This is a genomic window from Blastococcus sp. TF02A-35 (assembly GCF_004571075.1).
In the GTDB taxonomy this organism is placed as follows: domain Bacteria; phylum Actinomycetota; class Actinomycetes; order Mycobacteriales; family Geodermatophilaceae; genus Blastococcus.
In genome coordinates this window covers 1-56,064 of the sequence record NZ_SPQP01000017.1, presented here as the reverse complement: position 1 = coordinate 56,064, position 56,064 = coordinate 1, and the positions used below count along the sequence as shown (strand labels likewise).

59 protein-coding genes (1 of these 59 only partly in view) are annotated in these 56,064 nt (G+C 71.7%); 23 read left to right on the top strand and 36 right to left on the bottom strand.

Annotated elements, in window-relative coordinates; translation table 11 throughout:
* On the top strand, positions 1–501 hold the end of the coding sequence (locus tag E4P43_RS10345) for a DUF2254 domain-containing protein (RefSeq protein WP_245159061.1). Its footprint begins 813 nt before the window's first position; the window shows 501 of its 1,314 coding nt (coding positions 814–1,314); its start codon lies off the left edge, out of view; the stop codon is at positions 499–501.
* A gap of 513 nt (positions 502–1,014) precedes the next feature.
* Positions 1,015–3,249, top strand: a complete 2,235-nt coding sequence (locus E4P43_RS10340; RefSeq protein WP_135145367.1) for an EAL domain-containing protein — start codon at positions 1,015–1,017, stop codon at positions 3,247–3,249.
* A gap of 423 nt (positions 3,250–3,672) precedes the next feature.
* On the opposite strand, the gene E4P43_RS10335 is transcribed toward E4P43_RS10340, so the two are convergent.
* On the bottom strand, positions 3,673–4,224 hold the full coding sequence (locus E4P43_RS10335) for an ATP-binding protein (protein WP_113801729.1): 552 nt from the start codon (positions 4,222–4,224) through the stop codon (positions 3,673–3,675).
* Positions 4,225–4,418: 194 nt separating this feature from the next.
* Here E4P43_RS10335 and E4P43_RS10330 point away from each other — a divergent pair, with 194 nt between their 5' ends.
* Together E4P43_RS10330 and E4P43_RS20845 are read left to right on the top strand one after the other, a co-directional pair.
* Complete coding sequence (locus E4P43_RS10330; protein WP_135145366.1) at positions 4,419–4,835, top strand: hypothetical protein; 417 nt, start codon at positions 4,419–4,421, stop codon at positions 4,833–4,835.
* A gap of 32 nt (positions 4,836–4,867) precedes the next feature.
* Positions 4,868–4,993, top strand: a complete 126-nt coding sequence (locus tag E4P43_RS20845; protein WP_280790962.1) for a hypothetical protein — start codon at positions 4,868–4,870, stop codon at positions 4,991–4,993.
* 484 nt (positions 4,994–5,477) lie between these two features.
* On the opposite strand, the gene E4P43_RS10315 is transcribed toward E4P43_RS20845, so the two are convergent.
* The 5 genes from E4P43_RS10315 to E4P43_RS10295 all read right to left on the bottom strand — a co-directional run bounded on the left by E4P43_RS10315 (position 5,478) and on the right by E4P43_RS10295 (position 10,977).
* On the bottom strand, positions 5,478–6,974 hold the full coding sequence (locus E4P43_RS10315) for a methyl-accepting chemotaxis protein (RefSeq protein ID WP_348522227.1): 1,497 nt from the start codon (positions 6,972–6,974) through the stop codon (positions 5,478–5,480).
* Positions 6,975–7,375: 401 nt separating this feature from the next.
* Positions 7,376–7,765: an STAS domain-containing protein gene (locus tag E4P43_RS20840; RefSeq protein WP_113801732.1), complete on the bottom strand. Its 390-nt coding sequence runs from the start codon at positions 7,763–7,765 to the stop codon at positions 7,376–7,378.
* Positions 7,766–8,305: 540 nt separating this feature from the next.
* Entirely contained in the window at positions 8,306–8,488 is a 183-nt protein-coding gene (locus tag E4P43_RS10305) for a DUF1059 domain-containing protein (RefSeq protein ID WP_167759145.1), read from the bottom strand.
* A gap of 4 nt (positions 8,489–8,492) precedes the next feature.
* A complete protein-coding gene (locus E4P43_RS10300; protein ID WP_135145364.1) occupies positions 8,493–9,737 on the bottom strand; it encodes an EAL domain-containing protein in 1,245 nt (414 codons plus the stop codon).
* Between the two features lie 358 nt (positions 9,738–10,095).
* A complete protein-coding gene (locus E4P43_RS10295; RefSeq protein ID WP_135145363.1) occupies positions 10,096–10,977 on the bottom strand; it encodes a sensor domain-containing diguanylate cyclase in 882 nt (293 codons plus the stop codon).
* Positions 10,978–11,345: 368 nt separating this feature from the next.
* Here E4P43_RS10295 and E4P43_RS10290 point away from each other — a divergent pair, with 368 nt between their 5' ends.
* The 3 genes from E4P43_RS10290 to E4P43_RS10280 all read left to right on the top strand — a co-directional run bounded on the left by E4P43_RS10290 (position 11,346) and on the right by E4P43_RS10280 (position 13,514).
* Positions 11,346–11,771 carry an ATP-binding protein gene (locus tag E4P43_RS10290; protein WP_245159060.1) on the top strand — a complete coding sequence of 142 codons (426 nt, stop codon included), beginning with the start codon at positions 11,346–11,348 and terminating at the stop codon, positions 11,769–11,771.
* Positions 11,772–11,981: 210 nt separating this feature from the next.
* Entirely contained in the window at positions 11,982–12,284 is a 303-nt protein-coding gene (locus E4P43_RS10285; protein WP_205730296.1) for an STAS domain-containing protein, read from the top strand.
* Between the two features lie 354 nt (positions 12,285–12,638).
* On the top strand, positions 12,639–13,514 hold the full coding sequence (locus E4P43_RS10280) for a GGDEF domain-containing protein (RefSeq protein ID WP_135145361.1): 876 nt from the start codon (positions 12,639–12,641) through the stop codon (positions 13,512–13,514).
* Between the two features lie 852 nt (positions 13,515–14,366).
* On the opposite strand, the gene E4P43_RS10275 is transcribed toward E4P43_RS10280, so the two are convergent.
* Positions 14,367–14,570: a hypothetical protein gene (locus E4P43_RS10275; protein WP_135145360.1), complete on the bottom strand. Its 204-nt coding sequence runs from the start codon at positions 14,568–14,570 to the stop codon at positions 14,367–14,369.
* Positions 14,571–14,716: 146 nt separating this feature from the next.
* Here E4P43_RS10275 and E4P43_RS10270 point away from each other — a divergent pair, with 146 nt between their 5' ends.
* Positions 14,717–15,163, top strand: a complete 447-nt coding sequence (locus E4P43_RS10270) for a helix-turn-helix domain-containing protein (protein ID WP_135145359.1) — start codon at positions 14,717–14,719, stop codon at positions 15,161–15,163.
* On the opposite strand, the gene E4P43_RS10265 is transcribed toward E4P43_RS10270, so the two are convergent.
* On the bottom strand, positions 15,160–15,393 hold the full coding sequence (locus tag E4P43_RS10265; protein WP_135145358.1) for a hypothetical protein: 234 nt from the start codon (positions 15,391–15,393) through the stop codon (positions 15,160–15,162). The two genes, E4P43_RS10270 and E4P43_RS10265, sit on opposite strands and share 4 nt — an antisense overlap.
* 96 nt (positions 15,394–15,489) lie before the next feature.
* On the opposite strand from E4P43_RS10265, the gene E4P43_RS10260 reads away from it, so the two are divergent.
* Positions 15,490–16,695, top strand: coding sequence for a PP2C family protein-serine/threonine phosphatase (locus E4P43_RS10260; RefSeq protein ID WP_135145357.1), 1,206 nt, complete (start codon positions 15,490–15,492; stop codon positions 16,693–16,695).
* A 160-nt stretch (positions 16,696–16,855) separates the two neighbouring features.
* Here E4P43_RS10260 and E4P43_RS10255 read toward each other — a convergent pair whose 3' ends face one another.
* Positions 16,856–17,326 (bottom strand): hypothetical protein, encoded by a 471-nt coding sequence (locus E4P43_RS10255; protein WP_135145356.1) that lies wholly within the window; start codon positions 17,324–17,326, stop codon positions 16,856–16,858.
* Between the two features lie 28 nt (positions 17,327–17,354).
* Positions 17,355–17,891, bottom strand: coding sequence for a hypothetical protein (locus tag E4P43_RS10250; protein WP_135145355.1), 537 nt, complete (start codon positions 17,889–17,891; stop codon positions 17,355–17,357).
* A gap of 238 nt (positions 17,892–18,129) precedes the next feature.
* Here E4P43_RS10250 and E4P43_RS10245 point away from each other — a divergent pair, with 238 nt between their 5' ends.
* Positions 18,130–18,591, top strand: coding sequence for a MarR family transcriptional regulator (locus tag E4P43_RS10245; protein WP_135145354.1), 462 nt, complete (start codon positions 18,130–18,132; stop codon positions 18,589–18,591).
* A gap of 419 nt (positions 18,592–19,010) precedes the next feature.
* Here E4P43_RS10245 and E4P43_RS10235 read toward each other — a convergent pair whose 3' ends face one another.
* Positions 19,011–19,673: a TetR/AcrR family transcriptional regulator C-terminal domain-containing protein gene (locus tag E4P43_RS10235; protein ID WP_245159059.1), complete on the bottom strand. Its 663-nt coding sequence runs from the start codon at positions 19,671–19,673 to the stop codon at positions 19,011–19,013.
* Positions 19,674–20,120: 447 nt separating this feature from the next.
* Between E4P43_RS10235 and E4P43_RS10230 the strand changes: the two genes are divergently transcribed.
* The 4 genes from E4P43_RS10230 to E4P43_RS10215 all read left to right on the top strand — a co-directional run bounded on the left by E4P43_RS10230 (position 20,121) and on the right by E4P43_RS10215 (position 24,348).
* Positions 20,121–20,942 carry a PRC and DUF2382 domain-containing protein gene (locus tag E4P43_RS10230; protein ID WP_135145353.1) on the top strand — a complete coding sequence of 274 codons (822 nt, stop codon included), beginning with the start codon at positions 20,121–20,123 and terminating at the stop codon, positions 20,940–20,942.
* 344 nt (positions 20,943–21,286) lie between these two features.
* On the top strand, positions 21,287–21,922 hold the full coding sequence (locus E4P43_RS10225) for a hypothetical protein (protein ID WP_135145352.1): 636 nt from the start codon (positions 21,287–21,289) through the stop codon (positions 21,920–21,922).
* 73 nt (positions 21,923–21,995) lie between these two features.
* Complete coding sequence (tal, locus tag E4P43_RS10220) at positions 21,996–23,486, top strand: transaldolase (protein ID WP_209313824.1); 1,491 nt, start codon at positions 21,996–21,998, stop codon at positions 23,484–23,486.
* Between the two features lie 319 nt (positions 23,487–23,805).
* Complete coding sequence (locus tag E4P43_RS10215) at positions 23,806–24,348, top strand: hypothetical protein (RefSeq protein WP_135145351.1); 543 nt, start codon at positions 23,806–23,808, stop codon at positions 24,346–24,348.
* 249 nt (positions 24,349–24,597) lie between these two features.
* On the opposite strand, the gene E4P43_RS10210 is transcribed toward E4P43_RS10215, so the two are convergent.
* The 9 genes from E4P43_RS10210 to E4P43_RS10165 all read right to left on the bottom strand — a co-directional run bounded on the left by E4P43_RS10210 (position 24,598) and on the right by E4P43_RS10165 (position 28,901).
* A complete protein-coding gene (locus E4P43_RS10210; protein WP_135145350.1) occupies positions 24,598–24,909 on the bottom strand; it encodes a hypothetical protein in 312 nt (103 codons plus the stop codon).
* Between the two features lie 74 nt (positions 24,910–24,983).
* Complete coding sequence (locus E4P43_RS10205) at positions 24,984–25,196, bottom strand: hypothetical protein (protein ID WP_135145349.1); 213 nt, start codon at positions 25,194–25,196, stop codon at positions 24,984–24,986.
* Positions 25,197–25,339: 143 nt separating this feature from the next.
* A complete protein-coding gene (locus tag E4P43_RS10200) occupies positions 25,340–25,612 on the bottom strand; it encodes a GlsB/YeaQ/YmgE family stress response membrane protein (RefSeq protein WP_113801749.1) in 273 nt (90 codons plus the stop codon).
* Between the two features lie 432 nt (positions 25,613–26,044).
* The gene (gene amaP, locus E4P43_RS10195) at positions 26,045–26,617 is read right to left on the bottom strand and encodes an alkaline shock response membrane anchor protein AmaP (RefSeq protein WP_113801750.1); all 573 of its coding nucleotides are present in this window, start codon (positions 26,615–26,617) and stop codon (positions 26,045–26,047) included.
* On the bottom strand, positions 26,614–27,144 hold the full coding sequence (locus E4P43_RS10190; protein WP_113801751.1) for a DUF6286 domain-containing protein: 531 nt from the start codon (positions 27,142–27,144) through the stop codon (positions 26,614–26,616). The genes amaP and E4P43_RS10190 overlap by 4 nt, the downstream gene beginning before the upstream one ends.
* A gap of 25 nt (positions 27,145–27,169) precedes the next feature.
* Positions 27,170–27,616 carry an Asp23/Gls24 family envelope stress response protein gene (locus E4P43_RS10185; RefSeq protein ID WP_135145348.1) on the bottom strand — a complete coding sequence of 149 codons (447 nt, stop codon included), beginning with the start codon at positions 27,614–27,616 and terminating at the stop codon, positions 27,170–27,172.
* Positions 27,613–27,792: a hypothetical protein gene (locus E4P43_RS10180; protein WP_135145347.1), complete on the bottom strand. Its 180-nt coding sequence runs from the start codon at positions 27,790–27,792 to the stop codon at positions 27,613–27,615. Before E4P43_RS10180 ends, E4P43_RS10185 begins: the two co-directional genes overlap by 4 nt.
* 273 nt (positions 27,793–28,065) lie before the next feature.
* Positions 28,066–28,404, bottom strand: coding sequence for a hypothetical protein (locus E4P43_RS10170; protein WP_135145345.1), 339 nt, complete (start codon positions 28,402–28,404; stop codon positions 28,066–28,068).
* Positions 28,405–28,439: 35 nt separating this feature from the next.
* Positions 28,440–28,901 carry an Asp23/Gls24 family envelope stress response protein gene (locus E4P43_RS10165; RefSeq protein WP_135145344.1) on the bottom strand — a complete coding sequence of 154 codons (462 nt, stop codon included), beginning with the start codon at positions 28,899–28,901 and terminating at the stop codon, positions 28,440–28,442.
* A 160-nt stretch (positions 28,902–29,061) separates the two neighbouring features.
* Between E4P43_RS10165 and E4P43_RS10160 the strand changes: the two genes are divergently transcribed.
* Both E4P43_RS10160 and E4P43_RS10155 read left to right on the top strand, forming a co-directional pair.
* On the top strand, positions 29,062–29,640 hold the full coding sequence (locus tag E4P43_RS10160; RefSeq protein WP_135145343.1) for an RNA polymerase sigma factor: 579 nt from the start codon (positions 29,062–29,064) through the stop codon (positions 29,638–29,640).
* Between the two features lie 5 nt (positions 29,641–29,645).
* The gene (locus E4P43_RS10155) at positions 29,646–30,290 is read left to right on the top strand and encodes an Asp23/Gls24 family envelope stress response protein (protein WP_167759144.1); all 645 of its coding nucleotides are present in this window, start codon (positions 29,646–29,648) and stop codon (positions 30,288–30,290) included.
* Between the two features lie 391 nt (positions 30,291–30,681).
* Here the strand turns inward: E4P43_RS10155 and E4P43_RS10150 are convergent, their stop codons facing one another.
* Positions 30,682–32,469 carry an FAD-dependent monooxygenase gene (locus tag E4P43_RS10150; RefSeq protein WP_135145341.1) on the bottom strand — a complete coding sequence of 596 codons (1,788 nt, stop codon included), beginning with the start codon at positions 32,467–32,469 and terminating at the stop codon, positions 30,682–30,684.
* 151 nt (positions 32,470–32,620) lie between these two features.
* Between E4P43_RS10150 and E4P43_RS10145 the strand changes: the two genes are divergently transcribed.
* Complete coding sequence (locus E4P43_RS10145; protein WP_135145340.1) at positions 32,621–33,217, top strand: MSMEG_1061 family FMN-dependent PPOX-type flavoprotein; 597 nt, start codon at positions 32,621–32,623, stop codon at positions 33,215–33,217.
* Between the two features lie 3 nt (positions 33,218–33,220).
* Here E4P43_RS10145 and E4P43_RS10140 read toward each other — a convergent pair whose 3' ends face one another.
* The 5 genes from E4P43_RS10140 to E4P43_RS10120 all read right to left on the bottom strand — a co-directional run bounded on the left by E4P43_RS10140 (position 33,221) and on the right by E4P43_RS10120 (position 39,405).
* Positions 33,221–34,039 (bottom strand): ABC transporter ATP-binding protein, encoded by an 819-nt coding sequence (locus E4P43_RS10140; RefSeq protein ID WP_135145339.1) that lies wholly within the window; start codon positions 34,037–34,039, stop codon positions 33,221–33,223.
* On the bottom strand, positions 34,036–35,088 hold the full coding sequence (locus E4P43_RS10135; protein WP_135145338.1) for an iron chelate uptake ABC transporter family permease subunit: 1,053 nt from the start codon (positions 35,086–35,088) through the stop codon (positions 34,036–34,038). Before E4P43_RS10135 ends, E4P43_RS10140 begins: the two co-directional genes overlap by 4 nt.
* A complete protein-coding gene (locus tag E4P43_RS10130) occupies positions 35,085–36,128 on the bottom strand; it encodes an iron ABC transporter permease (RefSeq protein WP_135145337.1) in 1,044 nt (347 codons plus the stop codon). Before E4P43_RS10130 ends, E4P43_RS10135 begins: the two co-directional genes overlap by 4 nt.
* 10 nt (positions 36,129–36,138) lie before the next feature.
* The gene (locus E4P43_RS10125; RefSeq protein WP_135145336.1) at positions 36,139–37,158 is read right to left on the bottom strand and encodes an iron-siderophore ABC transporter substrate-binding protein; all 1,020 of its coding nucleotides are present in this window, start codon (positions 37,156–37,158) and stop codon (positions 36,139–36,141) included.
* A gap of 198 nt (positions 37,159–37,356) precedes the next feature.
* Positions 37,357–39,405 carry a cation:proton antiporter gene (locus E4P43_RS10120; protein ID WP_135145335.1) on the bottom strand — a complete coding sequence of 683 codons (2,049 nt, stop codon included), beginning with the start codon at positions 39,403–39,405 and terminating at the stop codon, positions 37,357–37,359.
* Between the two features lie 107 nt (positions 39,406–39,512).
* Between E4P43_RS10120 and E4P43_RS10115 the strand changes: the two genes are divergently transcribed.
* Entirely contained in the window at positions 39,513–41,084 is a 1,572-nt protein-coding gene (locus E4P43_RS10115) for an MFS transporter (protein WP_135145334.1), read from the top strand.
* Positions 41,085–41,103: 19 nt separating this feature from the next.
* Here E4P43_RS10115 and E4P43_RS10110 read toward each other — a convergent pair whose 3' ends face one another.
* Entirely contained in the window at positions 41,104–42,084 is a 981-nt protein-coding gene (locus E4P43_RS10110; RefSeq protein ID WP_135145333.1) for a sigma-70 family RNA polymerase sigma factor, read from the bottom strand.
* Positions 42,085–42,156: 72 nt separating this feature from the next.
* Positions 42,157–43,749 carry a hypothetical protein gene (locus E4P43_RS10105; RefSeq protein ID WP_245159058.1) on the bottom strand — a complete coding sequence of 531 codons (1,593 nt, stop codon included), beginning with the start codon at positions 43,747–43,749 and terminating at the stop codon, positions 42,157–42,159.
* A 226-nt stretch (positions 43,750–43,975) separates the two neighbouring features.
* Between E4P43_RS10105 and E4P43_RS10100 the strand changes: the two genes are divergently transcribed.
* Both E4P43_RS10100 and E4P43_RS10095 read left to right on the top strand, forming a co-directional pair.
* Positions 43,976–45,286 (top strand): sensor domain-containing protein, encoded by a 1,311-nt coding sequence (locus E4P43_RS10100; protein WP_135145331.1) that lies wholly within the window; start codon positions 43,976–43,978, stop codon positions 45,284–45,286.
* Positions 45,277–45,921 (top strand): response regulator transcription factor, encoded by a 645-nt coding sequence (locus E4P43_RS10095; protein ID WP_135145330.1) that lies wholly within the window; start codon positions 45,277–45,279, stop codon positions 45,919–45,921. Before E4P43_RS10100 ends, E4P43_RS10095 begins: the two co-directional genes overlap by 10 nt.
* Before the next feature lie 4 nt (positions 45,922–45,925).
* On the opposite strand, the gene E4P43_RS10090 is transcribed toward E4P43_RS10095, so the two are convergent.
* The gene (locus E4P43_RS10090) at positions 45,926–46,492 is read right to left on the bottom strand and encodes a DUF5655 domain-containing protein (protein ID WP_209313823.1); all 567 of its coding nucleotides are present in this window, start codon (positions 46,490–46,492) and stop codon (positions 45,926–45,928) included.
* A 66-nt stretch (positions 46,493–46,558) separates the two neighbouring features.
* Between E4P43_RS10090 and E4P43_RS10085 the strand changes: the two genes are divergently transcribed.
* Positions 46,559–47,803 (top strand): GNAT family N-acetyltransferase, encoded by a 1,245-nt coding sequence (locus tag E4P43_RS10085; RefSeq protein ID WP_135145329.1) that lies wholly within the window; start codon positions 46,559–46,561, stop codon positions 47,801–47,803.
* Between the two features lie 70 nt (positions 47,804–47,873).
* On the opposite strand, the gene E4P43_RS10080 is transcribed toward E4P43_RS10085, so the two are convergent.
* The gene (locus E4P43_RS10080) at positions 47,874–48,353 is read right to left on the bottom strand and encodes a ribose-5-phosphate isomerase (RefSeq protein WP_135145328.1); all 480 of its coding nucleotides are present in this window, start codon (positions 48,351–48,353) and stop codon (positions 47,874–47,876) included.
* 27 nt (positions 48,354–48,380) lie between these two features.
* Between E4P43_RS10080 and E4P43_RS10075 the strand changes: the two genes are divergently transcribed.
* Entirely contained in the window at positions 48,381–49,046 is a 666-nt protein-coding gene (locus E4P43_RS10075; RefSeq protein WP_135145327.1) for a DUF429 domain-containing protein, read from the top strand.
* On the opposite strand, the gene E4P43_RS10070 is transcribed toward E4P43_RS10075, so the two are convergent.
* Both E4P43_RS10070 and E4P43_RS10065 read right to left on the bottom strand, forming a co-directional pair.
* Entirely contained in the window at positions 49,043–49,804 is a 762-nt protein-coding gene (locus tag E4P43_RS10070; protein ID WP_135145326.1) for an SDR family oxidoreductase, read from the bottom strand. The two genes, E4P43_RS10075 and E4P43_RS10070, sit on opposite strands and share 4 nt — an antisense overlap.
* Positions 49,805–49,836: 32 nt before the next feature.
* Complete coding sequence (locus E4P43_RS10065; RefSeq protein ID WP_135145325.1) at positions 49,837–50,502, bottom strand: DsbA family protein; 666 nt, start codon at positions 50,500–50,502, stop codon at positions 49,837–49,839.
* 131 nt (positions 50,503–50,633) lie between these two features.
* Between E4P43_RS10065 and pepN the strand changes: the two genes are divergently transcribed.
* On the top strand, positions 50,634–53,195 hold the full coding sequence (gene pepN / locus E4P43_RS10060; protein WP_135145324.1) for an aminopeptidase N: 2,562 nt from the start codon (positions 50,634–50,636) through the stop codon (positions 53,193–53,195).
* Positions 53,196–53,305: 110 nt separating this feature from the next.
* Here pepN and E4P43_RS10055 read toward each other — a convergent pair whose 3' ends face one another.
* From E4P43_RS10055 to E4P43_RS10040, 4 genes are read right to left on the bottom strand one after another with little or no spacing between them, the layout of a single operon-like run.
* Positions 53,306–53,764 carry a DUF5130 family protein gene (locus E4P43_RS10055; RefSeq protein ID WP_135145323.1) on the bottom strand — a complete coding sequence of 153 codons (459 nt, stop codon included), beginning with the start codon at positions 53,762–53,764 and terminating at the stop codon, positions 53,306–53,308.
* A 54-nt stretch (positions 53,765–53,818) separates the two neighbouring features.
* Positions 53,819–54,169: a hypothetical protein gene (locus E4P43_RS10050; RefSeq protein ID WP_135145322.1), complete on the bottom strand. Its 351-nt coding sequence runs from the start codon at positions 54,167–54,169 to the stop codon at positions 53,819–53,821.
* 30 nt (positions 54,170–54,199) lie between these two features.
* Positions 54,200–55,633 carry an amidase gene (locus E4P43_RS10045; protein ID WP_245159057.1) on the bottom strand — a complete coding sequence of 478 codons (1,434 nt, stop codon included), beginning with the start codon at positions 55,631–55,633 and terminating at the stop codon, positions 54,200–54,202.
* Between the two features lie 10 nt (positions 55,634–55,643).
* Positions 55,644–56,000, bottom strand: a complete 357-nt coding sequence (locus E4P43_RS10040; protein ID WP_135145320.1) for a hypothetical protein — start codon at positions 55,998–56,000, stop codon at positions 55,644–55,646.
* Between the last annotated feature and the right edge of the window lie 64 nt (positions 56,001–56,064).

The following is a 56,064-nucleotide window of genomic DNA, read 5'->3' as shown; positions in this document are numbered from 1 at the left end:
GTGCACACCGAGGACCTCGCCTACGGCTTCCGCAAGCTGGTGGACATCGCGGTGCGGTCGATTGCGCAACCGTTCGACGACCCGACCACGACGGTCCAGGCGCTGCACCGGCTGCACGACCTGCTGCGCGCGATGGCTCCTCGCCCCCTGCCCAGCGGGGAGCACCTCGACCAGGATGGCGTCCTGCGGCTGCTCGAGCGGACCGTCAGCTGGGACGGCTATGTGCGGCTGGCCTTCGACGAGATCCGCCTGGCCGGGGCGTCCGAGCCGCAGGTGACCCGCAGGTTGTGCGCAGCCCTGGCCGACCTCAAGGGAGTGGCACCGCCCGACCGGCAGGCGCCTCTGGACCGCCAGCTCCGGCTGATGGACGCCGCCGTCCGACGAGCCTACGAGGACGAGGAGGACGTCACGGCAGCACTCACGCCTGACACCGAGGGCATCGGATCGGGCGCCGACGTCACAGCCGCGCCTCCACTCCGGTCGGTATCCGTGACCGAGTGAGCCGGTGTCCGCCTCAAACCTCCGCTTTCCTGGTTCAACCCCGGCAGCATTGCCTGGCAACACTCACGTCGAGACCAAGATCCACTAGTACCACGCACGAGGCCAGCCATGGCTGATGCCTGCTCAACGGGTTCACCACAGGAGCCAAGCGCTACTTCCAAGCCGGCTCGATGGGGTGTGTTGGAGTGCTCGTTCGCCAGGCCGACGTCTCTCCCGACTACTGCGCCTGCGCAACGGTGGCCCCGGGCCGGACGACTACTAGCCCGGCACCCGGCGCACTCGGGACGGCCCGGACACCGCAGCCTTGGAGGAAGGCGGCTTCGCCCCCAGGACCGCCTGGCAAGACCCGAACGACCGGGTGCTGCTAGGCGTCCGGCGGAAGTGATTCGCCGAGACTGCCATGAGGGCTGTACCCACCCGGAGGCGTGCGCTGCCGGATCATCGCCGGGAAGGAATCGGCGGGCTCCCCCCGCCTGGGTGATGAGACCTCTGATCCACGTCCAGTGAAGGCCGATGGCGGCCGATCGGTTGTGCGTGATCCATTCACTCGCGGTGCCGTCATCCGGGCGCCTGCTCGCTCGCACGCTCATCGACCTCCGCCGGATCACCACGGTCGCCCGACCGGTCGTGGCGACCCCCCGGGTGGTGGCGATGACGACCGGTGGCCTGTTCACGGTCGGCGGGGTCGTGGTCGGGGTGGCCACCCTGCTCGACCCCGCGGGTTTCGGTTCCGAGGCGGTGATCCGCCTGCTGGCGACCGTAGCCGTCGCCCTCGGCGCTGCATGCACGCTGGTCGGCTCCCGGTTGCCGACATGGACCACGCACGTCTTCCTCGGCGCGGGCACCTGCCTCGTCAGCACCGCCGTGGCCCTGGCCGGCTCCCCCGCCGTTGCGACGGCGCTCGCCTGTCTGATCGTCCTCGTCGCAGTCGACAGCGCTTTCTTCTTCGCCTGGCCCGCAGCCGTGCTGCACCTGGCCGCGGCCGTGGCCGCCTGCACGCTCGCGTTGGTCGGGCCAGGGCAGCCGGGCGCCGCGGTGGCCCTTGTGGTCGGCGGCGTGTCCGTGCTCACCGCTGCCGTGGTCGTGTGGCTGGTACGGGCGGCGGGCGCCGCGGAGATCGACCCGCTGACCGGGACGGTGAACCGTCGAGGTCTGGACCGGCTGCTCGACGCGGCGCTGTCAGACGCCGCACAGTCGGCGCGGCCCCTCAGCGTGGCCGTCATCGATCTCGACGACTTCAAGCAGGTCAACGACCGGGCGGGCCATCGCACGGGCGACCGGCTACTGGTCCAGCTGTCGACCTCATGGCAGTCAACGCTTCCGCGAGGCGCCACGCTGGCACGGCTCGGCGGCGACGAATTCGTCGTCCTCCTGCCCGGCCACCCGCTGCCCACCGCACTGGTCGTGCTGCAGCGTCTCCGCGCAGCCACCCCGGCGCCGCACACTGTCTCCGTCGGCGTCGCGCAGTGGGATCCGGAGTCGCCGTCCAGCGTGCTGGCCGACGCGGACCACGCCCTGTACGAGGCCAAGCGTGCCGGTCGCAACCGCGTGGTTCACCATGAGTCTGCGGCCGCTGTTCGCGGTGAGGTGCGGCGCGCCCTGGCCGAGGGCCAGCTGATCATTCACTACCAGCCGGTCGTCGACCTCTCCGACGGCGCCACGGTGGGTGCCGAGGCGCTGCTGCGATGGCGACACCCTCAGCGGGGGCTGCTCTCCCCCGCTGAGTTCCTGCCCGTGCTGGAGGGCTCCGACGTCCTGGCCGAGATCGACTTCTTCGTTCTCGCGGAGGCCTGCCGACAGGTACAGACGTGGCGCGGTCGCGGCGGCCCGGCCACGGTGGCCGTCAACGTCAGTGGCGAGGAACTGGTGGACCCCGCCTACGCCGACCGGGTGGCCGCGCTGCTCGAGCAGATCGGGCTGCCGCCGTCGGCTCTGGTGCTGGAGGTGACCGAGTCGTCGCTGGCCGGCGAGTCGGACGCCGCGCTGACCACCCTGCGCCGGCTGCGCGCTCTGGGCGTCGCCATCGCGGTCGACGACTTCGGCACCGGGTACTCCAGCCTGGCCCGGTTGATCCGGCTGCCGGTCGACATCCTGAAGATCGACCGGTCCTTCGTCCAGCAGATTCGCCGGGCCGACGACGCCGCTCCCGTGGTGCAGGCCGTCGTGGCACTCGCTAACGCCCTCGGTCTCGACGTGATCGCCGAAGGCGTAGAGCACGCCCATCAGGCGGTGGTGCTGCGCCGGCTCGGCTGCGCGCACGCCCAGGGCTACCTGTACGGCCGTCCGACCGATCCGCACGCCCTCGACCCGAGGCATATCGGCGCGATCCGCGATCAGCCCGGCCGTGGCGGCCCTGGCCGGCTGAGCCCCGCTGCGGACAGGCGGCCGATCCGCGCGCCCACGACCTCGGGCGGCTTGACCCTCCTGGCGCCAGCCCACGACCGGCATGAGCGCAGCGTGTGCTCTCTGCTCAGCAGCGAATCACCGTTCAGTCCGGACCAGGCTCGCGACCACCCTGGGCCGTGCCTGAGTCGCCCGGGTGTCGGCGAGCGTGCGCCCCCACCCGGGCGACTCAGGTCCGACGCCGATGCCGAGGAGGCTGAGCCCGGCCAGCGCTGGGGCGACGGCCGGCGGGATCCCGCGACCAGGCGGACGGCGAGGCGTCTATGCCGGCCAGCGCCGGATTCCCCGCCCAGTGCGCTGCGAATGCCTCCGGGGGTGGCCCCGAACTGCCATGCACCACGGTGACCTCGAACGGTCCGGTGTCGGTGCCAACCGAGTGGGGCGGTCGGGTCGGCGTAGACGGCCGGGGCGAAACGACCAGGACAACGCCGTCATCAGGTCATCACACGGCCCGCCGTCCGAGCCCAGGTCGTTCACCGCAACCCGGCCGGGTCACCTTCGGGCCCGACGGGCATCGACCTCGCGCGGCCGGATCTTGACGGCGTGCCAACCACCTCGGGTCGAAGGGTTCCGATTGCCGCGCGCGGTGCGCCCTGCTCGACCCGGTGCCGGTCTTTGCAGCCCGGAGGTGGAAGCAAGATCAACCGTACAGCCAGCCTCAGCGAGGTCATCAGCACGAGTCGACTCGAGCCGCAGCAGCTGCCCCCTCTCGTGCAGCGTCCACATGAAGCGCAGCCGCGGACGATGATCACCGGCTCGAGCCGCTGCTCAATCCCGCTTCCGCAGCGAGCTGGCGGCCGACAGGTTGCACCGCGTCGCCTCCAGCGGCGGACGCGGAAGGCGATCCACCACCTCCGGCGGTGGCTCCGTCAGCGTGTAGTCGATGCGCACCCAGACGACCTTCCGGCGACGATGCGTGGTCCAGCCGTGCGCGCCACAGATGCGAGCGACCAGATACAAGCCCAAGCCACCAGCCGCGGCATCACGATCCATGGCCGGCACTGGCGGCGTCTCGGCGGCGGCGTCGCTGACCACCAGCAACCAGTGGTGATCAAAGGCGGTGAGATCCATCAGAACCGGCGCCCGACCGTGTCTGAGGGCATTGGACCCCAGTTCCTCAACGCACAGAAGCAGACGCTCTTCCGCTCCCTGGGCCACCGAGGCAGCGGCCCAGCGTCGGTCAGCGTCCTGGAGTGAAGCGGCGAGCTCGCGCCGGCTGTAGCTCAGGTCAAGCAGAGTCGTCGGCGCCCAGTGGGAAACATGGACTGCGTCCGACCCCACAGTCGGAACTGGGCGCTGAGCCCACAGGACGTCGCTCATCGCAGCTCCCCCGTTGGTCTCTACCGAGTCACGGATGACCCGCTCAGAACCACTCACGTGCGCCGCCCGACAACCCGACGGCACCTGTCGTCGCGGGCGATGCTAGCAACGACGCCAGCGAACCTGCGGATTACCAACTCGACGGCGGGTACGAACTGCTTCCCAGCTAGTAGCAAGTATCGACGGAGGCGCGCGTGTATGAGGTCCTTTCCGCCTTGCTGTGCCACGGCTACACCGAACATGCCGTGGACCTTGATCTCCGGGGCGCTGGCATTCATGCCGTGCACGTGCACTTCCCGACGACGGGTCGCATGGCCGTGATCGTGACCATCGCGCGGACCGACCGCGAGCCCTTCAACCCGCTGGAGTCGGCCACCATCGATGTCTCTCTTCGCTATCCCGACGGTCAAGTCTGGTCCGTGGGATCTCACGCATTCATCGAAGGTGAAAACGACGAGTCCGTACGTCCGGTCGCGCTCACCTTGCCGGTCGATGTTGAGATGACCGTCACCTCTACCGGGCTGCACACGGTCGAGGTATCGGTTTCTCCCTCTCGAACTCCGATACCGCTCAGCCTTCCGCTGGCCGTTCGCCCCTGGTCAACTCAGTGAACCTAGTCGTCCGGCAACTGGTCCTGGCACCCTTGACCGCAGCTCAGCGCCGGCAGCTCCGCGACATCACCCAGCGCATCGTGGGCGCCGCCGGCTCCGTGCAGCCCTGGCGATCTCCCGCCGCGGAGCCCCCGGGCGACACGACCGAGCACCGCTGAGTTCGGCGGCGGCTGCGCCCGTAAGGACGTCGTCAGCACGCACGATCGGCCTGGCAGGGGTCGGCTGAGCCGCAAGGGTCGCAGCAGCTGCTTCTCGAACCAGTGGTGCGCGAACGGTTCGTCGTTGAACGCCGAAACCTTCACAAACCCCGCGCTGCGGTACAGGCCGATCGCCTCCACCAGCGTCCTGTTCGTCTCCACCCGCAGGGTGCGGACGCCCGTGTCCCGGGCCTGGTGCTCGACCTCGTAAAGCAGCCGTCGACCCCGCTCTGCTGCACGTGGCCGACGCGCGCGTGTACGAGATGAAGGGGCCTCCGCCCACTGACGGCGAACGTTGCGCCTTTGGCCTCAGCCCAGCTCGTCGCCGTGCACGAAGACCCCTTCATCCATGCACGTGGCGCCCACTACTAGGTTGGGGTCGCGTATGTGAGCGCCTTCCGCTGACCGTGTTCGACGGCCGCCGATGCCCCTCGGCACCCGGGGGTCAGGAGGCCATCTCTTCGAAGGCTGCGGCCATGCTTGCCTGCTCCTCTAGAACGTCTCCGATGCGTGCTTGTACGGCGTCGAGTCGGCCGATGATGTCGCTGGTGGCACCGATGCCCGCGGTGACGGTCTGACTGGTCGCCTGGATCGCGGCGATCTGGTCGGCAACGCGCTGTGTTGCCTTCGCAGTTTCCCGGGCAAGGTCTTTGACCTCGCTGGCGACGACGGCGAATCCCTTACCTGCCTCCCCGGCGCGGGCGGCCTCGATCGTGGCGTTGAGTGCCAGCAGATTGGTCTGCTCCGCGATGCCGGAGATGATGCGAATGACCTCGCCGATGGCCGTCGACGCCTGAGTGAGGGCGTCGACCTCGTCGCTCATGGTGGAGGCCTGCGTTACCGCTTGTTCGGCGACCCGGCCGGCCTCCCCGGCCGCATCCCGCAGCCGGGCGACGGTGTCCAGCAGATCCCGAGCACTGTCGGCCGAGGACTCGGTGCGGCGCAGCACGTCCAGCCGCTGGGAGACCAGTTGCTGGACATTGCGCAGCGCAGCGGCCCGCGACTCGGACAGTTCGATCGTCTCGGTGACGAAGAAATCCATCGTGCCGATCACGCGCCCGCCGACCACCAGGGGGAAACACACGCCTGAGCGGACGCCGGCACGCTGCGCGGCAGGAGCGCGCACGCAGTCGGTCACCTCGGCCAGATCGCGGACGAAGTAGAGGTCTCGCGCCCGCCACGCCCGGCCCGACAGCCCGACCCCTTCGGCAAAACTGGCGGCCAGGGTCACCTCACGGAATTCCTTGCCGGCGGAGCCGGACTCCTGCTGGAATCGCAGCAGCTGCGCGTCCTCGTCGAGCTTCCAGTAGGAGCCGTATGCCCAGCCGAAGGCGGTACGCACGGTGTCCAGCGCCACTCGTAGCGCCGCCTCAGCGGTCCCAGCAGACCCAATCTCGGTGACCACAGCGGTAACGGCGGCCCGATCGTCGAGAGTTTCCCGCAGCGCGGCCCTGTCCAGGGCGGCGCGACGGGCATGGGCCACGAGCCGGTCCAGCGCCTCCCACTTCTCCCGACGGGCACCGGAGAAGGTCATCGACCCGGCGTTGTAGTACTCCTTCAACGCCACCACCCGACCGTCCTCGATCACCGGGACGAGCACCCCATGCGTCGCCCCAGCGGCCTGCGCAGCCTGCCACCGCAGACACTCCGACGGATTGCTGCTGGCGTCCGTCAGCACCACCCGGCGCGTCCTGATCGCCTCGCCGCCGAATCCATCTCCTGCCCGGAGCCGCTCCACCCGCTGGCCGGCGAATTCAGCCATCACACCCGACAGCGGGCCCGACTCACCCACCATGTGATAGGCCCCGGCGTCGTCGGCCATCCACACCGCCCCGTAGCCGAGACCGAGTGCCTCCACCAGGGTGGCCCCCACGGTTCGAAATGCCGCGGTCCGATCTCGGACGCCGTCGAGGGCCGCGATCACCTTCTCGACCGCCTCCACGTCGCGTGGCATCTCAGCGGCTGACGGGACCGCAGCGACCTGAGGACGACGACGCATGTAGTTCTCCTGCAAAGTTGGCGATGGTCGCAGGGCAGCAGCAGTGCAGCCGCATCGCCCCGAACACTTGGTAGCTCCGACTGATCATCGGCGAGCACGGCTCGCCCTCAAGTCGAACCACACCCCCTATCGACATCACCATGCCGTGCTCGCGCCACGAGGTTGCACGACTTGAGTGTGCTGTCGGCGGGTGGACGAGGCCGTACTGGACGCCAGCAGATGCGGGGCGTCGGTTGGTCGATCGCTACCGGCGGTTCGCTGAGCACCAGCACGGGCTCGGCAACTTCACGGATCCGTGGCGGGCTTCCGTGCGAATGTCCGACCCCTGCGCCGGTCCCGACCGGTCAGGAAGAGGGGGTTCCGACGAGGGCTGCGATTCCGGCTAGGCGCAGCAACTGGGCCAGCCAGGGGCTCGGGTTCACCAGCCGCATTCCGCATCCGCGCTCGAGCGCAAGGCCTCGGGCACGCGCCAGGGCACGCACTCCCTCCACATCGCAGAAGGTCAGCTTCGCCACGTCGATCACCAACGCGCGACGGGTGGTGAGCGTCAGCGTCGCGACGGCGTCCGTCACGCGCTCCGCGCAGGAGCGGTCGAGCTCGCCGGCCAGCCGAATGGTGCCTGCCTGCCGATCACTGTCAGCCGCAGCGGCTGGAAGATGGACTGAGGCCACAGGGGGCCAGTTGCTGGTTGCACTGCAATCTCCCGGCGAGCACGATCGGCGACGCAATCGCATCGCCGCGACCAGATGCGCGATGCCCGGCCGGTGGTTCGACCAGTTGATGCTCCGGATCTATGCCGAGACAGCACCGTCTCTGGACGCACTGCAGCTTCCGCGCGTGGCGGACGAAGGACTCCCCTGCTTTCCGCACCAAGTACCAGCTCTGAGGGTACAAGCACCAGCTCTGAGGGTAGGAGGACGCCGCCTGCGACATCGGTGACGTCCAGCTCGTCCCGGCGGAGCAGGCCCGAAAGGGAGCCCAGGCACCATGCGACGTACCCGCCGTAGGCACACGCTGACGTGTCGGGTGCAGCGCTAAACCATTTGGCGCCTAACGGCGCGAGGCTGTCATCAGACGCCCAGCCGGGATAAACCGTTGACGGACCCGCTCTCACCACAGCGCAGGTCGCATTCGCGGCAGGGACACGACCCCACGCTGGCCGTGCACGTCTGTCGTGGCCGCCCAGCGGTTGATCGGAATGTTCGATCCACATACCGGACCGGCATGTGCCGCTCGAGCCGCGGACCGGGCCACCTACCGGGACGGGTGACCTCTTAGGCGACCGAACGGATGACGGCTCGAATGCGTGCGATCAGATCATCCGCCATCTGGGGTTCAGCGAGCCCGTGGTCATGCTGCGCATGAACGGTGCACACCGCCAGCATCTCCTTCTCGCTGCTGACACGGAAGCTGGCGCCACAGCCAGGGACGACGTCGCCGCAGGCGTATTCCTTCACTGCCCTACCCCTCATTCCTCGCCGCAGCGCCCACCAGCCACAGCTCTCGGTCCGGACCATCGGCACTCGCAGGGGCACTCGTGAGCTGAGCGAGACGCAACATCATGCGTTCGGGGCGGACGATGCCGGCGTAGCCGCCGAAGCTGTCCTCGCACACCACCGGGTCGAACCGCGAACCTGTCGGACGAGTCATGGCGCGCGTCGCGACGTCCGCGACTTCGGCGTCGGCGGAAGCGCGCAGGCTCACGGAGAGGACGTGGGTCTCACCGAGGGAATCGCCACTCCGCAGTTGACGGCGGACCAGGCAGACTGCGCGGTCGTTCCGGTCCAGCACCGCGATGAACTCCAGACTCGGATCGGCGCAGAGGATGGTCGAGACCTGACCGAGCTCGGAGTCGCTGATCGACGTGGTCCGCTCCACCAGGCTGGCGATGCGGTCGCCCCGGCTGCGGTCATCGGCGAGAGCGCGAATCCACTCCCCCAGCTCGGGAGCCAGGGTTGTCCAGGTCGGTGTCGGGCGACCGAAGAGCCAGCCCTGCCCGAGCGGCACGCCCATGCGGATGAACGCCTCGAGCTCCTCCGGACGCTCGATACCTTCGGCGATGAGCGCGGCGTCGAGGCGACCTGCATAGCTACCCAGCAGTTCAGCAAGGGCCAGCTTCACCTCGTCACGATCGGCGTGATCCACGAGCGCCCGGTCGATCTTTACCAGCTCGGGTCGGACGAGAGCCAGCTGTTGAAGACCGGAGTAGCCCGATCCCGCATCGTCCAGAGCCACTGTCGCACCGACGGCGCGCAGTTGATCGAGGAGCGCGTTGAGCCGTGCATGATCGTCGATCTGAACGTGCTCGGTCAGCTCCAGCACCAGCCGGCTCAGGTCAGGCGCCGCCGTGAGGACGTCGGCCAACTCTGGTTGATGCATCAGGTGCGGGCTTACGTTGACGGTGAGGAAACAGCCCGCGGGCAGTCGGTCCCGGGCGGCGATGGCGGCGGTCACCACCCTCGCTTCGAGCTGAGCGGCGAGACCCAAGCGGTCTGCGGCCGCGAACCACGCGTCGGGGGAAGCAGTCGGCGGGCCCGCGAAACGAGACAACGCCTCGTACCCAGCCACCACGCCGCGCCGGAGGTCGACGATGGGCTGGAACACGAGGGTCGGTTCGTCCGGGTCGCAAAGAGCCCGGGCGATAGCCGAGCGCCACGCCGCCGCATCACTCGCGACGCTGGAACCGGCCTCGATCGCGCCTCCCATGAGTTCACCGCTCCCGTCAACTGACTCGGCTGACGCACCACGCCGGTGCAGTCCCTCTCGATATCGACAGTTCGGTCGCTGAGCTTGACGACGACACAGCTGACCACCACATCGAGTCAGGCACCGGCACTGTCGGCGGTCTGCAGCGGCGACTGATCGCCCTCGCTTCACCGGGTGAGGTGCCGCACCGTCGACCGCGGCAGACATCGCCCAACTCAGTTGAACGCAAGACGGCTTCGAGTCAACTCTCAGGGTGCAGTCCCGATGTTCAGGACGACCCAGCCAGTTACGAGAACCGGTCCTACGAGGACCTCTGAGAGAGCACCGTCGAGGCGCATGCCGACGGTTCGCACGAGCCCTACGTCCGGCGGCGAGCCTTGTCGGCATACATCGACCTATCTGCCTCGCCCAGGATCCGGCTGCGGTCGACATCGAGCGCCACTGCGCTGGGCACGTGCGCAATTCCTGCAGAGAACTGGATGGGCTCGTCCGCCAGGCTGGCGTGCAAGGGCGCAGCCATCGCTGCTCGTAACCGGACGACCAGTCCGCGCGCCCGCGCCGGGTCGCTGTCCTCGAGGACGACTGCGAACTCGTCCCCGCCGATTCGGGCAGCCGTGTCGCTGGTGCGAAGTACCGAGGCCAAGCGGTGGGCGAAGGCAACCAGCACTGCGTCGCCGAGCAAGTGACCGTGGTTGTCGTTGACCGACTTGAACTCATCCAAGTCGATCATCAGTACGCATGTCGAGGTTCGCTGGCGGGCGCCGCGGTCGAGGGCGTGACGAAGCCGGTCCTCGAACAAGCGGCGATTGGCTAGGCCCGTGAGTGAGTCATGCAGCGCGCGATGCTCGAGGTGCGCCTCGATGGCCTTCCGTTCGCTGATGTCATCCACGACCATGACGAGGAGGTCCACCTCGTCACGCTCGTGCACCCACGAGGTGATGACTCGCACCGGCACGGCCTCCCCGGTCACGCGAACCAGGCGGCACTCGTGCCGCCACAGGCGGCTTCGGCGCTCATTCAAGTCGACGCATGACTGCGTAGCGGCCGGGACGTCGTCCGGGTGGGTGAAGTCGATCATCGACCGGCCGCGCAGAGCGGCCGGCTGGTCGCCGAGAAGCCGACTCAGCGCGCCATTGACATGTATCAGCACACCGGACGTTGACGTGACCGCCATACCAACGGGGGCGAACTCAAAGCCGACGAGCTGGCTGGCGCTGAGGCCATCGGATGGGTCCAACATCTACTCTGTGATGCCCGCTCCCCGGTTCATCTACGCCTTCGCCCCGGAGGGCTCCCCCATCATGGCGGCCTCCCAGAGCCACTGCGCTCTCCTGCGCCGGGGGCCGCCACCGCACTGAGCAAGAACGATCGCTCGAGCCTCCATGACGCTGCTGCGCTGGACCCGCGGCGCTCTGGGCGGCCGCGTGTGCCGACCTCGTGGCGGTATGGGCGAACGCCGACAAGCGGACGGCGGCGTGCCGGACCTCACGGCCGGAGACGTCGCGTCACCAGCCAGCTTATCGATCGCGCGCAGGGGTAGGTCAGCGGAAACCGATTCCGATGGAAGTGAATGTGAGCGAGCAACATTGGGTGCAGCAGCCGCCTCCCGTGATCACGGGCAACATCTGGACCTGGCAACTGGAAAGCACCGATCAACTGCCTGCCGTGCGTGCGGAGCTTCGTGGCCTGCTCTCGCTGGTGAGCCGTCTTGAGCCGGTGAGCGACATCGAGTTCGAGGAAAAGTTTCTGCTGGCCTTCGATGAGTTGGCGTCCAACGCACTGCGGCACGGCGGCCGCCCCGTGCGCGCTCGAGTCTCATTTGGCTCCGAAGGGCTACTGGTCGAAGTAAGTGACTCCGCCGCCACCAGTCCGCCGACGCCGGCCGTCGGCCGAGACCCATCTCAGGGTGGCCTGGGTCTCGGGCTCGTGGCTGCACTGGCCTCTGCGCACGGATGGGTGACGCAGGCCGAGCGCAAGCTTGTGTGGGCGTTCTGCCGAAGGATGGCTCCGCGACGTCGCGGCGCCTTCGGCTGACCGAGCACTCGACCGGTACGGGGGTATCCCGCCGCCGGCGTACGCAGCAGGAAGATCCCCGCAACTCGGGCTCATTCGCTGCCTTGGTCGCACTCCTCGGCCGGTACACCTGCTTCCCGAGCGGCTGTTTACGATGTACACGCAACGCTCCATGAGCAGAAGGAAGCACGATCCGTGAACTCCGCACCCCCACATCCACCAGGGTCCATCGTGGTCGGCTACACGGACGCCGGTCCCGTCCTGCAGCTGCATGGCGAGATCGATGTGGCTGTGGTCGCTGCATTCAACGCCTCCGCGCCTGACGACATCGCAGCACTGAGGAACGACACCCGCCTCTCGGTGAATGCGTCCGCTGTCACGTTCATGGACTCCAGCGGACTAGCTTTTTTGGTCCGCATGACGCTGGCGAGCCGGGCCGATGGCGGACGCCCTGCGCTGCACCGTCCGAGCAAATCCGTACGGAAGATCCTGGATCTGACTGGACTCCATGGCTTGTTCGACGTAAAACCGTGAGGAAGCCGACCGTCTCGCGGGCACGCTCGGCCTCCTGACGGTCACCCCAGCCTTTCGAGCCACCGCTCCGCTCGCTCGAGCCCATTCGACGCAGCTTCGTGCGCGCGTATGGAACCGGATGCCCTGATCCAGCACGGAGCTCCACCAGCGTGCATCTCCTCAAGTGCGGCGACGCATGGGTGCGCACTGTTGGCCTGAGCACTCGATGCCGAGCGGATGCTCTTGCTGAAGCAACCCAAGGCGCTCAAGTAACGATCGATCGGAGCCGATCTTCAGAGTCCAAGGACAACGAGCGCGGGAGGTGGGCACAGTGGTCGCCGGACGCTGCGTCACACCTCGTCAGCAGGTCGCCACATGATCGACCCACTGCGGAAACGAGTACGCCGTGACGCAGGAGCGGTAGCACTGGCGACGGTGATCCTTGCTTGCCTGAGCCTCGCTCGTGACCTGCCTGCGCACATCGCCACCTGGTCCGCAGCGCACTTTCCACTCGGTGACGACGTCATTCTGGTGATCGCCGGCGCGCACGCCTTCATGTTGATATTCGGTCTTCGACGCGCGAAGGACCTGAGAAGTCAGGCGGCAGAGCGGCAATCTGCGGTCGCGGAGCTGCGACATCGCGCAACCCACGATCCCCTGACTAACCTCTACAACCGGTCAGAAATCATTTCTCACCTCGAAGAGGCCCTGGCAGAAACCGACCCAGTCTGGCGAGGAGCTGTACTGCTCATCGACCTCGATGGATTCAAGGGGGTCAACGACAGCTTCGGCCACCACGCGGGCGATCGGGTCCTGGCTGCGGTTGCCTTACGCATGTCGGGCGAGTTTCGCGCCGATGCCCGGGTCGGGCGGCTCGGCGGCGATGAGTTCGTCATCGTGCTCCCGGAATCGAGCCTTCCGTTGGTGGCGGACGTTGCACGCCGTCTCATCGAAGTCATTCGGCAGCCCTACGCGGTGGACGGCCATCGCGTGACCATCGGCGCCAGCGTTGGGGTCGCGCGCGTGACTGGATACGACGCGTCAGGGGCGCCGGACCAGGTCCCTCGTCCCGAGCAGCCAACGGCTCGCGCTGCGGCACTGCTGCGACAAGCCGACGCTGCCATGTATCACGCGAAGCGCACACGCTCCGGGCTTCATGTTCACGATGCTGTGGACCCGGACGGATGGGGCTGGCCAGACGCCGAGGCTTCTGCACCCCAATACGGAACCGATTCGGCTGGCAAAACCTGACATCTGCGGATGGGTTCAGACGCCCCGCACAAATGACCCGTTACCCCTGCGCGTCGATCTCCGTGGTGACCTGGCACCTGCGTTGAGGTGCACATGCTCTTTCTTCCAACCGGCGTATAGCGCTGACACGAGCACCGACGTCGCTTCGGCACGAATTGACCCGCCTGCGGCTCGACCGCCATTTCCTCTAATCTCTGACCACAACCGTCTGACGCCTCGGCGAACCGGACGGTCACGTCGATCAGTCTTCCGACGCCGTCTACCGCCGCACGGCGGCGGAGATCCGACGAAGACTGGTCCGTAGTGCCCGGGCCCCGGTCGCCTCGCCGGCGCGTTCCGATGGCGCTCGACGCGCTGGTGCGACAGCAGCGACTTATTGACTATGGAGCTGAGCTATGGCTTGCACCCCAAGTCGAGGAACCGCCCACCAACCGACGCACCCCATGACCACCTAGACGATGTCGTGCACGTACCGGTCGGCCGCCCGCTCGAGTGCATTAGCGAGTTGGCGAGCCGATCGGCACTCGACCCATGCTGGGTGCTGCCAGACCAGCGGCTGTCCGCGTCCAGTCAACGCAAGGCGGCACTCGTCGGGCGAGCCGGCTAGCAGCCAAGCGTCCACGTCGGGAAGGTCAAACGTCAGCCCGGCCGCGGTTAGCGCCTCGGCCGCTGCGCGCAGCCCAGCCCGGAGCTCAGCGATGGCGGCCGGGTCGTTGCGTACACGGCGGACGGCCGAGGACCAAAGATCTGCAACTGACATGGAGGTCAGGAGGTGTCGGTGGACGACGGCCGCGCGATACCGGACTTCTTGACGACCCTGCCGTCCGACCAGGTGTTCGCCTCTTGCCACACTTACTTCTGCGGGCGGGGAACCCATGTGCGGAGCTCGGCCCAGGCGCCCTCGTCGCCCCGCTGCACCTGCAGGGTGAACACCGCGGCCACACCGACGCGCCCGTGCGTCCAGTCTCGAGCCTCGCGAACAGCCTTCGCGTCGTCGTCGGTCTCGAACGAGACCAGCTCCTTGTCCTCGTCGTCGACGAGCCGGTACAACCCCACGGACGCGCCCCAATCCCCCACTTGCCTTCACGTTGCCACAACTCATCCGTGAAACGCGTGTCAGGTTACATGACACTCCAGAGCCTTGACCGGGTAATTCGCGCCACGACAATGCGTTTTCGTCACGGGTGCTTATGGTGGGTGAGATGACGGCACGGCGAGTTGGCGCACGGCCCCCACTCGCGCGACTGCTACTCCTGGCCAGCCGCTGGTTCGACGAGCAGTCGCGCGCCGAACTCGAACGTCGCGGCTGGCCGAAACTGTCCGCGGCGCAGACCGCCGTGTTTGCTCATCTCAGCGACTTCCCCGTCCATCCCGCCGAGCTCGCGCGGCGACTGGGCAACACCAGGCAGGCCACTGCCGACCTCGTCCAGGGCCTCGTCCGGCTCGGGCTGCTGGAGATGCTCGATGACCCGACTCGCCGCGGCGGCCGGCTCGTCTGTGTGCCCCAGCGGGGACTGCAGCTGGCCAGGGACGCCTACGCCATCCTGCTCGAGCTCGAGGAACAGCTGGCCGACGCCGATGTCGTCGACCAGCTGCACGGGCTGCTGACCAACCTCCCGGCGATCGGAACCGGCCGCAGCGCGCCCTAGGTCCCGTAGCCGCGCAGCGGCAGAACCCCCCGCTCCGGCACCCAGGCACGCACCGTCGACCAACGACGGTCGATCTCCCGCTCCAGCAGGAACGTCGCGAAGCAGCCTCGAGGAGGCTCCGGGAGTCGGCAGGACGTCTCGCGGGCCTGCTGTTCGGCGGCGTCATCGTCGACGGCGTCGAAGACAACGGACTGCGTCCGCTCGAGCGCTACGAGGCGGTAGGTAGGCACCCGACTCAGAGTAGTGAGCAACGTCGCATTCCGCAGGAACCAATCAGGTGGCCCGCCATGATGTGACACCCCGCTTATCCGGATACGTTGCCCGACGTGATCGACGTCGACCCACTGCAGGCTCTGCTCGACGACATCCACCTGCTGGCACCCGACCAACTCTCAGCGGTGGTCGCGCGTCGTGCCGGCCAGCTCGGCGCCGCCGAGACCGTCATCTACCTGACCGATTACGAGCAGCTCCTTCTGCAACCCATCCGCGGCGAAGGCGTGCCCGTGCGGCAGGAGCTCAGCGTCGACGGCACGGTCGGCGGCCGGGCGTTCCGCCGGGTCGAGGTGCAGTCCACCCGCATCAACCCACGCGCGCGCCGACTGTGGATCCCCCTGGTCGACGGGGTGCAGCGCGTGGGCGTCGTCGAGATGCTGGTCACGGATCTCACGCCGGAGCTGGAGGGCCGACTGCGGGCGTTCGCAGGCCTGGTCGCCGAGCTGCTCGTCGTCAACGGCCAGTACACCGACATCTTCGCCCAGCTCCGCCGCCGAAAGACCCTCAGCCTGGCCGCGGAGATCCAGTGGGACCTGCTGCCGCCGCTGACCTTCGCCTCCGACCGCGTGGTGATCGCCGGCGCGCTGGAGCCGGCCTACGACATCGGCGGGGACACCTTCGACTACGCCGTCAACGGCCCCAATGCAGACCTCATGGTGCTGGATGCGGTCGGGCACGGCCTGCCCGCTGCTCTGCTGGCCTCGGCCGCGGTCGGCGCCTACCGCCACGCCCGCCGTAACGCATGGGACCTGCCCGACATCGCCGCAGCCATCAACCGCGTCATCGCCAGCGAGTTCAGCGGCAGCCGGTTCGCCACCGCCGCCATCGCCCGCCTGCATCTGGACACCGGCCAGCTGCGATGGGTCAACGCAGGCCACCCCACGCCGCTCATCGTCCGCGACGGCGCCCTGCTGGACCCCGGGCCGTGCAAGCCACACCCACCACTGGGGCTCCAGCTCCGAAAGCCCGACGTCTGCGTGACCCAGCTCCACCCCGGCGACCGCGTCGTCCTCTACACCGACGGCATCGTGGAGGCCCGCTCCCCGGAGGGGGAGTTCTTCGGCGAGGACAGGCTGGGCGATTTCATCGACCGCGCCGCGGCCGACGGCGACCCGGCACCGGAGACTCTCCGCCGGCTCATGCGCCGCGTGCTGGACCACCAGGCCGACCACCTGCAGGACGACGCCAGCATCGTGCTGCTGGAGTGGCGGACCGGCAACGAGCGGCAACTCGCCGACCTCGGGCCCACCACGGCCTAGTCCCCTATCGCACCGGCGAGCCGGTGAGAGCGAACTGGAAGCGATCTCGTGAAACTTGACGTGCCCAGCGTTCGTCGCCGCTCCCGCACCGTCGGCAGCCGCGCCTTGGCTCCTCCCAATAGCGTCGATAGGGGGCAGCACGCCTGGCGTTCCTCTTGCGTCAGTTGAACGCTGGGGTCCAGTCCGACGGCTGTCCTCGCCAGTTGCCGTAGACGGGGGTGACCGAGTAGCGGACGGTTCCGAGGGTGACCAGTGATTCGTCGGTGCAGGTCTGGGTGGATGCCATGGTGTCCACGGGCACGTACCGACTGCTGGTGGACAGGCCGGCGCAGCTGCCGCCGGACAGCAGGGCCTGACCCAGCAGACTGGAGCTGCGATTGATGATGTACCCCGTGGCGGGTCGTCCGGCCTGCAGCCAGGCGGTGGGCCAGGTGATCGTGTAGGCCCGTCCGACCGCACCGAGGCTCACGCCGTGAACGCTCACGGGTATGGTGCCGGTCGGCATGGCCATGGCCTTCTGGGTGGCCGGCCCGACGCCGGTCGTGGCCCAGGCCGCCTCCGCCGAGGGCGTGACGCCGAGCACGAGCACGGCGGAGGCGGCGAGCAGCAGGCTCGCGAGACGGGCCAGCACGGGAGGGTCCTCTCGGTCGGTGGTGCCGTCAGGCCGACGCCGCGGTGAGCGTCAGCGTCAGGCTGATCGCGGCGCCCTGGCAGCCGTCCTCGGCGGAGGAGATCATCTCGATCGCGCCGGGGATGTCCACGGCCGTGGGCGAGGAGTTGGCCGCGAGGCTGATGGGCGTGGTCAGCGTCATCGGCCCGGGGGTGGAGGCGATGACGCTTCCGGCGGCGCAGGTCTTGCCGCTGGCCGGTGTGATGGTGATCGCGCCGACGGTGGCCTGCGTGATCCGCACCGGATAGGCATTGGGGTTGGCCACCGTGGTGTGCACGGCGCCGACGGTGCCGTTGCCGTAGCCGCCGGCGGGCTTGGGGTACAGCGTGCCGACCGGTGTTCCCGGGCCGACGACCAGGCTGTCGGCGGTGGTGGCCTGCGCGGTGGCGGCACCGGTCCCACTCGTCGTCCAGGCTGCCCAGGCGACGCCGCCGCCGATGAGCAGCACGGTGGTGGAGAGGACGACGCCGACGCGCTTGCGGGTGCGACGAGCGGGCGTGCCGTGGTTGTGGGTGCAGGCGCACATGGCGGTCTCCATTCCTTGGTCGACCACCGTCCGTGGTGGTCGGAGTTTCGGAACCGGTATGGTTCTCTCGTACACAAGACATCGGCACGCATAAGAGTTGCTTGAGAAATTTTCGGCGTGCGGCGGTCACTCTTTAGAGGGGGCCGTCCCTCAGTGGGCGTTTGCCCCATCTGCACCAGGGGCACCGTGACACGTTCGATTTCGCTCGCGCGCAACCTTTGTGCCGTTGACTGCCCCCATGGACACGGTTCCGCAGCCGAGCACGCTCCTCGACGACCAAATCTGCTTCGCGCTGTACTCAGCCTCGAGAGCAGTGACCGCCCGCTACCGCCCGATGCTCGACGACCTGGGCATCACCTACCCGCAGTGGCTGGCGTTGATGGCGCTGTGGGAGACCGACGGCATGACAGTCAACGGGCTCGGTGCCCGGCTAGGCCTGGACTCGGGCACGATGTCCCCGCTCATCAAGCGCCTCGAAGCGCTCGACCTGATCACCAGGCACCGTTCCACTGACGACGAGCGGCTGGTCCTGGTGCGACTCACGGACGCCGGCCGCGCCCTCGAGGACCCCTCGTGCTCGCTGTCGCAGATGATGATCGACGAGCTGGGCATGACCGTCGCCGAGTTCGCCGAGCTCAAGTCCGTCTTGGAGAACATCGCCCAGCGCATGGGCCGCCCGATGTCCACGAGCCGCACCTAGCTCTGGCTCAAGGTGGAGGCTTCGTCCAGTCCGCATGGTCGCCGAGCAAGCCGCTCGACGCTGATCAGGACCGCCGTCGTCGGCGTGTCCTGCAGCACCATCCGACCTGCTCCAGGACGACGGCATGAGGGCGCGGGAGGCGGACCCCGAGCCCCGCGACGATCAGCTGCCGGCGGAAGGCGCGCTGAGCATCAGCACCCAGCGCTCGATGTCGTGATGCACGAAGCCGATGTCGGCCAGGACCTGCTGCCTGCCCGCTCCGCCGGGGTCGAGCGTGAGGACCTCTTCTCAGAGCCCTTGGTCGAGTGCCAGCTGCAGTCTGCAGATGCCCGGCTCGACGGGCTCGCCGGCGACCCAGCTGACCTGGCAATGGCTGGGCTGCCGGACCTTCACGCTGGTGTCGGTGGCACCGCGAGGCGTCAGCGACTGCGTCGGCCGGAACGCTGAGACTGCAGCAACCGCTCGAGGCGGTCGAGAAGGTTCTCCAGAGACTCCTCGAACTCGGCTGCGGACTCATCCCGGGACAGGAGCGGTTCCACCCGCAGAAGGTGGGGGTACTCGCTCAGATCCGTGGTCGACTCCTGCTCGGCAGCCTCCTTGTCCCGCGAGCTGATCGGAACGCCCAACTGGGACACCTCCAGCAGGAGGTGACCGAGAAGGAAGCTGGTGTAGGCCCGGTAGGCGGCCACCGCAGACTCGTCGGTGAACCCGTGCTCGGCGAGCGCGTCGAGGAAGGACTCCACCCAGCGCAGGCTGCGCAGCGGAGGGCGGACCCAGGGAGCCGCCGGTGGCCTCGTGGCGATCAGCGGAAAGACGGCGGGATGGGCCAGCGCGATGCGCCGCAAACCGTGCGCGAGGCGCTGCAAAAAGTCCTGCCAACCGTGCGTCGGCCGCAGGTGGACGTCCGGGTCTCCGTAGAGCTCGTCGATGACGATCTCCACCACCCCGTCGAGCAGTGCGTCCCGGCCCGAGACGTGGCGATACAGCGCCATGCCCTCCACGCCGAGATAGGCCCCCAGACCGCGCATCGTCAGGGCGTCGAGGCCGTTCTCGTCGATGAACGCGAGCGCCGCTCCCAGCACCCGCCTCCGATCCAACGAGGTTCGCCCAGCTCCTGGTGGTGCCGCCGGGATGGTCGCAGCCGCCCCGCCACGCGCCTCTGGGGTATCTGCATCGACGGGACCGTCTGATCCGCTCACGGAACCCCCACGTCGCCTGTCTGATTCCTCTGCAGCCATGGCGCCCAGTCTTCCCGACGTCGGCCGCTGCTCGCCCCGTGAAGGCGTCACCGACCATGCGGCCCCCTTGTACCGAACGCCGCCAACCCCCAGCGACGGTGGAGAGATCCAGTCATCCGGGTTCGGCCCTTGCGCTGCGAAGTCGCAGATCGCCATGTTTACCCCGTAAGCAGATGGGCAGTTGAGTGCCCGCGGCTTGAGATCCCAGGCCGCCTGCAGCGCCCCCGGCGTCACCCCCTAGAGGGATGCGCGGCGCAACTTTCTGTCCCACCCTCACCCGCGAGGAGTCTCATGATCACCGAACAGCAGATCAGCCAGGTCATCGGCAGCACCGCGGTCGCCAGCGACGGCGGCAAGCTGGGCAAGGTCGGCGAGGTCTACCTCGACGACGAGACCGGGCAGCCGGAATGGGCGACGGTGAACACCGGCCTGTTCGGCACCAAGGAAACCTTCATCCCGCTGGCCCAAGCCGAGTTCTCCGGTGACCAGGTCCGCTTCCCGTACGAGAAGGCGACGGTCAAGGACGCTCCCCGCGTCGATGACGAGAGCGGCCACCTGTCTCCGGAGGAGGAGTCGGAGCTCTACCGCTACTACGGACTCGGCGGCACCCAGCCGGACACCGGCCTGGCTGCTGGCGGGAGCGACCGACCTGAGCGCCGCGACGCTGACGGCGACGGCGTGTTCGACGACGTCCAGGGCCGCACGGTCGGCCACGACACCTCCGGCCTCACCACCGACGACGCGATGACCCGCTCCGAGGAGCAGCTCAAGGTCGGCACCCAGCGGGTGGAGACGGGCAAGGCGCGGCTGCGCAAGTACGTGGTCACCGAGAACCAGACCGTGAACGTCCCCGTGTCGCGCGAAGAGGTGCGCCTGGAGCGGGAGCCGATCACCGACGCCAACGTCGGCAACGCGATGGATGGCCCGGCGATCTCCGAGGAGGAGCACGAGGTGGTGCTGCACGCCGAGCGTCCGGTCGTGCAGAAGGAGGCTGTGCCGGTGGAGCGCGTTCGCCTTGACGTCGACACGGTGACCGAGCAGCAGCAGGTAAGCGAAACGGTGCGCAAGGAGCAGATCGAGCTCGACACCGACGCGGTCGACCGCAACCGCTGAGTCACCGCTGGAGCCAGACGGAGGGGTCCTCTCCGTCTGGCTCCGCGATGGCTCCCTGCCACACGATCAGCTGGGCTCGAACCTGGAGCGAGGACCACTGTGGCCGAGGGGAAGCAGCGGCGCCCCGCGCCGACGCCGAACCTCGCGGGACCACCGGTCGATGGCGTCCGCATCGAGACCCAGTGGCACGACGGAGCCACCCGCACCATCAGTGCACCCCGGAGCCGCCCCGACGGCGGCGACACGGGCTGCCAGCGATGACCCCAGCAGAGCTGCACGACCAGGTCGGCGGACATCCAGCCCCGGTGACCGCTGCCCCGCCCCCACCGCACTCAGGAGCAACCATGCCCGACCACGACCGCACGCGATCCGATCTCGACGCCACCGCCTCCACCGAGGGGGCGCACGCCACCCGCGGCGCCGCCCGTGACGCCGTTGATGCCCAGCACGACCGCTACGGTGGCATCAAGTGGGGAGCGGCCTTCTTCGGCTGGCTCTCGGCGAACGGCCTGGCCGTCATCCTTCTCGCCATCCTGTCGGCGGCCGGCGTCGCCTTCGGCCTCACCCAGATCTCCTCCGCCGACCAGGCCGCCCAGCAGGCGACCGACCAGGCCGACACCATCGGCATCGCCGGTGGCATCGCCCTGACCGTCGTCCTCTTCCTGGCCTACCTCGCCGGCGGCTACGTGGCCGGTCGGATGGCCCGCTTCGACGGCCTCAAGCAGGGACTCGCCGTCTGGTTGATCGGTCTGCTCATCGTCGCCGCCCTGGCCATTGCCGGTGCCGTCCTCGGCTCGGAGTACAACGTGCTCTCCCAGCTCAACATGCCCACCGTCCCGGTCAGCGGCGATACCCTCACCACCGCTGGCATCATCGCCGGCATCGTGGCCCTGTTGATCACGCTGCTCGGCGCCCTCCTCGGCGGCAAGCTCGGTGAGCGCTACCACCGTAAGGTCGACCGCGCCGGCTTCGGCGCCTGAGCGCAGCCGGCCGACGCCCGTCGGACCGGTCTCCTCGAGCGGTCCGACGGGCGTCCCAGTGGGAAGAGCGACCATGTCGAACTCCGACGGCGAGCCCTCAGGCAACGTCATCCGTGGTCCGGACAGCTGGGACCGTGGCCACGAGGCCCGGGCCTACAGCGGCCCGGCTCACGGCCAGCAATGGCAGGTGATCGATCCGGAGCCGCCCGCCTGGGTCGAGCTGCCGGTCGGCGCCGCGTCAGCGCTGTATCGCCTGGTCCGCCAGCCCCGCTCACACCGGCCTGCGCGTGATCAGCTCGGCAACTACCTGTACGTCCCCATGACGGATGCCCCTCACGAGCCGATGGACGGACGAACGCCGGACAGCTCGTCGCCTCCATCCTCCATCGGCATCGACCCGCCGACGCGCATCCGCCGAGACCGGCATGCAGCCGACGGCGAAGACGACGAAGAGAGCCACGTGAGCACCTCGCTGCAGCGCCTGGCAGAAACCGGCCAGAGCGCCTGGATCGACCACCTGTCCCGCCGATTCCTCAAGGACGGCGGTCTTGCATCGCTGCTGGACCGCGGCGTCACCGGGCTCACCTCGAACCTGACGACCTTTCGCACCGCGATCGTCGAGGGAGACGCCTACGACGAGCAGCTGCGCGACGCGCTCGCCGCCGAGACCGACCCCAAGGAGGTGTTCTTGGCGCTGGCCATCGACGACATCCGCGCGGCCTGCGACGCCTTGGCCGGGGTGCACACCCGCAGCGATCAGACGCGGGACGGCTGGGTCTCCACGAGAGTGGATCCGCACCTGGCGCACGACACCGAAGCCACCGTTGCCGAGGCGGTCAGGCTGCACCGGCTCATCGACCGGCCCAACCTGTTGATCGAGATCCCGGGCACGGACGAGGGGGTCGCCGCCATCGAAGAGACGATCGCCGCCGGCATCCCGGTCAACGTCAGTATGCTGTTCTCCCTGGACCGGCACCGGGCCGCCGCGCACGCCTACATCCGCGGGCTCCGCAAGCTGCAGTCGGCCGGTGGCGACCTGCAGTCAGTGGCGTCGGTCGCCTCCTTCTCCGTGTCCCGGATCGACACCGAGGCCGACCGCTGGCTCGACGACCTCGGCAGCCACGAACACCTCAAGGGCACGCTGGCCATCGCCACCGCCAAGCTGGCCTACCAGACGTATCTGCTGATGTTCACCGGCGCGGTATGGGATGACCTGGCAGCCGCCGGCGCCTCGCCCCAGCGCTGCCTGTGGGCATCCACTGAAGCGAAGAACTCGGCCTACCGCGACGTCCGCTACCTCGAGAACCTGGTCGGCCCGCAGACGGTGACCTGCCTGCCTCGCGACACAGCCGAGGCCTTCCTCGACCACGGCACGGTCGCCGAGACGCTGACGGCCGATGTCGACGGCGCCCGCCGCACGCTGGAAGCGTTCACCGAGGCCGGCGTCGACTATGACGACCTGACCGCGGTGCTGGAGCAGGAGGGCGTGGAGGAGTTCGTCGCGTCCTTCGGTGAGCTCATGGCCGGCATCGCGGCCAAGCGCGACGAACTCATCCGGGACTAGGAGAGCCGCCAAGCCAGACGCCTTCTTCCGCCACGAGCTCGGCCAGCAGCTGCGGGGTGACTCGCTGCAGGAACTCCGGGGCCCACCTCGACGACGCGGGGCTCGCCCGGCTGAATCACTGACCGCTCGACCCACATCATCGTCCGCGCATCCCCCGCGCGGCCGTTCTCAAGACACCTACGCTCGGAGCTGACACATGCCCTCGACACCCCCTTCCTCCACCGGCCCGCAGGCCGGCGCCACCCCGGTCAGCGGCCGAAAGCCGACACGGAGACGGGCTGGCTGGCTCCTTCCGCTGCTGCTCCTCCTCGCTGCCGTCGTGATCGGCTCGCTGCTGCTCAGTCAGTGCGGCGACGGCGGCGACTCCGGCACCAGCGACTCGTCCGCGGGCACGGGTAGCAGCGCATCCACGTCTCCCGAGTCCGGCAGCACCTCCCCCAGCGGATCGAGCACCGCAAGCCCGAGCGACGGCGGCGCGAGCGGCCAGCCCGGCACCATCACGGCCGGCGACACCTCCGTGCTGCCGTTGACCGCAGGCGCCGATCCGGCCCCCGCCCTGGCACAGGTCTCGGGCCGCCCGGCCCAGGGCAGCGCGGTGCAGGTGCTGTCGGTCCCTGCCGACGAAGGATTCTGGGTGGGCACCTCCGACACGGAGCGGATCTGGGTCCAGCTGACCGGCAGCGGCGAGTCGCCCTACCAGGTGCAGGAAGGCGACACCGTGGACTTCCAAGGCACCGTCGTCGCCCACTCCTCCGGGTTCGCCCAGCAGGTGGGTCTCGAAGAGGCAGAAGGCGCCGCTCAGCTCGACGCCCAAGGCCACCACCTCGAGGTTGATAAGACGTCCGTCACCCTGGCCGACTGACGGCGGCCCGACACACTCAACAGCGGCAGCGGGTGCTCCCCACGATGGGGACCACCCGCTGCCGCTCATGTGGACCAGGTCAGGCGTTGTCAGGGTCAGAGGGCAAGTCGTCGTCCTGGGAGTCGTCCTCCCTGGTCAAGGTGACCCCCGAAATATCAGCCTCGGCTTCGCCGCTCAACCCTGGAGAGACGTCGCTTGCAGCGGTAGCTCTGGGGTTCTGCTCCGCTGGTGTCGTCATGGTGCTGCCTCTCACATCTGGATGATCAGGTCGCGCTGGCTCACGGTCGTGAGGCCCACTCCGCGAAGCCGCGGGAAGCCGGTCAGGTCTGGCTCGACGTGGGCGTCCTGCTGCTGCCGCGCATCAACCCGCGGAGTCAGCTTCGTCCCGGGCCTGGGCAAGCGGATCTCAACCGAACTTCGAGGCGTGACGCACGGCCCAGCGCGCCAGCGGAAGGCCACCGAGGGAGCCAGCGCCAGGACAAGCTCGGTGGCAACCAGCCGGAGGAGCACACTCAGCAGAAGTGCGACGACTTCCGCCGCGTAGCGGAATTCACGTCGCACGGAGGCCGTCGGCCGGCATGGCTCGACACGACGGAGCGTCGACGAGAGCCAGGACCTCGTGGTGCAGCTGCTCCTCAGTCGCCCGCAGAGCCATCGTCACCCGTTTCTCGTGCGGAGCCGGTCCTGAGGACGCTGATCGAGATCGGCAGCCCCACCGCCAGCACGGCAAGCATGAACGGTGCGATTCCCGCGGGCGACAGTTCGCCGGACGACAAGATCGCTGCCCCGGACATCGCGGCGACCGCACCCGCGGCCGCCAGGCTCAACCCCAACGACGCGGTCTCCACCGCGACGTCCTCGGAGGCTGCTTCTTTCCGGCCTGGACCATGATCGGTGCGGCGAACGCCGAGAGCAGAGCGGCCAGGGCGAAGAGTGCCACCGTCATGGGCTCGTCAGCTCCGGCGCAGTCTCGGGTTCGTCGAACCGGTGGTCAGCGGGATCGCGCGCCTCGTCGCCCGGTGACGGCGAGGTAGACGCCGAGCACCACGATGGCGCCGAAGATGGAGCCGATCCATCCGGCGGTGCCGAGTTCGAAGCCTCGACCGCTGATGAGGCCCCCGAGCAGGTTGCCGACCAGCGAACCGATGACGCCCAGCACGATGGTCATGGCGATGCTGAGGTCCTGCTTGCCGGGGATGACCGCTCGGGCGATGAGGCCGGCGACGAGGCCGATGACGAGCAGGACGATGATGTTCCAGATCACGATGTCTCCTGGGGATGGACCGGGACGAGTTCGACGAGTGCCCGGTGAACGGGTGATGACTTGCCGCACGTCATGTCTGCTGCAGGTCGTGCAACCCCGAGCCGGCAGCGGATCGGCGGTACTGCCGGTGCCGGCGGTCAGAGACCGGGCTTGCCGCCCAGACCACTGCCGACGTCGCCGAGCAGCTGCTTCGGGTCGATGCCGAACTTGCTGACCAGCCCGGCGTCCTCGTCCGTGTCGACCCTCTAGGAGCGGAGGAGCTCGAGGATCTAGTCCTTGAAAGCTGCACGAGAGGTCCTAGCAGGCGGCGGCACCCGGAACGCGGATACGACGTAAACGCCCATGCCCACAACACGCCGAGTTGTCACCCAGTCATAGGCGAATTCCCAGAATTTCGACCAGCGCAAGGCGTGCCACAGCCGGGATCGTGGGTCAGAGGAGGCCGCGTCCACCCGACCGGGTCCGACCCGGCCGGAGCTCGATGTCGATGGGCAGCTGCGGGTCGTCCAGAGCCTGCCGCATGTTGCTGACCAACCGGTCCTCCAAGGCCTGCCGGACCTCGGCGATGTCGGCGTAGTCGGTCAGGTCCACGGCCAGGGCGACCCGTCGACCCCCTCGGTCGAGCACGTGCGCCGATGCCCCGGCGACGCCGCGCAGGCTCTCGGCCTCGGCCTCCATGGCATCGGCGAGCGCACTGGTGTGGACGGTCGTGAGTCCGTCGCGGTCGTCGGTGGTCAGCTCCAGGCGCCCGATCCGGTCGGTGCGCAGCTGGGCCAGCAGCCATCGGAGCCCGAGCAGGGCCAGCAGGAGGCAGACGGTAGCGACGGCCCACCAGAACCACGGCTGATTCCGGGCGAAGTCGCGCACGGGCTGCGGCAGAACGGGCTGATCGCCATCGCCGAAGGCCCCGAAACCCAGGGCCAGCCCGAGCCCGCCGGCCGCGAGCAGGAGCAACCCCAGCAATGCCAGGATCGTGCGGTTGACGCCATTGACACGTGAGCTCATCGCGAGGACTTTCCAGAGACGGTGACGCGCGGACGGAGGACGTCGGACAGCCCGAGCTCGTCGAGCCGCTCGGTCACAGCTGCGGTGACCGGCTGCTGCAGCTCTTGCGGGGAGCGCATGGCCGTGGCTGCCTTCACCCGCACGGTGCGACGTCCGGCCTTGGCGCTGGCGGTCTTCACGCCGTCAGCTCGACGCGCAGCGGTGGACAGGGATCGCTCGATACCGCGGCGCGAGGCGGTGACGCGAACCCCGTCGGTGCGACCCGGCAGGGTGAGAGAGCCGGGCTTGCCGCGGCGGAGGGCGACCACCAGCAGGAGCAGCCCGATGATGATCAGGCCGATGAGGATGGCGCGGACGACGCCGCCGGTGAAGGACTGTTCACCCAGCCACGTGCTCCACATCGGGTGGGGGACCAACCAGTACGGACGCCCCAGGGCGGCCAGGACGATCTCCACGACGGCGAGGAGGCCGCCGAAGAGGAGCGCCAGCGCCAGCACCGTCGCGATGACCCGGTTCACGATGGACATGGACACTCCTTGGTCGAGTCGGGGCTCACTGGACGCGTCGCCGATGGGCGGAGGGCGTGCTCAGGCTGACGACGTCGATGTCGACGTGGGCGACCCGGACGCCGGTGATGTGCTCGACATCCTTGCGGACCCGCTCGCGCACCCGGCTGGCTACGGTGCGGACCGAGGCGGGCCAGCCGATCGCCACGGTCGCGTCGACCGTGGCGGTGTGCCCGTCGACGCGAGCGTCGACGGACGCCTCCTTGTCCGGGCGGGCGTCCCCGACGTTGATGCCGAGCAGCCGGCGTGGAGCGGCGGTCGCACCCTCGACCTGCGTGACCGCATAGCCGGCGACTCGCTCGACGACACGGTCGGCGATCTCGAGGGTGCCCCGCTCGGCGGGGTCGCCGAGCTCCGGGAGGGCGGCGCCGTGTTCGTCCGGCCCGGAGGTGGCCTGCGGGCCATCGGGGGGAAGTGTGACGGCGCTGCTCACCGCGGACCGCGCCCACCGAGGTAGGGCGTGAGGTCGAGCTGACCGGACACCACCTTGCCGATCACGAAGCCGATGACACCGAGCACCGCGGTTCCGACGAAGGCGTCGAAGCCGCCGATGACCCAGGCGATACCGAGCAGCAGACCGGTGAACAGACCCACGACGGTGGGTGGCATGGCAACCTCCAGGACAAGACGGGTTCAGGGCAGTTCAGACAACGCGCCGTGGTCTGCGGCGCCGGTGGAACCAGGCGGCGATCCTGGCGAGACCCCGGGGCCGGCGGACGAAGCGGATGTCGTCCGCCGGCCGGGGACCTGCTCTGCGGGCTCGCCCCTCGAGTTCCGCCATGACCCGGAGGAACTCGGACGGATCGCCCCCGAGGTCGGGATGGTGCGCGCGGAGCAGCGCGCGCCGTCGGCGACGCTCCTCCGGGTCGGTGGTCTCAGGCATCAGGCCTGCGCAACCCCCACACCGGACGGCCCGGGGGGCAGGGCCGGCGGCTGTTCTTCGGGCAGCTGGAGGTCCGCGATGTGCACGTCCACCGGCTGTCCGGCCACGAGCGGCTCGACCGCGCGACGCACCTGGTCGGCGATCGCGATGATCGGAACGCCCTGGACGGCCACGACCGACACCAACACGCGGCTGGGTTCGATCCGCACCCCGTCGACCCGACGCCCCGGTAGGTACGTTGCGACGTTCCGCAGGCCGCTGCCGCGGGACAGCGATGCGACGGCGGGGCAGGCGACCGCGGCAGCGGCGATGGCGTCGGCAAGCTCGGCCTCCGACATCGCCGCGACCGCGGCCGAAGCACTGGACGCTGAGGTCACTGGACCCGCGGAGGCTCCTGGGAGCCCTCGTCGTCGGACGGCAGGTGGATGTCGTTGACCGAGATGTTGACCTCGGTGACCTGCAGACCGGTCATCCCCTCGACCGACGCGATGACGTTTCGCCGGACCGACCGGGCGACATCGGCGATGGGGGCGCCGTACTCGGTGACCAGGTCCAGGTCGACCGCTGCCTGCTTCTCCCCGACCTCGACCGAAACGCCCTGACCGGCCGACTGCGTGGCGCCCGGGATGCGCTCGCGGAGCGCGCCGAGGGTGCGTGCCGCGCCGCCGCCGAGAGCGTAGACGCCGGACACCTCGCGCGCAGCCAGGCCGGCGATCTTCTGGACGACGTTGTCGGCGACGGTGGTGGTGCCCTGGCTGGTCTGCAGAGCCGACGGCGACGCCTGGGTGACAGCGCTCGACGACGCGGAGGTGCTAGAGCTCGGAGACTGCGTCACTGGGGAACCTCTTCTTCCGGGATGGGGGATAACGTCGTAAACCGACGGGCGACCGGGGCTGTGCCCTCGGGTCGCCGACTTACACCAGTTGGACACAACTGGATGTGGAAGGGTTACAGCTCATGGCGAAAAAGGTTCCGCGGAAGCGTGGGCTTCACCGGTGACCCGGGACGCAAACCCCATCGCCGGCCGCACCGACCCGATGGAGGAGCGCTGGGTCTCGCTGGCGAGGGAGGGCGACGAGGACGCCTTCGCATCGCTCGTCCGCGCGCACCAGGACCGGCTCTACCACGTGGCGCTGCGCCTGGTGGGGCATCCAGCGGACGCCCAGGACGCGGTGCAGGAGTGCCTCCTGCAGGCTTGGCAGCACCTGGACGGCTTCCGCGGTGAGGCGCAGTTCTCGACGTGGGTTACGCGCATCCTGATCAACCGCTGCCACAACGTGCTGCGGGCTCGCAAGCTCACCGTGCCCCTGCCCGACGACATCGGATCAGCCGAAGGACTACCCCAGGCGACGTCGGCAGAGGACCTGGCCGTGCGTGCTCAGCGCAGGGACGCCGTCCGCACCGCGGTGCTGTCGCTACCTTTCGACCAACGCGCGCCACTTGTCCTGACCGTCTTCGGCGGTTACACACACGCTGAAATGGGGCGCATTCTCGGCATCTCCGAGACAGCAGCCAAGGTAAGGGCGCATCGTGGGCGCAAGACCCTGCTGTCCCGGCTCCAGGAATGGAGGTGACTCCCGTGTTCCCGAGCAACAGCGAGGACGACGACCGCCTGCCCTGCGGCGCAGGCGTCGACGATCTGCTCACCCAGGTGGCCGAGCATGCTCCCCCCCGTGACCCGGCACACCAACGCAGCTGTCCGCACTGCCGGGCCGCCCTGGCGGAGCTGGCCGACCTGTGGGCCCCCGTCACCGAACTGGCAGCGGAAGACGTCCGCGCACCGGCCGGCCTGCTGCAGGAAGTCATGACACAGATCCGCGAACTGTCCCGCAACGCATGGCACGCCGTCCTGACCGACCCGACCGGGCAGACCCGCATCGCGGCACGCGTCGTCGGCGCCGTCGCACGACTGGCCGCCGAGTCCGTTCCGCACGTCTCGGTCGCCCTCGGCAACGGTCGCCCCGAGACCGGGGCCGGACAGTCGCCCTCCCCCACCGAGATCGCCGGCGCTGCGGGAGAACCTGCTACCGACGTCGGGATCGCGGGCTCTCACGTCGTCATCGACGTCCAGATCGCCGTCGACTACGGCGTTCCTATCATTCGCGTCGCGCAGGAGGTTCGAAACCGGATCACCGAGCACCTCGTGGCGCACACCGGGTTGATCACCAGCGAGGTGAACGTGATCGTCGTCGACGTCCTCGCATCGCCTCCTACGGAGACCTGAGAACGCGCCCCCCAGCACCGGCCACATCGTCTCCAAGGGGCAGTGACGGGCGACCGCTCATCAGGTCCAGGCGACCTGATGCTCCAGCGGGCCCTGCGCGCCGTCGCCGGTAGGTGTTCGCCGGACCCCGCCTTCTCGTGACGAGGCCGTGCTCGCGCCGACGGCGTCGGTGGACGGTGGACGGTGATGAGCAGCCGAGAGTGCCCTTGGTGCGCTCGTGGTTAAAGGCACACGAAAGGCACGGGATCCACCTGCGCCAGTGCTGACCAGCCGAGATCGACCCAAGAGCTCAAGCCTTCCAAGCTGGCCATGCCGGTTCGATCCCGGTCACCCGCTCCACGCTGCCGTCGCCGGGTGGGCCCACCGGAGCGGCGGGCCCACCCGGCGACGCTCAGCCGGCTGCGCGGTGGAGAACGGTGACCAGCGCGTCCCGCAGCCAGTCCGAGGCCGCCTGCGGCGAGGACGGCGCCGACCGGTGGCGAGCGGCGACCACCCCGTCCGGGCGCACCAGCAGCACGCCGCCGTCGTCGATCTCGCCGAGCTCCGCCCAGGTGCCGTACGGGTCCTCGAACTCCCGCCCCGGCCCGATCGCCACGGGCGTGATCGGCAGCCCCAGCTCCGCACCGAGGGCCTCGGCCGCCTCCAGCCACGCCTCCCCCCCGATGCCGGTGACGACGCTGAACCGGCCGCGCCCGACCAGGTCGAGCGTGGAGACCCGGTGGCCCTCGCGGGTCACCCAGGTGTGCGGGATCTTCGCGCCGGGCCAGGTCGTGGGCTGGGCGTACAGCTGCGGGTCGCGGCGGAACTCCGGCATCGGCGTGCCGTCGGGCACGACCGCGGACGACGCGTACCGGTGGTTGTGCTCGACGCCGTGGGCGTCGAACTCGTAGGCCTTGTAGGCGATCGCCTCCCGCAGCGCCGCCCGCACCTTCTCCCCCTCCGGCCCCGGCGCCTTGCGGAGCGCGAGCTGGGCGTCGAGCTTGTCGACGTCCGTGGTGTCGGTCAGGTCGAGCGCGGTGATGATCTTCCCCGTGTCGGCGATGCTCTGGTTGGCCCGCTCCACGATCTGGCGGGCGACCGGCGCCCGCTCGGCGTCGTAGGTCTCCAGGAGGGCCGGGGAGGCGGCGCCGGAGAGCACGTGGGCGAGCTTCCAGGCCAGGTTGTATGAGTCCTGGATGGAGGTGTTGGACCCCAGGCCGTTCGTCGGCGGGTGGCGGTGGATCGCGTCACCGGCGCAGAAGACGCGGCCCCGGGCGATCGTCGTGGCGAAGTGGTGGTTGACCGTCCAGGGCGAGCGGGACTTCACCCGCATCTGGAAGTCGTCGGTGCCGACGAGCTTCACGGCCAGCTCCCGGACGACGTCGTCGGTGAGCTCCGGCGGCCCGGCGGCGACCTCGTAGCCCCACATGAGCATCCACTCGGTCCAGGGCTTGATCATGCGCAGCACGCCCAGCCCGACGCCCTCCTTCTCGGCGCCCGGCCGCAGCATCCAGTAGAGGACCGAGGGCCGGTGGGCGACGAACCGGGAGAGGTCGGCCTCGAAGACGATGCTCAGCGCACCGCCCACGGCGCCGGGCCCCTCGAAGGGCAGGCCCAGGTCGGCGGCGACCTTGCTGCGGGCGCCGTCGGAACCGACGAGGTACTTCGACCGGATCGCGTACTGCGCCCCGGTGAGCCGGTCGCGGACGGTGGTGGTGACCCCCTCCTCGTCCTGCACGTGGCCGAGGTACTCGGTGTCGAACCGCACGTGGGCACCGCGCTCCTGCGCGGCCTGCACCAGGACGGGCTCGGTGATCGTCTGCGGCGCGTCGAGCATCGTGCACGGGCTCTGCAGCTCGTAGTCGGCGTGCCGGACGGTGTCGGTGCCCCAGGACGGGATCCGGCCCAGCTCCTCGCCGGCGAGGCTGGTGCAGAAGGTCGTGTTGCCCATGTACTCCCAGGGCGTGGCCTCGCGCAGGAGCCGGTCCTCCAGCCCCATGTCCCGCATCGCCTCCATCGTGCGCTGGTTGGTGATGTGCGCCCGGGGGGTGTCGGAGAGCCGGGAGTACTTGGTGACCAGGAGCGCCGAGGTGCCGTAGGTGGCCAGGAAGAGGACGGCGGACGCGCCCGCCGGCCCGGAGCCGACCACCAGCACGTCGGTCGTCACGGCGGGGGTCGGAGGCGTGGGCGAAGCGGTCATGACGTCCTCTCGTGGGACCGGCGCGGGCGCGCACCCGCGGGTAGTTGAGTGATTGACTACCGCCGGTGCCGATGTGTCAAGGGTCACACGGCGTGCCGCCACGACGCGGCCTCGTCGGCGGGCCCCGCGGGGGCGCCTCTACCGTTCCCGCGTGAGCGCACCCGAGCCCCTCCCCGGTTACCGGCCCCCGAACCAGGCCGCGCTGGACAAGGAGGTCGACCGGCTCGACCGGCACTGCCAGGCCTTCATCAGGCAGTCCCCCTGGCTGACGCTCGCCACCTCCGACGCCGGCGGGTTCCCCGACGTCTCGCCCCGGGGCGGCGAGCCGGGCTTCGTCAAGGTCCTGGACGAGCACCGCCTCGTGCTCCCCGACCGCCCGGGCAACGACCGCGTCGACAGCCTGCGCAACGTGACGGCCAACCCGCGCGTCGCGCTGATGTTCGTGGTGCCCGGCGTCCAGGAGACCCTGCGGGTCTACGGCGCGGCGTCCGTCGTCCCCCCGGACGAGGTGGGCCCGGACCTCACCGAGTTCGGGCGCCCCCCGCGGTCGGCGCTGGTGGTGCAGGTGCGCAGGGCCTACTTCCAGTGCGCCCGGTCGCTGCTCCGCTCGGGCCTGTGGGACCCGGAGCGGTGGCCCGGGCGCGGGGACCTCGCACCGATGGGCGAGGTCTTCCGGGACCACTGCCGGCTGCCCGCGCCGCTGCCGGCGGACGACGTCCTGCACGCGGACCTGGTGCAGAACCTCTGACCCTCAGGCGGTACCGGCCGGCGCCTGGGTGTGGTGCCGGCCCAGCGGCAGCATGAGCGGCCGGCCCGACGTCGGGTCGGCGATGACCCGGCTCTCCAGCCCGAAGACGGCGCGGACGCAGTCCTCGGTGAGCACCTGGCCCGGCTCCCCCGACGCGTGCACGCGGCCCCCCGCGACGGCGACCAGGTGGTCGGCATAGCGCGCGGCGAGGTTGAGGTCGTGCAGCACCATCACGATCGTCGTGCCCCGCGCCCGGTTGAGGTCGGTCAGCAGGTCCAGGACCTCCACCTGGTGGGCGACGTCGAGGAACGTGGTCGGCTCGTCGAGCAGGAGCAGGTCGGTCTGCTGGGCCAGGGCCATCGCGATCCACACCCGCTGACGCTGGCCGCCGGAGAGCTCGTCCACCGCCCGGTCGGCCAGCACGGTCGTCTGCGTCGCCTCGAGCGCGGCGGCCACCGCGGCGTCGTCCTCCCGGCTCCACCGGGAGAAGACCCCCTGGTGGGGGTGGCGGCCCCGGCCGACGAGGTCGCCGACGGTGATGCCCTCGGGCGCGATCGGCGACTGGGGCAGCAGGCCCAGGGTGCGGGCGAGCTCCTTGGCCGGCGTGCGGTGCACCTCCCGGCCGTCGAGGAGCACGTGCCCCGCGCGCGGGGAGAGCAGCCGCGACATCGACCGCAGCAGCGTGGACTTGCCGCAGGCGTTGGCACCCACGATCGCGGTGATCCGCCCCGGCGGGACGAGGAGGTCCAGGCCCTCGATGACCGTGCGCTCGCCGTAACCGAGGCTCAGGCCCTCGACGACCAGGGAATGGGTGCCGCTCACAGCGAGCCTCCGGCGCGGTTGGTGCGGATGATCAGGTAGATCAGGTACGGGGCGCCGAGCACCCCGGTGACGACGCCCACGGGGAAGCGGGTCCCCAGGCCGAACTGCCCGACGAGGTCGGCGACGAGGACCAGCAGCGCCCCCACCAGGGCGGCCGGGACGAGCAGGGAGCCGTTCGGCCCGACGACGCGGGCCGCGATGGGCCCGGCGAGGAACGACACAAAGGCGATCGGCCCGCACGCGGCCGTGGCGAAGGCGACCAGCCCGACGGCGGTGACGATCGCGACGAGGCGGGTGCGCTCGACCCGCACCCCGAGCGCGGAGGCGGTGTCGTCGCCGAGCTGCAGTGCACCGAGGTTCCGCGTCTGGCCCAGCAGGACCGGGGCCAGGACCGCCAGGGCGACCAGCGCCGGCAGCACCGCCTCCCAGGTGGTCCCGTTGAGGCTGCCGGTCAGCCAGCGCAGCGCCTCCTGGTAGTCCCACTGCCCCGCCCGCGTGAGCACGTAGTTGACGACGCTGGTGAGCATCGCCCCGATGCCGATCCCGATGAGGACCAGCCGGGACCCCGCGACGCCGTTCCGGTACGCCAGGCCGTAGATCAGCAACGCGACGCCCAGCGCCGCGGCGACGGCCAGGGTCGAGACCGCCGTCCCGCTCAGCGACAGCACGACGATGCCGAAGACCGCGGCGGCGCTGGCGCCCGAGGAGATGCCGATGACGTCGGGGCTGGCCAGCGGGTTGCGCAGCATCGTCTGGAAGGTGACGCCGGCCAGGCCGAAGCTGAGCCCGGCCACGACGGCGAGGACGCCGCGGGGCAGCCGCAGCCGGCCGACGGTGAAGCTCGCGCCGGGCACCTGCTCGCCGAGCACCACCCGGAGCACGTCGCCGGGCGGGTAGAACGTCCGCCCGACCATCAGCGTGGCGGCGAGGACGCCGACCACCAGCACCGAGAGCACGGTGATGACCAGGCGCCGGCGCGACGAGCGGCGGCCCCGCGCCCGGCCGACGGCGTCCACGGTGGCGGCCGACGGCGCGAGGACGGCGGTCACAGCTCGCGCACCTTGTGCCGGCGCACGATGGCGATGAACAGCGGGGCGCCGATCAGAGCGGTGATGATGCCGACGTCGAGCTCGCTGGGGCGGGCCACGATGCGGCCGACGACGTCGGAGGCGGTCAGCAGGCACGCCCCGGTCAGCGCCGAGAAGGGCAGCAGCCAGCGGTGGTCCACGCCGACCAGCAGCCGGCACAGGTGCGGGACGACGAGCCCGACGAACCAGATCGGGCCGGCGACCGCGGTGGCGGCTCCGCAGAGCACCACGGAGCCGGCGGCGGCGACGGCGCGGGCCAGGGCCACGCGCTCGCCCAGCCCCGCGGCCAGCTCGTCGCCCAGGGCGAGGGAGTTGAGGCTGCGGGCCGACAGCAGGCTGATGAGCAGGCCGGCCGCCAGGAACGGCAGCACGGGGAGGAAGGAGGCGAAGGTGGCACCGCCGACGCCACCGACCTGCCACGACTGCACGTTGGCGGCGATGTCACCGCGGGGCAGCGCGACCGCGGTGATGAAGGAGGTGAGCGCGGCGGAGGTGGCGGCGCCGGCCAGCGCCAGCTTGAGCGGCGTCGGGCCGCCGCGTCCCAGCGACCCGACGACGTAGACGAACACCGCGGCGAGGGCCGCCCCGGCGATCGCCGTGAGGATGATGCTGGTCGCCGAGAACAGGCCGAACCAGGCCAGCCCGGTCACCACGGCCAGCGACGCGCCCATGTTGATGCCGAGGACGCCGGGGTCGGCCAGCGGGTTCCGGGTGACGCCCTGCATGACCGCGCCGGATAGGCCGAGCGCCGCGCCGACGACGACGGCGAGCACGGTGCGGGGCACGCGCTTGGTGACCGCCGCCTCGGCGATGGTGTCCGAGGATCCGCCCAGCGCGGCGACGATGTCGGCCCAGCCCACGCCTCGGGAGCCGATAGCCACCGAGGCGGCCATCAGCGCCACCAGCAGCGCGAGGACCACCAGCAGCCACAGGAGCCGGACCGACCCCGGACGCCGCTCGATGGCGGCGCCCGGGGCCGGGACGGTGTCGACCGAGGTCACGGCGAGGTCGTCACGCGGCCTTGTCGGCGGCCTCGGCGAGCAGGGACACGTAGTCCTCGAGCACCCAGGAGATGGCCAGCGGGGTCGGGTTCGCCGCGGTGCCCAGCGGGGTGTTGGGCAGCAGGACGATCGAGCCGTTGGCGACCGCCGGCATCTGCGAGAGGAGCGGGTCGGCCTCCAGCGCGTCGACCAGCGACTGGTCGCCGTAGGTCACGATGATCTCGACGTCGTCTAGCGTGTCGATCTGCTCGGCGCTGATCGTGCCCGAGAACTGCTCGGGGTCGGTCGAGGCCGCCTCGATGCTCGCCGGCGTGGCCAGGCCCATGTCCTCGAAGAACGCGCTCCGGGTGTCGAACGGGGTGTAGTAGCTGACCTCGCTCAGGTCGGTCGTGTCCACGTGCGTGAGGAACATCGTCGACCGGCCCTCGAGCTCGGGGTGCTCGGCGGCGGTGTCGGCGATCTCCTTCTCGAGGTCGGCGACCAGCTTCTCGCCCTCCTCGGCCATGCCCATGCCCGCTGCGTTGATCTCGATCATCTCGCGCCACGGGGTCGCCCAGGGGCCCTCCGGGTAGGCGACGACCGGGGCGATCTCGCGCAGGGTGTCGTAGTCCTCCTGCGTCAGACCGGAGTAGCCGGCGAGGATCACGTCGGGCTGGGTGTCGGCGACGGCCTCGAAGTCGATCCCGTCGGTCTCGTCGAAGAGCACCGGGGTCTCCGCGCCGAGCTCCTCGAGCCGCTCGCTCACCCAGGGCAGCAGCCCGTCGCCGTCGTCGTCGCCGAAGTTGGCCGCGGCCATGCCGACGGGGACGACGCCGAGGGCCAGCGGCACCTCGTGGTTGGCCCACGCCACGGTCGCCACCCGCTCGGGCTTCTCCTCGAGGGTGGTGGTGCCGAGCGCGTGCTCGATGGTGATGGGGGTGAACTCGCCGCTGCCGGAGGCGTCGGACTCGTCGTCCGAACCGCAGGCGGCGAGGCCGCCGGTGAGGACGACCGCTGCAGAGAGGGCGACCAGGGTCGAGGCGCGGGCCATGGGGTCCTTCCGTTCTCGGACCGCACTGACGGTCAGCGCGGTGGGACCACGCGTCGGGCGCGTGGCCGGCCGCGACGGTTCCGCGGGCCGGACCCGGGAGGACGCCGCTGCGCCGGAGCGAAGCGGACTGAGGCTAGCCTAACCAAACCGACAAGATCGACAAGGGTCTGCGCCGGGGGACGTGACCTGCGCCGCGCCTCACTGCGGCGGGGACGTGGCCCGCGAGGGCTCTGCCTCCGGCGCGGCTCCCGCCGGTGCCGGCACGGTGACGTCGTCCGGGAAGCAGTAGGCCCAGCTCTCCCCCGGCTCGGCCGAGGCGACCAGCGGGTGGTCCTCCTCGCCGGCGTGCGCGCGGGCGTGCCGGCGGGGCGAGGAGTCGCAGCAGCCGACGTAGCCGCAGCTCAGGCAGGTGCGCAGGTGCACCCACTCGGTGCCCTCCTGCAGGCAGCCGACGCACCCGGGCGCCAGCGGCAGCACCGGCCGGGACATCGCACCGTGCCCGCACCCGCTCCCCTCCGGCCACGCGTAGCGGACCACCCGTGCGGTGTCGACGACCGCCCGGCCGCGGCTGGGCAGCGCGACCGGGTGCCCCAGCTCGCCGAGCACGGAGTGCAGCAGCACCTGCCCGGAGAGGCGGTCCCGGTCGAGGATGTGGTCGGCGCCGGCCGCGGCCAGCTCGGCGACGTCGACGGCTCCCAGGGGGCGGGCCAGGATGGGGGCGTCGGTGACCGCCCGGACGGCGGCGACGACCCGCACGGCCTGCTCGGGGTCGTCCTCGGCGACGACGACCAGGCGGACCTCGGGCACTCCCGCCGCCCGCAGGATCTCCCCCTTCGTCGGGTCACCGCGCACCACCCGGTGCCCGGCCCGCTCCGCCTGCGCAGCGCCGTCGGGGTTGAGCGTGGTCATCACGACGTCCACCCCGCGGCCGCGCAGGCTCGCGGCGACCTCCAGCGCGGTCGGGCCCCAGCCGATGATCGCGACGTGGCCGGTGGGGACGCTGCCCCCGGAGCCGGGCCCCACGTCCCCGGAGGCGGCACGCGCCCGGTCGATGCGGGCGCCGGCCGCAGCGAGCTGCGGGGTGACCAGCATGAGGAGGACCGTCGTGGCGACGGCGAGCTGCGCGCCGTCCTCGGCGAGCCCCAGCGGCGCCAGTCCCGCCGCGGTGCCCACGGTGAGCAGCACGAAGGAGAACTCCCCGACCTGGGCCAGCAGCAGGCCGGTCGCGGCAGCGGTGCGCACCGGGATGCGGACGGCGGTCGCGGCGACCGCGGTGGTCACCGTCTTGGCCAGCAGGACCACCGCCGCGGTCCCCAGCACCAGAGGCAGGTGGGCGAGCACGAAGCCCAGGTCGAGCAGCATCCCGACGGAGACGAAGAAGACCGCGCTGAACACGATCTGCAGCGGCAGCACCTCGGCGAACGCCTGGCTGCTGGCCCGGCTCTCGCTCACGACCAGGCCGGCCAGGAAGGCCCCGAGGGAGACGCTGACGCCGGCCAGCGCCGTCAGGTAGGCGGTGCCGAAGCAGACGGCGACGATCGCGAGGAGGAAGACCTCTGGGGAGCAGGTCCGCGCGACGACGTCCAGCACCGCCGGCATCACCCGCCGGGCGACCACGAGGACGACGGCGATGACGGCGACCGCGGTGAGCAGCGCCCGCAGCAGCGAGGCCCCGCCGGCGCTCTCGCCGTCCGTGACGGGACCGAGCAGCGGGACGACGAGCACCATGGCGACCACGCCCAGGTCCTGGGCGATCAGCACGGCCAGCGCCAGCCGGCCCCGGACCGCGGAGGACTCCCGCCGCTCCCCCAGCAGCTTGAGCACGATCGCCGTGGACGACAGCGCGAGCAGGAACCCCGTGAACAGCCCGTCGCGCCAGCCCCCGCCGAGGGCGAGGGTGAGCCCGAGACCGGCACCGGTCGCGAGCACCAGCTGCAGGCCGCCGGCGACGGCGATCCAGGTCCAGACCCGGGCCAGCCGCTCCAGGGAGAACTCGATCCCGATGGTGAACAGCAGGAGGATGACGCCGATGTCCGCGGCCGCCTCGACCGCCTCGCCGTTCTCCACGATGCCGAGCTGCGCGGGGCCGATGAGGACGCCGGCCACCAGGAAGCCGACGATCGGGACGACGCGGGCCCGGGCCGAGAGGTAGCCGATCACGGCGGCCGCACCGACCAGGGCCGCCGTCGGGGCCAGGTAGCCCGGCACCTCACCGGCCGCGATCACGAGCTCTGCCTCGGGCGCCATGCCGACATGATGGACGACGCCGTGGCGGGAATCCCGGGTCGCTCCCGGCGTTGGGCAGCGGTGAGCAGCCGGGGACGCCGTCGGCGCGCTGCCGAGGAGGAGCGACCATGGCCGAGCCGCCCGCTGCCGGGACCGGCCTGCGCATGGGCACGCCCCAGGCGCGCTGGGTGCTGCTGGCGACCGTGCTCGGCTCGGGCGTGGCCATGCTCGACGCGACGGTCGTCAACGTCGCCCTGGAGCGGGTCGGGACCGACCTCGGCGCGGACTTCGCCGGCCTGCAGTGGACGGTCAACGCCTACACGCTCACGCTCGCCGCGCTGATCCTGCTGGGCGGGTCGCTGAGCGACCGCTACGGCCGCCGCCGCGTCTTCCTCGTCGGCGTCTGCTGGTTCGCGGTGGCCTCGCTGCTGTGCGGCCTGGCCCCCGACATCGGCACCCTCGTGGCCGCCCGCGCGCTGCAGGGCGTGGGGGGCGCGCTGCTGACGCCGGGCAGCCTGGCCATCATCTCGGCGTCCTTCTCCGGGCCCGACCGCGCGGCCGCGGTCGGCGCCTGGTCGGGGCTGTCCGGCGTCGCGGGGGCGATCGGGCCGTTCGTCGGCGGCTGGCTGGTGGAGTGGAGCTGGCGGGCGGTGTTCCTCGTCAACGTGCCGCTGGCCGTGCTCGTCGTGGCGGTGGCCGCCCGGCACGTGCCGGAGTCGCGCGACCCGCAGGCAGCTGCCCGGCTGGACTGGACCGGGACGGCGCTGGTGGCCGCCGGCCTGGGCTCTCTCACCTACGCGCTCACCGCCGCCGGGGAGCAGGGCGGCGGGCCGGCGGTGTGGCTGGGCGCCGGGGCAGGGGGCCTGGCGCTGGTGGCGTTCGTCGTGGTCGAGCGGCGGTCCCGGCACCCCCTCGTCCCGCCGGCCCTCTTCGCCGACCGGCAGTTCGTCGCCGCCAACGCGACCACGCTGTTCGTCTACGCCGCTCTGGGCGCGCTCTTCGTGCTGCTGGTGCTGCACCTGCAGGTGGTCTCGGGGTTCGGCCCGCTGCTGGCCGGCACCGCGCTGCTCCCGGTGACCGTGCTGATGCTGCTGTTCTCCGCCCGGGTCGGGGCGCTCGCCCAGCGGTTCGGCCCGCGCGCGCTGCTCACCGCGGGACCCCTCGTCGCGGCCGGCGGGGTGCTGCTGATGCTCCGGATCGGCCCGGACGCCTCCTACGCGGTCGACGTGCTGCCCGCGGTCTCCCTCTTCGGTGCCGGCCTCACGCTGCTGGTCGCCCCGCTGACCGCGACCGTGCTGGACTCCGCCGAGGACCGCTTCGCCGGCGTCGCCTCGGGGGTCAACAACGCGGTGGCCCGGGCGGCCGGCCTGCTGGCCGTCGCCGTCGTCCCGGTCGCGGCGGGCCTGGGCGGGGCCGACCACACCGACCCCGGCTCGTTCGCCGGGGGCTTCCGGACCGCGCTGCTGATCATGGCCGGGCTGCTCGTCGCCGGGGGCCTGGTCGCGGCGGCCTTCGTCCGCCGTCCGCTGGGCGCGACCCCCGCCCCCGCCCCGGCGCCGGCCGGACCGGAAACCGGCGAGGGCGTCCGCATGGCCGAGTGCCTGCACTGCGGCGTCACCGGACCGGCGGTGCACCCGCCGGACCGCTCCGCGACGACCCGTGGGCCCGAGCCGACCGGGGCGCGGCCCGACGCCTCCTGAGCGGCCGGGGCCCGGCGCCCTACAGCTCCGTCGGCAGGCCCAGCGCGGCGAACAGCTCGCAGTCGAGGTTCAGGAAGCTGGAGATGTGGGCGATCCGGCCGTCCTCGATCTCCAGCACGTGCAACCCCCACGGCACGTGGCCACCACCCTCCGCGGGGCGGTACTGCGCCACCGCCGGCGTCCCGTTCGCCGAGGTCTGGATCAGCTTCGAGTTCCTGCAGCCCGCGCCCGGCCCGAGCATCCAGGTGCCGATGTCCTGGCGGCCCTTCAGCCACATCTCGAACGGCGGCATGTGCTGGGTCGCGTCCTCGTGCAGCAGCTGCACGAACGCATCGATGTCGTAGCGCTCGAAGGCGTCGAGGTAGCGGGCCAGCAGCGCCCGGTCGTCGGAGTCCAGCGACCGCGGCGCCGGGCGCCCGTCCAGGTCGGCCAGCGTCGCCCGCGCCCGCTGCAGCGCGCTGTTCACCGACGCGACCGTGGTGTCGAGCAGCTGCGCGACCTCCTCGGCCTTCCAGCGCAGCACCTCGCGCAGGATCAGCACCGCCCGCTGGCGCGGCGGCAGGTGCTGCAGGGCCGCCACGAACGCCAGCCGCACCGACTCCTTCGCCACCGCCTGCTCGGCGGGGTCGCCGTCCTCGGGGATGACCTGCCGGTCGAGCACCGGCTCCACCCACGCCGAGGCCGGGAGCCGGCCGGCCAGCGAGGCCTCCACCGGCGGGTACGGCGACCCGGACAGGTCCATCGGCAGCGCCCGCCGCTGCCGGCCGTTGAGCTGGTCGAGGCACACGTTGGTGGCGATCCGGTACAGCCAGGACCGCAGCGCCGACCGGCCCTCGAAGTCCCCGATGCCCCGCCAGGCGCGGACCATCGTCTCCTGCACCGCGTCCTCGGCGTCGAAGACCGAGCCGAGCATCCGGTAGCAGTAGCCGGTCAGCTCCCGGCGGTGCTCGAGCAACCTCGGGTCGAGCTGTTCCGCCGGGCCGAGCGCGACGCTGGTCACCTGCAACCACCTCCGGATCGATGTGGCCGAAAGCAGACCACAGCCCACCGACGGAACGGGAGGGGTCGGGGCCTACTGGTAGCTGATCAGGTCCGGCGTCGGCGAGACGCGGGCGATCGTCTCCGCGGGCGAGAGCATCGGCTCGTCCTCGTCGATGAAGTTCTTCCAGCCCCAGGCCAGCTCCGGCTGCGCCTCCGCCCGAAGCGCGGCCCAGGTGCCCAGCTTCGCCCCCGGCGCGCCCTGGCCGTCGGCGTGGACCATCACCGCCAGCTCCTCCCGGGCGAGGTCCAGGCGCTCGCGGCCGGGCAGCATCCGCAGCTGGAACTGGTGCAGCACGAGCAGCTTCTGGGGCAGCGCGGCCTCCCGGGTCAGGTCGGCCAGCCAGGTGACCACCTGGTTCACCTCGTCCACGCCGACCTGGCCGATCTCGGTGAGGTGCACCTGGTCGGGCCGCAGCCGCCACTCCGGGTCCAGCGCCAGCCCGACGTGCGGCAGCTGCAGCAGCTCCTCGTAGCGCTTCGCCTGCGTGAGGAAGTCCGTGCGGCCCGGCTGCAGGTCCAGGACGACGTACAGCCCGGCCTCGCCCGCCGCCTCGACCCACGGCCGCAGCTGCTCGACCGGCGCCTCGTAGGAGTAGTCGCCGTCCTCGCCCGCGCCGGAGGACGCCACCGTCGCGATGACCTCGAAGGCGGGCACCACGGGGGTGTCCACGACCTCCTCGTAGGGGGCGGCCACCTCCCGCGCCCGGTCGATGGCGCCCGGCAGGTCCTGCTCCCCCAGCAGCCCCAGCGACGACGTGCCGGGGTGGCCGTAGAGCGCCACGATCAGCCGGCCCGGGAACAGCAGCTGCCCACCGCCGGGCAGCTGGTCGCCCTTCAGGGCGGTCGCGGTCTTCCAGTCCAGCCCGTCCTCGGCGGCGAAGCCGGCGCCGAGCGCGACGACGGACGGGCTCGGCGCCTCCGACAGGGCGGTGACGACGTCGTCCGAGGCCCGCGGGTCGGTGGCGCCGCCGGTCAGGACCACCCGGGCCCCGGCCGCCCGCGCCGTCGCGATGCCGGCCACCGACTCCCCCGTCGCCAGCACGAAGGTGTCCTCCAGCGGGTCGGGGCGCTGAACCGCCGGCAGCGAGCCCTCGGCCGACGTCCCCGACGACGCCGTCCCGTCCCCGCGCAGCGCGACCGGCGGGTCGGCCACCAGGCCGGCCACCGCGTCGGCGTCGGCGCCGGCCGGCACCTCCTCCGCGCCGGTGAACCGCAGGCCGGTGGCCTGCTCGACGGCCTCCGGGGTGGCAGGGGCGGTGACGACCTCGACACCGTCGGAGGGCGGCTCCACCTCGCCGACGGCCAGCACGTGGGTCGCGCCGAGGCGGTCCAGCTCGTCGGCGACCTCGGCGGCCCCGGGCTCCACGACCAGCAGCGGCACCCCCAGCGCCACGGCCGCCGACGAGCCGAGCAGCGTGCCGGCCCGGTCGTCGGCCTCCGCGACGACGACGACGTCCGACCGCTCGAACAGGACCCGGCTGGTGCTCACCGACGCTGCCGCGGGCCCGTCGTCGGCGACGACGGTGAGCTGCTCGCCGGGAGCGGACAGCGTGACGGTCGCGTCGCCCTCGTCGGGCCCGTCGTCGGTACCGGTGCAGGCGGCCAGCAGGCCCGCCGTGAGCACGAGCGGAAGCGTGCGGGAACGCACGGGGCGTCTCCGTTCCTCGGCGGCGGTGGACCGACCGACCCTAGCGAGGGACCTCTCGGGGGCACGGTGCTGGACACGTCCGCGGGCCACCCGGGAGCATCTGCGCCGAGATGAGCGCAGACGGGTGGTCGGGCCAGCCCGACCAGGGAGAGGCCGGGCAGCGGGATGGGTTCCCGCCCCCGGCCCGGCCAGGGTCGACGTCATGACCGCAGACACCCTCGTCCAGCCCACGACTCCGGCCGTCGCCGCACCGCGGGGCCTCCGCTCGCGCGCCCGCCAGCTCGGCATCGACACCGGCTACACGCTGGCCAACTTCCCGATCGGGATCGCCGCGTTCGTCGTCGCCGTCACCGGGCTCGCGCTCGGCGCCGGCCTCCTGGTGGTCTGGGCCGGTGTCGCGGTGCTCGCGGGCACCCTGCTCGCCGCGCGCGGCTTCGCCACGGCGGAGCGCGCCTGGCTGCCCGCCGTCCTCGACCGGCCGGTGCCGCGGCCGGCCTACCTGCGGCCCGAGGGCCGCCCGGTCCGCAGGCTGCTGACGCCGCTGCGCGACCCGCAGACGTGGCTGGACGTGCTGCACGCCGTCGTCCGGTTCCCGTTCACCATCGCCGGCTTCGTCGTCACGGTCACCATGTGGGCCGGCGCGCTGGGCGGGCTGACCTACTGGGCGTGGGACTGGGCCCTGCCCGACGCCTCGCGGGACCCGCGGAACGCCGACCTGCTGGAGCTGCTCGGCCTCGAGTCGACGGCTGGACGGCGGGTCCTGCTCTACACCGTCATCGGGCTGCTCTTCGCGGTCCTCCTCCCCTTCGCCGTACGCGGCGTCGCGCTGCTCCAGGCGCAGCTGGGCCGCGTCATGCTGACCTCCCGGGCCGCCGCGCAGGCCGAGATCGGCCGGCTCGCCGAGGGCCGCGACGCCGCCGTCGCCGCCGAGGCCGTGGCGCTGCGGCGGCTCGAGCGGGACATCCACGACGGCCCCCAGCAGCGGCTGGTCCGCCTCGGCATGGACCTCGCCCGCGCCCGGCGCCAGCTCGACCGCGACCCCCAGGCCGCCCGCGACACCCTCGGTGAGGCCGCCGACCTGGCCCGCGAGACCCTCGAGGAGCTGCGCGCCCTCTCCCGCGGCATCGCCCCGCCGGTGCTCGCCGACCGCGGCCTGGCCGCGGCGCTGGCCGCGCTCGCCGCCCGCTCCCCCGTGCCGGTGGACCTCGCCGTCGACCTGCCCGCGGAGCGGCTCGCGCCGGTCACCGAGAACACCGCCTACTTCGTCGTCAGCGAGGCGCTGGCGAACGTGGCCAAGCACAGCGACGCCGGGGTGTGCCGGGTCGCCCTCACCTGCTCCGGCGAGCGGCTGCGCGTGGTGGTCGAGGACGACGGCACCGGCGGCGCGGTGCTGGTCCCCGGCCACGGCCTGGCCGGCCTCGCCGACCGGCTGCAGGCGGTCGACGGCACCCTCGCCGTCGACAGCCCCCGGGGCGGCCCCACCCGGCTCACCGCGGAGCTCCCGTGCGCGTAGCGCTGGCCGACGACTCGGTGCTCCTCCGGGAGGGCCTGGTCCGGCTGCTGGAGGAGGCCGGCACCGAGGTGGTCGCCGCGGTGGGCGACGGCCCGTCGCTGGTCCGCGCCGTCGCCGAGCACCGGCCGGACGTCGCCGTCGTCGACGTGCGGATGCCCCCGACGCACTCCGACGAGGGGCTGCGGGCCGCCGTCGAGGCGCGCCGGGCCGTGCCCGGGACGGCCGTGCTCGTGCTGTCCCAGTACGTCGAGGTCGCCTACGCCGACGAGCTGCTCGCCGACGGCGCCGGCGGCGTGGGCTACCTGCTCAAGGACCGGGTGGGCGACCTCGACACGTTCCTCGCCGCGCTGGAGGACGTCGTCGGCGGCGGCACGGTCCTCGACCCGCAGGTGGTGGCCCAGCTGTTCGCCCGCCGGCGGTCCGACGACCCGGTGCGGCGGCTGACGCCGCGCGAGCGGGAGGTCCTCGGGCTGATCGCCGAGGGCCACTCGAACACCGCGATCGCCCGGCTGCTCGTGGTCACCCCGGGCGCGGTGGAGAAGCACACCCAGCACATCTTCGCCAAGCTCGGCCTGGCTCCCGACGAGGACCAGCACCGGCGGGTGCTGGCCACGCTGGCCTACCTGCGCGGCTGACCGCTCAGAGGTTGGCCCGGTAGGCCTCGGCGAGGAGGGCGAGCACCTCGTGGTCGACGTCGTCCACCGCGGTGAGCGCGACGCGGACCGCGCAGTCGCGGTTGCCCACGCTGCGCGCGGGGAGCAGCCGCCCACCGGGCTCCCGGTCGTCGAGCCGCAGGCCGAGGTCGACCCGGCTCCTCGTGGAGGCCTGCAGGACGGCGAACGTCCGCCGCGGGCCGACCAGCGGGACGTAGCCCTTGCGCGCCTGCACGTGCACCTCGCCCAGGGCCAGTGCGGCCGCGACGACCGCGTCGTGCACCGGGCGCAGGTCCGGCCGGTCGGCGTACTGGGCGTCGACCAGCTCCTCGGCGGAGGCGGTGAGGAAGCCGGGGTACCCGAACCGCTCCATCACCAGCAGCATCTGCGCGTAGCCGGTGACGCCCTGCCCGGCCAGCCAGGCGCGCAGCTCCGGCTCCGTCCCCAGCCCGGTGCCGCGCACCCGCTCGTTCCAGGTGGCGACGTCCTCGCCGGTGGTCGCCCGCAGCCGCTCGGCGATCCCGGTCAGCATCTCGGCCCAGCTGCGCGTCACCGGGGCATCCTCGCGCAGACCGATATCCGTTGGCCGCCCGTCGGAGCCGACGGGTAGACACGACCCGTGACCGACGACGTCTCCTCGCAGCTGCGCCCGTTCACCGCCGACGAGTGGCCGGCGGTCTCCCGGGCGATGAGCTCGGTCTTCGCCCACGACCCGACCGGCCCCTACGTGGACTCGCCCTCGCCGGTCGCCGAGCTGGACCGCTCGCTCGGCATCGTCGAGGACGGCCGCGTGGTGGCGACGTCGGGGATCTACAGCATGCAGCTGACCGTGCCCGGCGCCGTGGTGCCGATGGCCGGGGTCACCTGGGTGACGGTCTCCCCCACGCACCGCCGTCGCGGCATCCTGACCGCGATCATGCGCCGGCAGCTCACCGAGCTGCACGAGCAGGAGCGCGAGGCGGTCGCCGGGCTGTGGGCGGCCGAGGCGCCGATCTACGGCCGGTTCGGCTACGGCGTGGCCACTCGGCGCGGGGGCTGGACGGGACGGCTGGAGCGGCTGCGGCTGCGCGCCGACGTCGACACCGGGAGCGGGCGGGTGCGCATCGTCGAGCAGGACGAGTTCCGGGCACCGGCCGCGGCCGTGTGGGAAGCGGTGCGCCGGTTCGTGCCGGGGAACACCGCCCGCGACGGGCGCTGGTGGGACCGCGCGCTGCAGGACGACCCCGGGCAGCGGCACGGCGCCACGGCCCGCCGGTTCGCGCTGCACACCGAGGTGGACGGCTCGGTGACCGGCTACGCCTCGTACCGCGTCAAGGAGGGGTGGACCGACGCCGCCGAGCCCAACGGGACGCTGATCGTCGAGGACGTGCGGGCCACGTCGTCCTCCGCCTACGCAGCGCTGTGGCAGTTCCTGCTCGACCACGACCTGATGCGGACGCTCGAGGCGCCGAACCTGTCGTCCGAGGACCCGCTGCTCCACCTGCTGCAGGACTGGCGGGCGCTGAACGCCCGGACCGTCGACGGGCTGTGGGTGCGCCTCGTCGACGTCGGCCGGGCGCTCGCCGCGCGCCGGTACCCGGCGCCGATCGACCTGGTGCTCGAGGTGCGGGACCCCTTCTGCCCCTGGAACGACGGGCGCTGGCGCCTGTCCGGGCACCCGGCGGGCGGCTACTGCGGGAGGACCGACCGCGACCCCGACCTCGTGATCGGCATCGAGGCGCTCTCCTCGGCCTACCTGGGCGGTATATCGCTCGGGGCGCTCCACGCGGCGGGCAGGGTCACCGAGGTGAGCCCCGGGGCCGTCACGCTCGCGAGCACCGCGTTCGGCTGGCCGGTCGCACCCTGGTGCCCCGAGGAGTTCTGAAAGGACCCCGCCGCTCCCCGCACCTCGCTCCGCTCGGCGCGGGCCCCTGCGGCGGGGCCGTTCCATCAACTCACCTGGTGGGCAGCCCGCCGGCCGGGCGGTGCCGGTCGCGCTCGTAGTCGGTGATCAGGCCGATCCGGCGCACGTGCCGCTCGTCCTCGCTGAACGGCGTCGCGAGGAACTCGAGCACGAGTGCCGCGGCCTCGTCGTCGCTGTGCTGGCGGGCGCCGATGGAGACGACGTTGGCGTTGTTGTGCTGCCGTGCCAGCTGGGCCGTCGCGGTGTTCCAGACGAGTGCGGCACGGACGCCGGGCACCTTGTTCGCGGCCATCTGCTCGCCGTTGCCCGAGCCGCCGATGACGACGCCCAGCGAGCCGGGCTCGGCCACGGTCCGCTCCCCCACCTCGAAGCAGAACGGCGGGTAGTCGTCCTGCGCGTCGTACTCGAACGCGCCGCAGTCGACCGGCTCGTGGCCGGCCTCGGCCAGCACCTTCTTCAGGTGCTCCTTGAACTCCAGGCCCGCGTGGTCGGTACCGATGAAGACGCGCATGACGGCGAGTCTGTCAGGCTCCCCGGCGTGGCGGTGCTGGGGCTGGACGGCTGGCGGGGCGCCTGGGCCGGTGCCCTGCTCGACGGCGGGGACGTGACGCTGCTGGCGCTCGGCGACGCCGCCACGGCCCTCGCCCTGCCCGGCGTGGACGTCGTCGCCGTCGACATGCCGATCGGGCTGTCGGAGGACGGCGCCCGGGCCTGCGACGTCGCCGCCCGGCGGCTGCTGGGCCGGGCGGGCAGCTCGGTGTTCCCCGCTCCCCTGCGCCCGGTGCTCGCCGCCGCCGACTACGCCGAGGCCTGCCGCCTCTCGGTGGCCGCCTCGGGCCGGGCGCTGTCGAAGCAGGCCTGGTTCCTCGTGCCCGCCATCCGGTCGGTGGACGACGCGCTCGGCGACCCACCCGACCCGCGGGTGCACGAGGTCCACCCCGAGCTGGCCTTCCGGGCTCTGGACGACCGGGTGCGCGACCCGAAGGTCACCGCCCGTGGGCTGGCCCAGCGGCTGGCCGCGCTGCGCCCGGTGATGGACGTCGACCGCGCCCTGGCCGAGGCCCCTCCCCGGCTCCCCGCCGTCGACGCCCTCGACGCGTGCGCGGCCGCCTGGTCGGCGCAGCGCATCGCCGCAGGCACTGCGGAGTGCGTGGGAGACGACGCCCGCGACTCCCGCGGCCGCCCGATGCGGATCTCCTTCTAGCTCCCGGTGAGCCGGCGGACCACCGACAGCGGCAGCACCCGCAGCAGCCCGGCGACCGGCCGCCACGGCAGCTCCGGCACGTAGCCGCGCACCGGCTCGCGCTCGATCACCTCGGTGAGCGCCTTCACGCCCTTGTCGAGCCCGACGGTGAGCGGCCCGCGGCGGCCGACGTTGATGTCGGTGGCGATGTAGCCGGGCAGGATCGCCGAGACGACGATCTGCGAGCCGTAGACGTCGGAGCGGATGCCCTCGGCCAGCGAGTTCAGGGCCGCCTTGCTCGCGCCGTAGGCGGTCCGGGTGCCGGGCATCCCGCGCACGGAGGCCACCGAGGAGATGAGCACCAGGTGGCCCATGCCCTGGGCGCGGAACAGCTCCATCGCCGCCTCGCACTGCGCGTGCGAGCCGAGCACGTTGGTGAGCAGCACGGCGCGGTTGCCCGCCGCGTTGCCCGTGCCGATCGAGGAGCCCGCGCCGATCCCGGCGTTGACGACCACGCGGTCCAGCCCGCCGAGCCGGTCGGCCAGCTCCGGCAGCACCGTGGCGACCGACGCGGGGTCGTCGACGTCCATCGCGGCGACCTCCACCCGGATGCCGGGGTGCGCGGCCAGCAGCTCATCGCGGAGCGCCTCGAGGCGGTCCACGCGGCGGGCGCAGAGCGCGAGGTCGCGGCCCATCGCGGCGAACCGGCGGGCCATGCCCTCGCCGAGGCCCGCGCTGGCGCCGGAGATGAAGATGCGCTGACGAGTGGGGTGCGGCACACCGACAGCATGCCGCAGCCCCCTCACCTCGATCAGCGGGAGCCGGTGAGCTCCAGGGTGTGCGCGGGCACGGAGTCCATGTCCGGGCCGGCGGTGCGGGTGCGCTTGAGCTCCCAGAAGTCCGGCAGGTTCGCCAGCAGCACGGCGCCGTCGAACGCCTTGCCGGCGTCCTCGCCCGTGGGCACCTTGCTGATGACCGGGCCGAAGAAGGCCACGCCGTCGATGTGCATGACGGGGGTGCCCACGTCCTCGCCGACCGGGTCCATGCCGGCGTGGTGGCTCTTCTCCAGCGCCTCGTCGTAGTCGGTGCTCGTGGCGGCCTCGGCCAGGGACGCCGGCAGGCCGGCCTTCTCCAGGGCCGGGGCGATCAGCTCGTCGAGCTCGAGCTGCTCGTGGTGCCGCAGGGTGCCCATGGCGGTGTAGAGGTCGCCGAGCACCTCGTCGCCGTGCTGCTGGGCGGCGGCGACCGCGACCCGGACCGGGCCGATCGCCTGCTTCATCATCTCCTGGTACTCCTCCGGCAGGTCCCGCCCGCGGTTGAGGACCGCCAGCGACATGACGTGCCAGTGCAGGTCGATCTCGCGCACCTTGGCGGCCTCGAGCACCCAGCGGCTGGTCAGCCAGGCCCACGGGCACAGCGGGTCGAACCAGAAGTCGACGCGGGCCTTCGTGGGGGCGCTCTGCACTGCCTCGGTCATCCGTACTCCTCGCTCCGTGGCCGGGACAGCTGGGTGCCCGGCGCAGTCTGGTGGCTGGCAAGTCGGGCAGCGCACCGCTTGTTCCCGTGCGCGCCGGGCAGACGTCCGCCCGCCCGTGAAAAGCTGCCGGGGTGGCCGTACCCAACCTCACCCGCACCGATGCAGCCGCCCGCGCGGAGCTGCTCGCCGTCCAGAGCTACGACATCTCCCTCGACGTCACCGACGGCGCCGGCCGCCCCGGCGAGCACACGTTCCGGTCGACGACGACCGTCGAGTTCACCAGCCGCCGGGCCGGCGCGGACACGTTCATCGACCTCGTCGCCGAGAACGTGCTGTCCGCGACGCTGAACGGCGCCGACCTCGACGTCAGCACCTACACCGAGGAGGGCGGCCTGCCGCTGCCCGGTCTCGCCGAGCAGAACACCCTCGTGGTGACGGCGGACTGCCGGTACTCCAACAGCGGCGAGGGACTGCACCGCTTCCTCGACCCGGTCGACGGCCAGGTGTACCTCTACACGCAGTTCGAGCCGGCCGACGCCAAGCGGATGTTCACCTGCTTCGACCAGCCCGACCTCAAGGCGACGTTCACGGTGCACGTGACCGCGCCGTTCGACTGGCAGGTCGTCTCCAACACCGGCGACCGCACGGTCGAGGCCGGCGACGGCGGCTCGCAGCTGGTGCACTTCGTGCCGACCAAGCGGATCTCGACCTACCTGGTCGCGCTCATCGCCGGGCCCTACGCCAAGGTCACCGACCTGCACGAGGGCATCCCGCTGGGCCTGTACTGCCGCGCCTCCCTGGCGGAGTTCCTCGACCCCGAGGAGATCTTCCGGGTCACCAAGCAGGGCTTCGACTTCTACCACCGGGTGTTCGACTACCCGTACCCGTTCGACAAGTACGACCAGCTGTTCGTGCCGGAGTTCAACGCCGGTGCCATGGAGAACGCCGGTGCGGTGACCTTCCTCGAGGACTACGTGTTCCGGTCGAAGGTCAGCCGGGCCCGCTACGAGCGGCGCGCGGAGACGATCCTCCACGAGCTGGGCCACATGTGGTTCGGCGACCTGGTGACCATGCGCTGGTGGGACGACCTGTGGCTCAACGAGTCCTTCGCGACCTACATCAGCACCCTGTGCCAGGCCGAGGCCACCGAGTACACGACGGCGTGGACGACGTTCGCCAACACCGAGAAGGCCTGGGCCTACGCGCAGGACCAGCTGCCCTCCACCCACCCGATCGCCGCGGACATCCCCGACGTCGCCGCGGTCGAGGTGAACTTCGACGGCATCACCTACGCCAAGGGCGCCTCGGTGCTCAAGCAGCTGGTGGCCTACGTGGGCCGCGAGGAGTTCCTGGCCGGCGTCCGGCGCTACTTCCGCAAGCACGAGTACGGCAACACCACGCTGGCCGACCTGCTCGGCCCGCTGTCGGAGAGCTCCGGCCGCGACCTGTCGGAGTGGACCGAGCAGTGGCTGCGCACCAGCCAGGTGAACACGCTGCGCCCGGTCTTCGAGCTCACCGACGACGGCCGGTACGCCGGCTTCGCCATCGAGCAGACCGCCGTCGCCGAGCACCCGGTGCTGCGCAACCACCGGCTCGCCGTCGGCCTCTACAGCGAGGGCCCCGAGGGGCTCACCCGCACCCACCGCGTCGAGCTCGACGTCGCCGGCGCCCGCACCGAGGTGCCCGAGCTCGCCGGGCACCCGGCCGCCGACCTGGTGCTGGTCAACGACGACGACCTGACCTACGCCAAGCTGCGGCTCGACGAGCGGTCGCTGGCCACGCTGCGCACCCGCATCGGGTCGATCCCCGACCCGCTGGCCCGGGCGCTGTGCTGGTCGGCGGCGTGGGACATGACCCGCGACGCCGAGCTGCCGGCCCGGGAGTGGGTGCAGCTGGTGCTGGCCGGCATCGGTGCCGAGACCGAGAGCAGCGTCATCCAGTCGCTGCTGGGCCGGGTGCAGACCGCGCTGTCCTCCTACGCCGACCCCAGCTGGGCGCCGACCGGCTGGGCCCAGCTCGCCGACCATGCGCTCGCCGCCCTGGACAGCGCACCGGCCGGCAGCGACCAGCAGCTGCTGTGGTCGCGCACCCTGGCGACGGCGGCGCGCAGCGACGAGCACGCCGCCGCGCTGCGCGGCCTGCTGGACGGCTCGCGCAGCTACGAGGGGCTGACGGTGGACGCCGACGCGCGCTGGGCGTTCCTGCACGGGCTGGTGGCCATCGGCGCGGCCGGTGACGCGGAGATCGACGCCGAGGCCGAGCGGGACGCCACCGCCACCGGCATCCGGCGCGCCGCCACGGCCCGGGCGCTGCGCCCGGTGGCGGAGTCGAAGGAGGAGACCTGGCAGCGGGCCTTCACCGACGAGTCGGTCCCGAACGCCGTGCACGAGGCGATGCTCCAGGGCTTCTGGCACCACGCCCAGCGCGAGCTCACCGCCGGCTACGTGGAGCGCTACTTCGCCGACATCCGCCCGCTGTGGGACCGGCGGCCGGGTGAGATCGCGAAGAACGCCGTCCAGTACCTGTTCCCGCCGGTGGTGGAGCCGCGCACGATCGCGGCCGCGGACGCCTGGCTCTCCGACGCCGAGCAGCCACCGGCGCTGCGCCGGCTGGTGTTCGAGGGCCGCGACGGCATCGCCCGTGCCCTGCGCGCCCGCGAGCGGGACGCCGACGCCGGGCACGCCACGGCGTAGCACTCAGGAACGACGAAGGCGCCGCACCCCGAAGGGTGCGGCGCCTTCCGTAAGGACCTCGTTGCCCCCCACCACTCGCAAGCTCGCGGCGGGGTCCTGCAACGAGGCCGTCAGTGGCGCAGGGACGCGGGGTGGCCGGCCTGGTCGGACAGCTGACGGAGGCCGTTGACGACGCCGCCGACCAGGTCGCCGTTGGCGAACGAGCTGGTCATCGACAGCACCGCGAGGGCGCACGCGCGGTCGGGCAGCCGACGGCCGGCACCGGCGCCGGTGACGACCTCGACCACGCGCTGGCCGGGCGAGACGGCGATGAGCACGGCGTCGGAGGCGTCCGGGCCGGAGCGGGCGTGCAGCTCCTCGGCGTGCGTGCGGGTGGGCTTGCGCAGCTCCCCGACGTAGAGGGTGAACCGCAGGCCGGTCTCCCGGGAGGACATGGTCAGCGCCTCGTCGAGGCGGGCCAGCTCGCGGTAGCTGAAGACCTCGTCGACCGAGCCGCCCTCGTCGGTGCGGGCGGCGCCGGTCGTGGCCGTGGCGGTGTCGTGGGAGTCAACTTCGAGCGCGCGGGTCATCGCCGGTCTCCGGGGGTGTTCGTCAGGACGTCGGAAGGGGTCACCAGGTCACCGTCACCAGGTGCCGCGGGCGCCGCCGAGCGGGCCGGCGGGTCGGGCGGCGTGCGCGGTGCTGCCGCCACCGGAGTGCGGCTGGCCGGCGCTGACGGCGTGCGTGGCGGCGGCGTCGCTGCCGTGCCGCTCGCCGTACACCGAGGAGCCGATCGCGTGGGTCTCGCCGCCGTGGCCGGCGGCCGGGGCGTGCGCGGGGTGCGGCTCGTACCAGATCGGCGCGTGGTCCCAGGCCTGACCCGGCTTGTAGCGCGGCCGCCGGTTGGCGCCGGGCTTGAGGGTCAGCAGCGCGAGGACGACGACGATGGCCAGCGGGATGCCCGCGAACACGAGGAGGGCTTCGGCGACGTTCACGCCCGACAACTTACCGGTGGCCGCCCCGGTTCACCGGCTCGCCGCCCAGACGGCGGGGCGGCGTCCCGCCCACGGCCGGGCGCTCTCCAGCTGCGCCGACAGCGAGATCAGCGTGGCCTCGTCGGCGGGGCGCCCGACGAGCATGGTCCCGACCGGCAGACCGCCCTCCGTCCAGTGCAGCGGCACGCTCACCGCGGGCTGGCCGGTGACGTTGAACAGCGCGGTGAACGCGGCGTAGCGCTTCTGCCGCTCGAAGTCGGGGCCGCCCTCGCCGTCCTCGGTGAACCAGCCGACCGGGCGGGGCGTCATGGTCAGGACCGGGGCGAGCAGCACGTCGTAGCCGGCGGTCGCGCGGATGAACTGCCGGGAGAACACCCGCAGCGCGAACATCGCCTCCATCGCGTCCCGGGCCGAGAGCGCCAGGCCGCGGTCCCGCATCCACCGGGTGAGCGGCTGCAGGCGGTCCTCGCGCCCCGGCGGCACGGGCAGCGTCGTCGCGCTCAGCGCCCAGACCCGCTCGAAGGAGGGCAGCACCGCCGGGTCGAGCAGTCCGTGCGGCACGTCCTCGACGTCGTGCCCGAGCTGCTCCAGCAGCCGCCCGGCGTCGTCGAACGCGGCGGCGACCTCCGGCTCGAGCTCCACGCCGGGCATCGCCGACTCGGTGTACCGGCCGACGCGGAGCCGGCCGGGGTCGCGGTCGGCGCAGCCGAGGAACGTCTCCCCCGGGGGCAGCGGCGGTGCCCAGAACGGGTCGCCGATCTCCGGCCCGGCCAGCGCGTCCAGCATGGCGGCGGCGTCGCGCACCGTCCGGGCGAGCGGCCCGCTGGTGCCCAGGCCGGTCACCTCGCTGCCGTAGGGCGCGTTGCTGACCCGGCCACGGGTGGGCTTGATGCCGTACAGCCCGTTGATGCTGGCCGGGATGCGGATCGAGCCCCCGCCGTCGCTGCCCTGGGCGAAGGGCACGAACCCGGCGGCGACCGCGACGCCCGCTCCCCCGCTCGAGCCGCCGGCCAGCCGCGAGGTGTCCCAGGGGCAGCGGGCCGGCCCGACCAGGTCGTTGTCGGTGTAGCAGGGGAAGCCGAACTCCGGGGTGTTCGTCTTGCCCACGCTGATCGTGCCGGCCGCGGCCAGCCGGGTGACGACGGCGTCGTCGACCTGCGGCACGAAGTCGGCCAGCGCCGCCGAGCCGAACGTCGTCCGCACCCCGGCGGTGTTGTTCAGGTCCTTGACCGCGGTCGGGACGCCGAGCAGCGGGGGCAGCTCACCGCCCGCGCGGACCCGCGCCTCGGCCTCCGCCGCACGGGCCCGGGCCTGCTCGGGCGTGACCGTGAGGAAGGCGCCGAGCCCGGCGTCGTGCGCCTCGATGCGGGCGAGCGCGTGCTCCACCAGCTCGGTGGGGCTCACCTCCTTCGCCGCGACGGCGGCGGCCTGCTCCAGCGCGGTGAGGTCGTGCAGCTGCGTCACGGACCGCACGCTAGCCGGGATCCGGGGCGCCGATCGGGTTCCCCTCCGGCCAGTCCCCCGCCGCGACGACGGCGCGGCGCAGCGGGTGGAGCAGCTCCGCGAGCCTCCGGCAGCCGGCCTCCCCCAGCTCACGCCAGGGGCGGGCGGCCAACCGGTCGGTGTCGGCCTCGATGCCGGCGACGGCCGCCCGCCCCGCGGTGGTGAGCCGGTCCCCGTCCAGCCAGCCGCGGTCGGCGAGCCGGTCGGCCGCGGTGTCCCACGCCTCGTCGTCCCACCCGCGGGCCCGGAGCAGCCACCCGCGGTCGGCCCGGCCGGAACGGCTCGGGTGGTGCTGCTTGCGGTGCTTGACGCGTCGTGGGATGAGCATGGCTCAGCTCTCCGTGTTCTCGGTCGTCGCCTCGGCGGCGGCCGTACCCTGCGGGCCGGCGGCC

Excerpts from the sequence above, each read along its gene's own strand:
- E4P43_RS10340 (WP_135145367.1), top strand. The coding sequence starts at position 1,015 with ATGGCGGCCGATCGGTTGTGCGTGATCCATTCACTCGCGGTGCCGTCA.
- E4P43_RS10335 (WP_113801729.1), bottom strand. The coding sequence starts at position 4,224 with ATGAGCGACGTCCTGTGGGCTCAGCGCCCAGTTCCGACTGTGGGGTCG.
- E4P43_RS20840 (WP_113801732.1), bottom strand. The coding sequence starts at position 7,765 with ATGCGATTGCGTCGCCGATCGTGCTCGCCGGGAGATTGCAGTGCAACC.
- E4P43_RS10300 (WP_135145364.1), bottom strand. The coding sequence starts at position 9,737 with ATGGGAGGCGCGATCGAGGCCGGTTCCAGCGTCGCGAGTGATGCGGCG.
- E4P43_RS10295 (WP_135145363.1), bottom strand. The coding sequence starts at position 10,977 with ATGTTGGACCCATCCGATGGCCTCAGCGCCAGCCAGCTCGTCGGCTTT.
- E4P43_RS10280 (WP_135145361.1), top strand. The coding sequence starts at position 12,639 with ATGATCGACCCACTGCGGAAACGAGTACGCCGTGACGCAGGAGCGGTA.
- E4P43_RS10270 (WP_135145359.1), top strand. The coding sequence starts at position 14,717 with ATGACGGCACGGCGAGTTGGCGCACGGCCCCCACTCGCGCGACTGCTA.
- E4P43_RS10250 (WP_135145355.1), bottom strand. The coding sequence starts at position 17,891 with ATGTGCGCCTGCACCCACAACCACGGCACGCCCGCTCGTCGCACCCGC.
- E4P43_RS10245 (WP_135145354.1), top strand. The coding sequence starts at position 18,130 with ATGGACACGGTTCCGCAGCCGAGCACGCTCCTCGACGACCAAATCTGC.
- E4P43_RS10230 (WP_135145353.1), top strand. The coding sequence starts at position 20,121 with ATGATCACCGAACAGCAGATCAGCCAGGTCATCGGCAGCACCGCGGTC.
- E4P43_RS10225 (WP_135145352.1), top strand. The coding sequence starts at position 21,287 with ATGCCCGACCACGACCGCACGCGATCCGATCTCGACGCCACCGCCTCC.
- tal (WP_209313824.1), top strand. The coding sequence starts at position 21,996 with ATGTCGAACTCCGACGGCGAGCCCTCAGGCAACGTCATCCGTGGTCCG.
- amaP (WP_113801750.1), bottom strand. The coding sequence starts at position 26,617 with ATGAGCTCACGTGTCAATGGCGTCAACCGCACGATCCTGGCATTGCTG.
- E4P43_RS10190 (WP_113801751.1), bottom strand. The coding sequence starts at position 27,144 with ATGTCCATCGTGAACCGGGTCATCGCGACGGTGCTGGCGCTGGCGCTC.
- E4P43_RS10180 (WP_135145347.1), bottom strand. The coding sequence starts at position 27,792 with ATGCCACCCACCGTCGTGGGTCTGTTCACCGGTCTGCTGCTCGGTATC.
- E4P43_RS10170 (WP_135145345.1), bottom strand. The coding sequence starts at position 28,404 with ATGTCGGAGGCCGAGCTTGCCGACGCCATCGCCGCTGCCGCGGTCGCC.
- E4P43_RS10150 (WP_135145341.1), bottom strand. The coding sequence starts at position 32,469 with ATGACCGCTTCGCCCACGCCTCCGACCCCCGCCGTGACGACCGACGTG.
- E4P43_RS10125 (WP_135145336.1), bottom strand. The coding sequence starts at position 37,158 with ATGGCCCGCGCCTCGACCCTGGTCGCCCTCTCTGCAGCGGTCGTCCTC.
- E4P43_RS10120 (WP_135145335.1), bottom strand. The coding sequence starts at position 39,405 with ATGGCGCCCGAGGCAGAGCTCGTGATCGCGGCCGGTGAGGTGCCGGGC.
- E4P43_RS10115 (WP_135145334.1), top strand. The coding sequence starts at position 39,513 with ATGGCCGAGCCGCCCGCTGCCGGGACCGGCCTGCGCATGGGCACGCCC.
- E4P43_RS10100 (WP_135145331.1), top strand. The coding sequence starts at position 43,976 with ATGACCGCAGACACCCTCGTCCAGCCCACGACTCCGGCCGTCGCCGCA.
- E4P43_RS10080 (WP_135145328.1), bottom strand. The coding sequence starts at position 48,353 with ATGCGCGTCTTCATCGGTACCGACCACGCGGGCCTGGAGTTCAAGGAG.
- E4P43_RS10065 (WP_135145325.1), bottom strand. The coding sequence starts at position 50,502 with ATGACCGAGGCAGTGCAGAGCGCCCCCACGAAGGCCCGCGTCGACTTC.
- E4P43_RS10055 (WP_135145323.1), bottom strand. The coding sequence starts at position 53,764 with ATGACCCGCGCGCTCGAAGTTGACTCCCACGACACCGCCACGGCCACG.
- E4P43_RS10040 (WP_135145320.1), bottom strand. The coding sequence starts at position 56,000 with ATGCTCATCCCACGACGCGTCAAGCACCGCAAGCAGCACCACCCGAGC.